The organism is Mesorhizobium wenxiniae (assembly GCF_002284535.1).
In the GTDB taxonomy this organism is placed as follows: Bacteria; Pseudomonadota; Alphaproteobacteria; order Rhizobiales; family Rhizobiaceae; genus Mesorhizobium; species Mesorhizobium wenxiniae.
Genome location: NZ_NPKH01000020.1, coordinates 56,806 through 112,869 on the forward strand (window position 1 = coordinate 56,806; position 56,064 = coordinate 112,869).

General features: G+C 63.9%; 55 protein-coding genes, 1 tRNA gene, 2 pseudogenes and 1 riboswitch (2 of these 59 cut by a window edge). Of the genes and pseudogenes, 24 read left to right on the forward strand and 34 right to left on the reverse strand.

The window, feature by feature from the left end; genetic code table 11:
- From CIT31_RS10525 to CIT31_RS10640, 24 genes are all read right to left on the reverse strand, one after another.
- On the reverse strand, positions 1-532 hold the 5' portion of the coding sequence (locus CIT31_RS10525; RefSeq protein ID WP_245316170.1) for an RNA polymerase subunit sigma-70. It extends 512 nt beyond the left edge of the window; 532 of the gene's 1,044 nt are visible here — the first part of the coding sequence; its start codon is at positions 530-532; its stop codon lies beyond the left edge, outside the window.
- A gap of 29 nt (positions 533-561) precedes the next feature.
- A complete protein-coding gene (locus tag CIT31_RS10530; RefSeq protein ID WP_095518568.1) occupies positions 562-1,299 on the reverse strand; it encodes an SDR family oxidoreductase in 738 nt (245 codons plus the stop codon).
- Positions 1,300-1,537: 238 nt separating this feature from the next.
- Positions 1,538-2,221: an ABC transporter ATP-binding protein gene (locus CIT31_RS10535; protein WP_206073352.1), complete on the reverse strand. Its 684-nt coding sequence runs from the start codon at positions 2,219-2,221 to the stop codon at positions 1,538-1,540.
- On the reverse strand, positions 2,218-3,504 hold the full coding sequence (locus CIT31_RS10540; RefSeq protein ID WP_095518569.1) for a lipoprotein-releasing ABC transporter permease subunit: 1,287 nt from the start codon (positions 3,502-3,504) through the stop codon (positions 2,218-2,220). The genes CIT31_RS10535 and CIT31_RS10540 overlap by 4 nt, the downstream gene beginning before the upstream one ends.
- On the reverse strand, positions 3,501-4,829 hold the full coding sequence (gene proS, locus CIT31_RS10545; protein ID WP_095518570.1) for a proline--tRNA ligase: 1,329 nt from the start codon (positions 4,827-4,829) through the stop codon (positions 3,501-3,503). The genes CIT31_RS10540 and proS overlap by 4 nt, the downstream gene beginning before the upstream one ends.
- Positions 4,830-5,373: 544 nt before the next feature.
- The gene (locus tag CIT31_RS10550) at positions 5,374-5,658 is read right to left on the reverse strand and encodes a DUF1467 family protein (protein ID WP_095518571.1); all 285 of its coding nucleotides are present in this window, start codon (positions 5,656-5,658) and stop codon (positions 5,374-5,376) included.
- A complete protein-coding gene (gene mce / locus CIT31_RS10555; protein ID WP_095518572.1) occupies positions 5,655-6,059 on the reverse strand; it encodes a methylmalonyl-CoA epimerase in 405 nt (134 codons plus the stop codon). The genes CIT31_RS10550 and mce overlap by 4 nt, the downstream gene beginning before the upstream one ends.
- A gap of 15 nt (positions 6,060-6,074) precedes the next feature.
- Positions 6,075-7,745 carry a ribonuclease J gene (locus tag CIT31_RS10560; protein WP_095519310.1) on the reverse strand — a complete coding sequence of 557 codons (1,671 nt, stop codon included), beginning with the start codon at positions 7,743-7,745 and terminating at the stop codon, positions 6,075-6,077.
- A gap of 64 nt (positions 7,746-7,809) precedes the next feature.
- Positions 7,810-8,631, reverse strand: coding sequence for a biotin--[acetyl-CoA-carboxylase] ligase (locus tag CIT31_RS10565; RefSeq protein ID WP_095518573.1), 822 nt, complete (start codon positions 8,629-8,631; stop codon positions 7,810-7,812).
- Positions 8,632-8,635: 4 nt separating this feature from the next.
- A complete protein-coding gene (gene nuoN, locus CIT31_RS10570; RefSeq protein WP_029352043.1) occupies positions 8,636-10,072 on the reverse strand; it encodes an NADH-quinone oxidoreductase subunit NuoN in 1,437 nt (478 codons plus the stop codon).
- 18 nt (positions 10,073-10,090) lie between these two features.
- The gene (locus tag CIT31_RS10575) at positions 10,091-11,596 is read right to left on the reverse strand and encodes an NADH-quinone oxidoreductase subunit M (protein ID WP_095518574.1); all 1,506 of its coding nucleotides are present in this window, start codon (positions 11,594-11,596) and stop codon (positions 10,091-10,093) included.
- Positions 11,596-13,569 (reverse strand): NADH-quinone oxidoreductase subunit L, encoded by a 1,974-nt coding sequence (nuoL, locus tag CIT31_RS10580; RefSeq protein ID WP_095519311.1) that lies wholly within the window; start codon positions 13,567-13,569, stop codon positions 11,596-11,598. The genes CIT31_RS10575 and nuoL overlap by 1 nt, the downstream gene beginning before the upstream one ends.
- An 11-nt stretch (positions 13,570-13,580) precedes the next feature.
- Positions 13,581-13,889 (reverse strand): NADH-quinone oxidoreductase subunit NuoK, encoded by a 309-nt coding sequence (gene nuoK / locus CIT31_RS10585; protein ID WP_029352048.1) that lies wholly within the window; start codon positions 13,887-13,889, stop codon positions 13,581-13,583.
- A 1-nt stretch (position 13,890) separates the two neighbouring features.
- Complete coding sequence (locus CIT31_RS10590) at positions 13,891-14,511, reverse strand: NADH-quinone oxidoreductase subunit J (protein WP_029352049.1); 621 nt, start codon at positions 14,509-14,511, stop codon at positions 13,891-13,893.
- 229 nt (positions 14,512-14,740) lie between these two features.
- Positions 14,741-15,232 carry an NADH-quinone oxidoreductase subunit NuoI gene (gene nuoI, locus CIT31_RS10595; protein ID WP_023798861.1) on the reverse strand — a complete coding sequence of 164 codons (492 nt, stop codon included), beginning with the start codon at positions 15,230-15,232 and terminating at the stop codon, positions 14,741-14,743.
- On the reverse strand, positions 15,232-16,275 hold the full coding sequence (gene nuoH, locus CIT31_RS10600; RefSeq protein WP_023798860.1) for an NADH-quinone oxidoreductase subunit NuoH: 1,044 nt from the start codon (positions 16,273-16,275) through the stop codon (positions 15,232-15,234). Before nuoH ends, nuoI begins: the two co-directional genes overlap by 1 nt.
- Before the next feature lie 2 nt (positions 16,276-16,277).
- Positions 16,278-18,359, reverse strand: coding sequence for an NADH-quinone oxidoreductase subunit NuoG (nuoG, locus tag CIT31_RS10605; protein ID WP_095518575.1), 2,082 nt, complete (start codon positions 18,357-18,359; stop codon positions 16,278-16,280).
- 75 nt (positions 18,360-18,434) lie between these two features.
- Positions 18,435-19,124 (reverse strand): NADH-quinone oxidoreductase subunit E, encoded by a 690-nt coding sequence (locus CIT31_RS10610; protein ID WP_095518576.1) that lies wholly within the window; start codon positions 19,122-19,124, stop codon positions 18,435-18,437.
- Between the two features lie 130 nt (positions 19,125-19,254).
- Positions 19,255-20,559, reverse strand: coding sequence for an NADH-quinone oxidoreductase subunit NuoF (gene nuoF / locus CIT31_RS10615; RefSeq protein ID WP_095518577.1), 1,305 nt, complete (start codon positions 20,557-20,559; stop codon positions 19,255-19,257).
- Between the two features lie 9 nt (positions 20,560-20,568).
- Positions 20,569-21,645 (reverse strand): NADH-quinone oxidoreductase subunit NuoE, encoded by a 1,077-nt coding sequence (gene nuoE, locus CIT31_RS10620; RefSeq protein WP_095518578.1) that lies wholly within the window; start codon positions 21,643-21,645, stop codon positions 20,569-20,571.
- A complete protein-coding gene (locus CIT31_RS10625; protein ID WP_095518579.1) occupies positions 21,646-22,836 on the reverse strand; it encodes an NADH-quinone oxidoreductase subunit D in 1,191 nt (396 codons plus the stop codon).
- The gene (locus CIT31_RS10630; RefSeq protein WP_095518580.1) at positions 22,837-23,439 is read right to left on the reverse strand and encodes an NADH-quinone oxidoreductase subunit C; all 603 of its coding nucleotides are present in this window, start codon (positions 23,437-23,439) and stop codon (positions 22,837-22,839) included. It abuts the gene before it with no gap.
- A 5-nt stretch (positions 23,440-23,444) separates the two neighbouring features.
- Positions 23,445-24,026, reverse strand: a complete 582-nt coding sequence (locus tag CIT31_RS10635) for a NuoB/complex I 20 kDa subunit family protein (RefSeq protein ID WP_027156092.1) — start codon at positions 24,024-24,026, stop codon at positions 23,445-23,447.
- Entirely contained in the window at positions 24,017-24,382 is a 366-nt protein-coding gene (locus tag CIT31_RS10640) for an NADH-quinone oxidoreductase subunit A (protein WP_029352062.1), read from the reverse strand. The genes CIT31_RS10635 and CIT31_RS10640 overlap by 10 nt, the downstream gene beginning before the upstream one ends.
- A gap of 336 nt (positions 24,383-24,718) precedes the next feature.
- On the opposite strand from CIT31_RS10640, the gene CIT31_RS10645 reads away from it, so the two are divergent.
- The 8 genes from CIT31_RS10645 (at position 24,719) to CIT31_RS10680 (ending at position 34,716) form a co-directional block, all read left to right on the forward strand.
- Positions 24,719-25,918 carry a winged helix-turn-helix domain-containing protein gene (locus CIT31_RS10645; protein WP_095518581.1) on the forward strand — a complete coding sequence of 400 codons (1,200 nt, stop codon included), beginning with the start codon at positions 24,719-24,721 and terminating at the stop codon, positions 25,916-25,918.
- Between the two features lie 30 nt (positions 25,919-25,948).
- A riboswitch (cobalamin riboswitch) is annotated at positions 25,949-26,151 on the forward strand.
- Between the two features lie 38 nt (positions 26,152-26,189).
- Positions 26,190-26,621 carry a DUF1636 family protein gene (locus CIT31_RS10650; RefSeq protein WP_095518582.1) on the forward strand — a complete coding sequence of 144 codons (432 nt, stop codon included), beginning with the start codon at positions 26,190-26,192 and terminating at the stop codon, positions 26,619-26,621.
- Positions 26,618-27,655 (forward strand): cobalamin biosynthesis protein CobW, encoded by a 1,038-nt coding sequence (cobW, locus tag CIT31_RS10655; RefSeq protein ID WP_095518583.1) that lies wholly within the window; start codon positions 26,618-26,620, stop codon positions 27,653-27,655. Before CIT31_RS10650 ends, cobW begins: the two co-directional genes overlap by 4 nt.
- Before the next feature lie 18 nt (positions 27,656-27,673).
- Positions 27,674-31,225, forward strand: a complete 3,552-nt coding sequence (gene cobN, locus CIT31_RS10660; RefSeq protein WP_095518584.1) for a cobaltochelatase subunit CobN — start codon at positions 27,674-27,676, stop codon at positions 31,223-31,225.
- Entirely contained in the window at positions 31,222-32,565 is a 1,344-nt protein-coding gene (cobG, locus tag CIT31_RS10665) for a precorrin-3B synthase (protein ID WP_095518585.1), read from the forward strand. The genes cobN and cobG overlap by 4 nt, the downstream gene beginning before the upstream one ends.
- Before the next feature lie 2 nt (positions 32,566-32,567).
- Positions 32,568-33,200 carry a precorrin-8X methylmutase gene (locus CIT31_RS10670; RefSeq protein ID WP_029352070.1) on the forward strand — a complete coding sequence of 211 codons (633 nt, stop codon included), beginning with the start codon at positions 32,568-32,570 and terminating at the stop codon, positions 33,198-33,200.
- Complete coding sequence (locus CIT31_RS10675; RefSeq protein ID WP_095518586.1) at positions 33,197-33,955, forward strand: precorrin-2 C(20)-methyltransferase; 759 nt, start codon at positions 33,197-33,199, stop codon at positions 33,953-33,955. The genes CIT31_RS10670 and CIT31_RS10675 overlap by 4 nt, the downstream gene beginning before the upstream one ends.
- Positions 33,952-34,716 carry a precorrin-3B C(17)-methyltransferase gene (locus CIT31_RS10680; RefSeq protein ID WP_095518587.1) on the forward strand — a complete coding sequence of 255 codons (765 nt, stop codon included), beginning with the start codon at positions 33,952-33,954 and terminating at the stop codon, positions 34,714-34,716. The genes CIT31_RS10675 and CIT31_RS10680 overlap by 4 nt, the downstream gene beginning before the upstream one ends.
- On the opposite strand, the gene CIT31_RS10685 is transcribed toward CIT31_RS10680, so the two are convergent.
- Positions 34,680-35,462, reverse strand: a complete 783-nt coding sequence (locus CIT31_RS10685; protein WP_095519312.1) for a cobalt-precorrin-6A reductase — start codon at positions 35,460-35,462, stop codon at positions 34,680-34,682. The genes CIT31_RS10680 and CIT31_RS10685 overlap by 37 nt on opposite strands.
- A 1-nt stretch (position 35,463) precedes the next feature.
- On the opposite strand from CIT31_RS10685, the gene cbiE reads away from it, so the two are divergent.
- The 7 genes from cbiE to cobT are packed head-to-tail and all read left to right on the forward strand — an operon-like array spanning position 35,464 to position 41,849.
- Entirely contained in the window at positions 35,464-36,705 is a 1,242-nt protein-coding gene (gene cbiE / locus CIT31_RS10690) for a precorrin-6y C5,15-methyltransferase (decarboxylating) subunit CbiE (protein ID WP_095518588.1), read from the forward strand.
- Complete coding sequence (locus tag CIT31_RS10695) at positions 36,702-37,088, forward strand: cobalamin biosynthesis protein (RefSeq protein WP_095518589.1); 387 nt, start codon at positions 36,702-36,704, stop codon at positions 37,086-37,088. Before cbiE ends, CIT31_RS10695 begins: the two co-directional genes overlap by 4 nt.
- Positions 37,085-37,849, forward strand: coding sequence for a precorrin-4 C(11)-methyltransferase (cobM, locus tag CIT31_RS10700; RefSeq protein ID WP_095518590.1), 765 nt, complete (start codon positions 37,085-37,087; stop codon positions 37,847-37,849). The genes CIT31_RS10695 and cobM overlap by 4 nt, the downstream gene beginning before the upstream one ends.
- Positions 37,846-38,664 (forward strand): uroporphyrinogen-III C-methyltransferase, encoded by an 819-nt coding sequence (gene cobA / locus CIT31_RS10705; RefSeq protein WP_065012318.1) that lies wholly within the window; start codon positions 37,846-37,848, stop codon positions 38,662-38,664. Before cobM ends, cobA begins: the two co-directional genes overlap by 4 nt.
- Positions 38,661-40,031: a cobyrinic acid a,c-diamide synthase CobB gene (locus tag CIT31_RS10710; RefSeq protein WP_095518591.1), complete on the forward strand. Its 1,371-nt coding sequence runs from the start codon at positions 38,661-38,663 to the stop codon at positions 40,029-40,031. Before cobA ends, CIT31_RS10710 begins: the two co-directional genes overlap by 4 nt.
- A gap of 3 nt (positions 40,032-40,034) precedes the next feature.
- Positions 40,035-40,814, forward strand: coding sequence for an adenosylcobinamide-GDP ribazoletransferase (locus CIT31_RS10715; RefSeq protein WP_095518592.1), 780 nt, complete (start codon positions 40,035-40,037; stop codon positions 40,812-40,814).
- A gap of 24 nt (positions 40,815-40,838) precedes the next feature.
- Positions 40,839-41,849 (forward strand): nicotinate-nucleotide--dimethylbenzimidazole phosphoribosyltransferase, encoded by a 1,011-nt coding sequence (gene cobT / locus CIT31_RS10720; RefSeq protein ID WP_095518593.1) that lies wholly within the window; start codon positions 40,839-40,841, stop codon positions 41,847-41,849.
- A gap of 117 nt (positions 41,850-41,966) precedes the next feature.
- Here the strand turns inward: cobT and CIT31_RS10725 are convergent.
- Both CIT31_RS10725 and CIT31_RS10730 read right to left on the reverse strand, forming a co-directional pair.
- Positions 41,967-42,042 (reverse strand) — tRNA-Lys (locus CIT31_RS10725).
- A 104-nt stretch (positions 42,043-42,146) separates the two neighbouring features.
- Positions 42,147-43,058, reverse strand: a complete 912-nt coding sequence (locus CIT31_RS10730; RefSeq protein WP_095518594.1) for a PhzF family phenazine biosynthesis protein — start codon at positions 43,056-43,058, stop codon at positions 42,147-42,149.
- A 112-nt stretch (positions 43,059-43,170) separates the two neighbouring features.
- Between CIT31_RS10730 and CIT31_RS10735 the strand changes: the two genes are divergently transcribed.
- The 4 genes from CIT31_RS10735 (at position 43,171) to CIT31_RS10750 (ending at position 46,758) form a co-directional block, all read left to right on the forward strand.
- Positions 43,171-44,463, forward strand: a complete 1,293-nt coding sequence (locus tag CIT31_RS10735) for an efflux RND transporter periplasmic adaptor subunit (RefSeq protein WP_095518595.1) — start codon at positions 43,171-43,173, stop codon at positions 44,461-44,463.
- Between the two features lie 4 nt (positions 44,464-44,467).
- Positions 44,468-45,172: an ABC transporter ATP-binding protein gene (locus tag CIT31_RS10740; RefSeq protein WP_425350591.1), complete on the forward strand. Its 705-nt coding sequence runs from the start codon at positions 44,468-44,470 to the stop codon at positions 45,170-45,172.
- A 2-nt stretch (positions 45,173-45,174) separates the two neighbouring features.
- Complete coding sequence (locus tag CIT31_RS10745; protein WP_095518597.1) at positions 45,175-46,392, forward strand: ABC transporter permease; 1,218 nt, start codon at positions 45,175-45,177, stop codon at positions 46,390-46,392.
- A 123-nt stretch (positions 46,393-46,515) separates the two neighbouring features.
- Positions 46,516-46,758 carry a hypothetical protein gene (locus CIT31_RS10750; protein WP_065012325.1) on the forward strand — a complete coding sequence of 81 codons (243 nt, stop codon included), beginning with the start codon at positions 46,516-46,518 and terminating at the stop codon, positions 46,756-46,758.
- Between the two features lie 85 nt (positions 46,759-46,843).
- Here the strand turns inward: CIT31_RS10750 and CIT31_RS10755 are convergent, their stop codons facing one another.
- A complete protein-coding gene (locus CIT31_RS10755; RefSeq protein ID WP_095518598.1) occupies positions 46,844-47,560 on the reverse strand; it encodes a hypothetical protein in 717 nt (238 codons plus the stop codon).
- Positions 47,561-47,571: 11 nt separating this feature from the next.
- Positions 47,572-48,684: an endonuclease/exonuclease/phosphatase family protein gene (locus CIT31_RS10760; RefSeq protein ID WP_095518599.1), complete on the reverse strand. Its 1,113-nt coding sequence runs from the start codon at positions 48,682-48,684 to the stop codon at positions 47,572-47,574.
- Positions 48,685-48,849: 165 nt separating this feature from the next.
- On the opposite strand from CIT31_RS10760, the gene CIT31_RS10765 reads away from it, so the two are divergent.
- Together CIT31_RS10765 and CIT31_RS10770 are read left to right on the forward strand one after the other, a co-directional pair.
- Positions 48,850-49,428 carry a BA14K family protein gene (locus tag CIT31_RS10765; RefSeq protein ID WP_095518600.1) on the forward strand — a complete coding sequence of 193 codons (579 nt, stop codon included), beginning with the start codon at positions 48,850-48,852 and terminating at the stop codon, positions 49,426-49,428.
- A 186-nt stretch (positions 49,429-49,614) separates the two neighbouring features.
- The gene (locus CIT31_RS10770; protein WP_029352109.1) at positions 49,615-49,899 is read left to right on the forward strand and encodes a PilZ domain-containing protein; all 285 of its coding nucleotides are present in this window, start codon (positions 49,615-49,617) and stop codon (positions 49,897-49,899) included.
- A 175-nt stretch (positions 49,900-50,074) separates the two neighbouring features.
- On the opposite strand, the gene ilvC is transcribed toward CIT31_RS10770, so the two are convergent.
- Both ilvC and CIT31_RS10780 read right to left on the reverse strand, forming a co-directional pair.
- Positions 50,075-51,094, reverse strand: coding sequence for a ketol-acid reductoisomerase (gene ilvC, locus CIT31_RS10775; RefSeq protein WP_029352111.1), 1,020 nt, complete (start codon positions 51,092-51,094; stop codon positions 50,075-50,077).
- A 24-nt stretch (positions 51,095-51,118) separates the two neighbouring features.
- Entirely contained in the window at positions 51,119-51,784 is a 666-nt protein-coding gene (locus tag CIT31_RS10780) for a TetR/AcrR family transcriptional regulator (protein ID WP_425350605.1), read from the reverse strand.
- Between the two features lie 180 nt (positions 51,785-51,964).
- Here CIT31_RS10780 and CIT31_RS10785 point away from each other — a divergent pair, with 180 nt between their 5' ends.
- A complete protein-coding gene (locus tag CIT31_RS10785; RefSeq protein WP_095518602.1) occupies positions 51,965-52,393 on the forward strand; it encodes an anthrone oxygenase family protein in 429 nt (142 codons plus the stop codon).
- Between the two features lie 37 nt (positions 52,394-52,430).
- On the opposite strand, the gene CIT31_RS10790 is transcribed toward CIT31_RS10785, so the two are convergent.
- Complete coding sequence (locus CIT31_RS10790; protein WP_065012361.1) at positions 52,431-52,889, reverse strand: MarR family winged helix-turn-helix transcriptional regulator; 459 nt, start codon at positions 52,887-52,889, stop codon at positions 52,431-52,433.
- Between the two features lie 100 nt (positions 52,890-52,989).
- Here CIT31_RS10790 and CIT31_RS10795 point away from each other — a divergent pair, with 100 nt between their 5' ends.
- A complete protein-coding gene (locus tag CIT31_RS10795) occupies positions 52,990-53,751 on the forward strand; it encodes a glutathione S-transferase family protein (protein ID WP_095518603.1) in 762 nt (253 codons plus the stop codon).
- On the opposite strand, the pseudogene CIT31_RS10800 reads toward CIT31_RS10795, so the two are convergent.
- Both CIT31_RS10800 and CIT31_RS10805 read right to left on the reverse strand, forming a co-directional pair.
- Positions 53,714-54,947: pseudogene (locus CIT31_RS10800) on the reverse strand (FAD-dependent oxidoreductase). The gene CIT31_RS10795 and the pseudogene CIT31_RS10800 sit on opposite strands and share 38 nt — an antisense overlap.
- A 94-nt stretch (positions 54,948-55,041) precedes the next feature.
- Entirely contained in the window at positions 55,042-55,452 is a 411-nt protein-coding gene (locus CIT31_RS10805) for a winged helix-turn-helix transcriptional regulator (RefSeq protein ID WP_029352119.1), read from the reverse strand.
- Positions 55,453-55,588: 136 nt separating this feature from the next.
- Between CIT31_RS10805 and CIT31_RS10810 the strand changes: the two are divergent.
- Positions 55,589-56,064, forward strand: a pseudogene (locus CIT31_RS10810) (SDR family oxidoreductase) (it continues 416 nt past the right edge of the window).

Here is a 56,064-nt window from a genome sequence, read left to right on the forward strand (position 1 = left end):
CCGACCATCCCAGCACGTCGGAAAGCAGTAGAGGTGGCAGGTCCTGGATCGCGGCGACGAAGGCGAGCTGGACGGCTTCGCTAGTCTCGTAGCGCGCTTCCGGACCCGGCTCACCATCAGTGAGGCCTGGCAGCTCCGCATCCGGGTAAGGCTCCAACCAGGTGACCTCGGCTGCAGGCCCGTCTGTGGCCCGTCCGTGGAAGGCCGGCCGTCCCGGCTGCTGGAGAATGCGACGCGTCCTCGATCTGGCCTTGAGGGCGTTGAGGCAAGAGTTGGTCGCGATCGTGTAGAGCCAACCGCGAATCGAACCCCGCCCGTCGAACTCCGACCTTGCACGCCAGGCGCGCAGAAACGTGTCCTGGACGAGGTCGTCCGCCTCGTGCAGCGAACCCATCATGCGATAGCAATGGAGCTTAAGTTCCCGGCGATGGGTCGCCGTGAACTGCTCGAAGGCCGTCGATCCAGGATCGGCTGGCCCGGCTGGCGTATCGGCTTGAGAGGTGCCTGGGCGTCTGTCATGCGGATCCGGCATTTTTGAGTCCGGTTTGCATTACGCGCGCCTCAGCCCGCCGGCGCAAGCCCGCTACCGCTCACTGCGAAGGAACATCCTTGCGGTTTTTGGGTGGCGAGTGCGACCACCGCACGTCCCACTTCGGCCGGCGTTTGCATGTCTAGCATGCCCGCGATGAACTCCATCGGCCGCATGCCCATATAGGCCGAAATGCTCTCGATGCCGGCGTCGCCCACGCCGGTCCCTGGCATGATGCGCATAGGCGCAAGCGCCATGAAGCGCAGGCCGAGCCGATCCGATTCCTTCTGGCTATGACCGGCCAGGAACATCTGCATGCGTTTTGCGCCGGCATAGCCGCCGGAATTCGGTGGCCCCCCGGTCAAGGCTGCGCCACTGGAGATCAGAATGATCCGGGCGCCCGGTTTGAGCGGACGTCGGAGCGCGGCCTTGCAAAACAGGAACGATATCTTGACGTCCGTCTCCCAGTTTGCGGAGAACGCCTTCCAGTTCTGTTCATGTAGGGGCGCGGAGGGGGCAAGGGCACCCGCGCAGATCACCAGGGCGTCCGGCTCCAGCGCGGCAAAGACCTCGTCAGGGGCGGACTCCACGGTTGCGTCGACCGCGAACGTCTTCACGCCCGGAGTTTCCCAGGCAAATTGCGCCAGCGCCGGCTCGCCGCGGGCGACAGCCATGACCGTCGCTCTCTCGCTGAGGGCGGCTTCTGCGATCGAGCGACCGACACCACGGCCGCCTCCAACGACGACATTCCGACCTTGTAACAATCTCATGGACCACCTTGCTATCCGGGCCGCTGGACCATCCAGGCGCGCCCATTGATAAGGACAACACAGACGGGCGGAAATCATCGGTGCGACGTCAGAAATCTTCTACGGCGATCGGCATGGCCCGCGCTAAGCCCCGGTCGGGCGCGGGCGGCGGACAGCGACGCGTCAGGCCTGCCGCCAACGCGGCGCACATTTGCGACCGCAGCGAAGCCGTCGACAAGGGGAGCGCTGTGCGAGATCCCTAAAGCGGAACAACCTTGCCGTCGGCCAGCGTGACGCGACGGTCCATGCGCGAGGCAAGCTCGTGGTTGTGGGTGGCGATCAGCGCCGCCAGGCCCGACTGCCGGACCAGCGCTCCCAGTGCCTCGAACACATAGGAGGCGGTGACCGGATCGAGGTTGCCGGTCGGCTCGTCGGCAAGCAGCACCAGCGGCGCATTGGCGACGGCGCGCGCAATGGCGACGCGCTGCTGCTCGCCGCCGGACAGTTCGGAGGGGCGGTGCTGCGCGCGCTTGCCGATCTGCATGTACTCGAGCAGTTGCGCCGACCGCTCGGCAGCCTCCTTGCGCGTCAGCCCTTTTATCAGTTGCGGCATCATGATGTTTTCCAGCGCCGTGAACTCCGGCAGCAGGTGATGGAACTGATAGACGAAGCCGACATCGTTACGGCGGATCGCCGTGCGCTCGTCGTCGGAAAGCCGCCCGCAGGCGCGGCCTGCCAGAATCACGTCGCCGGCGTCCGGCCGCTCCAGCAGTCCGGCGGTGTGCAACAGTGTCGATTTGCCGGTTCCCGACGGCGCCACCAGCGCCACGATCTCGCCGCGCTTCAGCGAAAAATCTGCGCCGTTGAGGATGGTGAGCTTGCGCGGCCCCTGGACATAGTGCCGCTCGACGCTCTTCAGCTCGATAATGGCCTCGGCCATCATTCGTACCTCAGCGCTTCGACCGGATCGAGCCTGGCCGCGCGCCATGCCGGAAACAGCGTCGCCAGGAACGACAGCACCAGCGCCATCAGGATCACCGAGATCGTCTCGCTGGCATCCATGCGGGCAGGCAGCTGGCTCAGGAAATAGAGCTCGGGATTGAACAGCCTCTCGCCGGCCAGCCAGGAGAAGAACTGGCGGATTCGCTCGACGTTCAGGCAGATTACAACGCCGAGCAGCACGCCGGCGATGGTGCCCACCACGCCGATCGCCGCGCCCGTCATCAGGAATATGCGCAGGATCGCGCCGCGGGTGGCGCCCATGGTGCGCAGGATGGCGATGTCGTGGCCCTTGTCCTTTACCAGCATGATCAGGCCCGAAATGATGTTGAGCGCTGCCACCAGCACGATCAGCGTCAAGATCATGAACATGACGTTGCGCTCCACTTGCAGCGCATCGAAGAATGTCCTGTTGCGTTCTCGCCAATCGACCATGGTGATCGGCCGCTGCGACGCCTCTTCGATCTTCGGTTTCAGCGCGTCGACATTGTCGGGATTGTCGACATAGATCTCAATCGCCTGAGCTCGGCCATCCATGTTGAAATAGAGCTGTGCTTCCGAAAACGGCATATAGACGATGGAGCTGTCATATTCCGACATGCCGACTTCGAAGATCGCCGTGATCGGGTAGCCCTTCATGCGCGGTGTCGTGCCGAGCGGCGTGACATCGCCGTCGGGCGCGATCAGCGTGATCGTGTCGCCGAGCACAAGACCGAGATTGTCGGCCATTCGGCTGCCGATGGCGACGCCCTCGCTTGTGTCGAAGCCGGCGATCGAGCCCTGCTTGATATTGTTGGCGACGATCGAAATTTTAACCAGATCCTCGCCGCGTATGCCGCGAACCAGCGCCCCTGACCCGCCGCCGATATTGCCTTGCGCCAGCACCTGCCCGTCGATCAGCGGAATGGCGTACTGGACGCCGGGCACGCCGTTGATGCGGCTGGCGACCTGCGCATAGTCCTCCAGCGGCATGTCGAGCGGCTGCACGATCAGATGGCCATTGACGCCGAGGATGCGCGTCAGGAGCTCGGCGCGAAACCCGTTCATGACAGCCATCACGACGATCAGCGTGGCGACGCCCAGCATGATGCCGAGGAACGAGATCGAGGCGATGACGGAGATCACCGTCTCCTTGCGGCGCGAGCGCAGATAGCGCCACGCGACCATGCGTTCGAAGACGGAAAAAGGTCCCGCGGCATGGGGTTTCTCTACTGCCGCTTCGCTCATGCGGCAAAACCGAAGCGCTTCTTCGCGTCCACGATCGGCAGCGTCTCGCGCTCGCCGGTCCTGCGGTTCTTGATTTCGACCTCGCCGGCCGCCACGCCGCGCGGCCCGACGATCACCTGCCACGGCAGGCCGATCAGGTCGGCGATGGCGAACTTGCCGCCTGGCCGCTGATCGGTGTCGTCGTAGAGCACGTCCTTGCCGACGGCGACAAACGCCGCATGGAGTTCGTCGCAGACGTGGTCGCACTCGGCGTCGCCGGCCTTCATGTTGATCAGGCCGATGTCGAAAGGCGCCACCGCCTCCGGCCAGATGATGCCGTTGTCGTCGTGGCTGGCCTCGATGATCGCCGCGACCAGCCGCGTCGGGCCGATGCCGTAGGAACCCCCGGACGCAAAATGATCCTTGCCGTCGGGCCCTGTCACCTTGGCGCCCATCGGCTTCGAATATTTGTCGCCGAAATGGAAGATGTGGCCGACCTCGATGCCGCGCGCCGAGACCCTGTCGCTTGTCGCAACCTTCTCCCACGCGGCCTCGTCGTGCATCTCGTCGGTCGCGGCATAGGGCGTCGTCCATGTCTTGACGATCTCGCCGATCGCGGCATCGTTGGAGAAGTCCGTGTCCGCACCCGGCACATCAAGCGCGAGATAGTTGCGATGGCAATAAACCTGGCTCTCGCCGGTGTCGGCCAGGATGATGAATTCGTGGCTGAGGTCGCCGCCGATCGGCCCGGTGTCGGCACGCATCGGGATTGCCTGCAGCCCCATGCGCGTGAACGTCCTGAGATAGGACACGAACATCCTGTTGTAGGCCGCCTTGGCGTCTTCGAAGTCGAGATCGAAGGAATAGGCGTCCTTCATCAGAAACTCGCGCGAGCGCATGACGCCGAAGCGCGGCCGCACCTCGTCGCGGAATTTCCACTGGATGTGATAGAGATTGAGCGGCAGATCCTTATAGGACTTCACGTAGGCGCGGAAAATCTCGGTGACCACCTCCTCGTTGGTCGGACCGTAGAGCATGTCCCGGTCTTGCCGGTCCTTGATGCGCAACATCTCCTTCCCATAGTCGTCATAGCGACCGCTTTCGCGCCACAGCTCGGCGAACTGGATGGTCGGCATCAGGATCTCGAGCGCGCCGGCCCGGTCCTGCTCCTCGCGAATGATCCGGCAGACCTTGTCCAGCACCCTTTTGCCGAGCGGCAGCCAGGAAAAACTGCCTTGCCCCTGCTGGCGAATCATGCCGGCGCGTAGCATCAGCCGGTGCGAAACGATTTCGGCCTCGCGCGGATTTTCTTTAAGGATAGGCAGGAAATAGCGCGACAAACGCATGGACTGGTCCGTAAGAGAGAGGATTGCCGCACCGGAATCGGCGCAGCGCAGGCTTGCCCGCCCCGGCTTCATAGCCATTTCATGACGGAATGGAAACCCGCCCATCGGGTGTCGCAAAGGGCGCCGCAGTGCCGCATCCGCCTTGCTGGTCGTTTCGCAAGCAACGACTGCCACACTATTGTGCACTGCAGCACGAGATTGCTAATTTCCAGGCAAAATTCTGCGTGACATTTTCACTCGCCTTGGTCTAATGTGCCCCGATAACCGAGAGGGCGGAAAGAAATCTGCCCTCCTACGCGGTCAAAGTCTTGGGAGGATGCGATCTAGGCGCGGTTACTCGCTGCCGCCGGACACCGGAAACAGATCGGACGCGTTTAAATTGCAAGGCCTCGTGCCTTGCATTTTTTTTGTGCAATCATCTGTTTAGCACGACAAATTGCTAGACCACTTTACCAAGCGCCAGCACAGCGGGTTCGGAACCTGCATCGGCTTCCAGCCCGGATTGGTGCTCGCATGCAAGATGTGACCAGCCGCGCCCGGCGGTCTAATTTTCGGGTCTCTGGCTAAAATCCGGCACGATGTGCGGGATGTCGTCGATGCCGAGGCCGAGCCCCCTCGTAATGCCATAGAAGATGCCAAGAAGAACCATCGTGACGATTGTCGTCCGCAGCATGGCGCGCAGCATATGCGATCCGCGCGGCGCGCTGGGTACAGTGCCCAGCGTCACGTCCTCATCCTCGTCCTGCGTCCTCAGACTGAACGGCAGGATGGCGAACAGCACTACCCACCATGTGATGAAGAACAGGGCGAGAAACGAGACCCAGCTCATGCTTGCTCCAGTTCGACCAGCGTGCCGAAGAAATCCTTGGGATGCAGGAACAGCACCGGCTTGCCATGCGCGCCGATCTTCGGGTCGGCGTCGCCAAGGACGCGGGCGCCGCTGGCCTTGAGATGATCACGCGCGGCAAGAATGTCGTCGACCTCGTAGCAGACATGATGCATGCCGCCCGAGGGGTTCTTCTCGAGGAATGCCGCGATCGGCGAATCCTCGCCGAGCGGCTCCAGCAATTCGATCTTGGTGTTGCCGACATCGACGAACACCACCGTCACGCCATGCTCCGGCAACGCCTGCGGCGGGCTCACCTGAGCGCCGAGCGTATCGCGATAGGCCGCTGTCGCCGTGGCCAGATCCGGCACAGCAAGGGCGACATGGTTCAGGCGTCCGAGCATAGCGTGCTCCGAAAGTTACCGCGTGACGAACACCGTCACCAGCGGCTTCTTGCCCCACGCTTCATTGGCGGCGCCGCGGACGGCGCGGCGCACTGCCTCCTGCACGAGGTCGAGATCTCTTCGGCGCTGACGGGGGATGGAGTCCACGGCGCCGATTGCCGCATCGATCATCAGGTCTTCCAGGCTCTCGCCGCGGGCGTCGGCCTCGGCGACGCCGATGGCGACCAGATCGGGATCGCCGGCGAGCTCATACTTGTCGTCGAGCACGACATTGACCGCGACATGGCCGGCAAAGGACAGCTTGCGCCGGTCGCGAATGCCCATCGCCTGGTCGGTGCCGATCAGCCTGCCGTCCTTGTAGATACGGCCGAACTGCACCTGGTCGATGATCGTCGCCGCACCGGGATAGAGCCGCAGCATGTCGCCGTCGCGGACCTGCGCCACCTGGCCGATGCCCGACACCGACATCAGCGACCCCTGCGCTACAAGATGCGCCGCCTCGCCATGCACCGGCACGCCGATCTGCGGGCGCACCCATTGATACATCTTGCGCAATTCGCTGCGGCGCGGATGGCCGGAGACGTGCACCAGCGCATCGCCGTCCTCGATGATCTTGATGCCGAGATCGATCAGCCGGTTCTTGATCTCGAGGATACCCTTCTCGTTGCCGGGAATAGTGCGCGAGGAAAACACCACCGTGTCGCCTGCTGTCAGCGACACCGATTTCATCTCCTCGCGCGACAGTTTTGCCAATGCCGCAAGCGGCTCGCCCTGGCTGCCGGTGCAGATGATGACGAGGTTTTCGCGCGGGATGAACCCAAAATCCTCCTCGGCGATGAATTCGGGCAGCCCGTCCATATAGCCGAGCTCGCCGGCAACATCGATGACGCGCTTCAGCGAGCGGCCGAGCACCAGGCACTGGCGGCCGGCGTCGCGTGCCGCCTTGGCAATGGAGACGATGCGCCCGACATTGGAGGAAAAAGTGGTGACCGCGACACGGCCCTTGGCGCTCTGGATGACGCCCTTGAGGCCCTCGCCCACCGCCACTTCCGACGGCGACTCCCCTTCCCGCAGCGCATTGGTGGAATCGCAGATCAGCGCCAGCACGCCGTTGTCGCCATAGGCGCGGAAGCGGGCCTCGTCGGTCATCGGCCCGATCGTCGGCGCCGGATCGATCTTCCAGTCGCCGGTGTGGATGACGGTGCCGGCCGGCGAGGTGATCGCCAGCGACATCGGTTCGGGGATCGAATGCGCGACAGGGATGGCCTCGATCTCGAACGGGCCGACACTGAATTTTTCGCCGGCGCGGTAGATCGTCACCGGGATCTTCGGTGCGCCCTGCTCGCCCTGCCGCTTGGCTTCCAGCAATCCGGCCCCGAACGGCGTCATCCAGACCGGCGCCTTGAGCTTCGGCCATGTATCGAGCAGCGCGCCGTAGTGGTCCTCATGCGCGTGCGTGATGATGATGCCGCGCAGATTGGCGACGTTCTCCTCGATGAAGCGCGTGTCGGGCAGCACCAGGTCGACGCCAGGCAGGCTGGCATCGGGAAAGGTGACCCCGACATCGACAACGATCCATTCGCGCGCATTGACCGGGCCGTAGCCATAGAGAGCGAAGTTCATGCCGATCTCGCCGACGCCGCCGAGCGGCACGAAGACGAGTTCGGCGTTTTCCGCTGTCGCCATGATCTTTCCTTTCCTGGCGGTCAAGCCAGGCCCTTCAAAACTGGGGCCCGTCAAACCTGACCCGTCAAACCTGGGCCGACGCGACCGCACCGAAATGCACGTCGCCGGCGGCGATCGTCAGAACCGAACCCTTATCGTCGCGGATCACGAAACGGCAGTCCTCGTCAATGGTCTCGAACGTGCCGCGCACCACATTACCGTCAATTCTGACAGCAACCTGCCCGCCAAGCCCTGCCGCGCGCGCCAGCCAGCGCCGCCTGACGGCGGAAAGCCCACGCCCATCATTCCACAGCCGCGCATTCTCGCTCCAGGCATCCGACAGCGCCAGAAACAACGTCTCGGCATCGCAAGCAGCGCCCAGCGCGCTAAGCGATGTCGCCGGATAAGGCAAATCTTCGGGATAAGCCACAACATTGACGCCGATGCCCACCGCCACCGCGAAGCGATCGCCTTCGAGTATGGCCGTTTCCAGCAGGATGCCGGCAAGCTTGGCGCCGGAGGCGAGCACATCGTTCGGCCATTTCAGCTCGAAACGGTTCTTCCCATCGCTGCCGCCGTCGAGGCCGATTGCGATCCTGCCCTTCGGCACGACGGCGTCGAGCGCATCGGCCAGCGCCAGGCCGGCGACGAAGCCGAGTGTCGCGGCCAAGCGAAGCTCGGCATTGGTGACCAACAGCAGCGTTGCCGCCAGATTGCCCTCGGGCGTCGCCCAGACCCGGCCGCGCCGGCCACGTCCGCTTTCCTGTTTTTTTGAAACGACCCAGAGCTTGCCCGGATCTCCCGCCCGCGCATGGTCCAGCGCCAGCGCATTAGTGGAACCGACGGTGTCATGTGCCTCGAGCCGGAACCCTTCCGAGGCCGCTGTTGGAGCCAGCCGAAATGCCATCCCGTCAGAAAAACGTCTTGGCGGCGGCTTCGGCATAGGTGCCGATCGGCCCGCCGATCAGCACATAGAACAGCACGAAGGCGCCGCAGACGCCGAGCACCACGCGAAGTTCGGTCGCCATCGGCACGAAGCCGCCGACCGGTTCGTCGAACCACATGATCTTGATGATGCGCAGATAATAATAGGCGCCCACCACCGAGGCCAGCACGCCGATGATCGCCAGCGCGTAGAGGTTGGCGTTGATGGCGGCGAGGAACACGTACCACTTCCCCCAGAAGCCGGCGAGCGGCGGGATGCCGGCCAGCGAGAACATCAGGATGGTGAGGATCGTCGCCATGATCGGATTGGTCGACGACAGGCCGGCGAGATCGCTGATCTGTTCGACATTGCCTTCCTTGCGCCGCATGGCGAGGATGAAGGCGAAGGTGCCGAGCGTCATCACCAGATAGATCAGCATGTAGATGGCGACGCCGCGCACGCCGGCTTGGCTGTTGGCGGCGAGACCGACCAGCGCGTAGCCCATATGGCCGATCGAGGAATAGGCCATCAGCCGCTTGATGTTGGTCTGGCCGATGGCCGCGAAGGCGCCGAGCGCCATCGAGGCGATCGAGATGAAGACGATGATCTGCTGCCAGTCGGCGGCGATCGGCTTGAACGCGCCCATTGTGACGCGCACGATCAGCGCCATCGCCGCCATCTTCGGCGCCGCCGCGAGGAAGGCCGTCACCGGCGTCGGCGCGCCCTCATAGACGTCGGGCGTCCACATGTGGAACGGCACCGCCGATATCTTGAAGGCGAGGCCGGCCAGCACGAAGACCAGGCCAAAGACGAGGCCAAGCTGCCGCTCGCCGCCGCCCAACGCCGTGGCGATCTCCTGGAACCCGGTGTTGCCGGTGTAGCCGTAGACGAGGCTGATGCCGTAAAGCAGCATGCCTGACGACAGCGCGCCGAGGACGAAATATTTCAACCCCGCCTCGGTCGAGCGCAGATTGTCCCGGTTGATCGCCGCCAGCACATAAATCGCCAGCGACTGCAATTCGAGGCCGAGATAAAGCCCGATCATGCCGTTAGCCGAGATCATCAGCATCATGCCGAGCGTGCACAGCAGGATCAGCACCGGATATTCGAACTTGTCGAAATGCTCCGCCTTGGCGAAGCGCATCGACATGACCAGCGTCACCGCCGACCCGATCAGCGCCAGCACCTTCATGAAGCGGGCGAAGGGATCCTGGACAAAGGCCTCGCCATAGGCATTGCCCTGCCCGGTGGAAAAGATCGTCCAGACGCCGGCAATCACCAGGACGGCGACGGCAAGGCCGCTCACCGTGGTGGTGGTGTTTGCGCGCGAATAGGCGCCGAGCATCAGGAGCGCCAGGGCGCCAATGGCGAGGATCAGCTCTGGTGTCGAGAGCGACAGGCTGGAGAGAAGGTCCGGCGTCATGGTTCGCAAACCTCCCAGTCAGTTCGCCGCCGCGGTCTGCGCGGTGTCGATGGATGCGGTGACATTGGTGACGAGCGCCTTGACCGATTCGGCCGTCGCATCGAAGACCGGCGCCGGGTAGACGCCGAAGAAGATGACCAGCACCACCAGCGGATAGATGATCACCTTCTCGCGCGTCGACAGGTCGAGCAGGCCTTTCAGGCTGTCCTTGGTCAGTGCGCCGAAGATCACCCGGCGATAGAGCCAGAGCGCATAGGCCGCCGACAGGATGACGCCGGTGGCAGCGAAGAACGCCACCCAGGTGTTGACCCGGAACACGCCGAGCATGGTCAGGAACTCGCCGACGAAGCCGCTGGTGCCTGGCAGGCCGACATTGGCCATGGTGAAGATCATGAACACGGTGGCGTATTTCGGCATGTTGTTGACCAGCCCGCCATAGGCGTCGATGTCGCGCGTGTGCATGCGGTCATAGATGACGCCGACACAGAGGAACAGCGCGCCGGAGACGAGGCCGTGCGATAGCATCTGGAAGATTGCCCCCTGGACGCCTTCCTGGTTCATCGCGAAGATGCCCATGGTGACGAAGCCCATATGGGCGACCGACGAATAGGCGATCAGCTTCTTCATGTCCTCCTGCATCAGCGCCACCAGCGAGGTGTAGATGATGGCGACGACGGACAGCGCGAAGACCAGCGGCGCGAACATCTCAGAGGCGATCGGAAACATCGGCAGCGAAAAGCGCAGGAAGCCGTATCCGCCCATCTTCAGCAGGATGGCGGCCAGGATCACCGAGCCGGCCGTCGGCGCCTCGACATGGGCGTCTGGCAGCCAGGTGTGCACCGGCCACATCGGCATCTTCACGGCGAAGGAGGCGAAGAAGGCGAGCCATAGCCAGGTCTGCATGTTGGCCGGGAAGTTGTGCGTCAGGAGCGTCGGGATGTCGGTAGTGCCGGACTGGAAGAACATCGCCATGATAGCGAGCAGCATCAGCACAGAGCCGGCCAGCGTATAGAGGAAGAACTTGAACGAGGCGTAGACGCGCCGCTTGCCGCCCCACACGCCGATGATGATGAACATCGGGATCAGGCCGGCTTCGAAGAACACATAGAACAAAACGATGTCGAGCGCGCAGAACACACCGATCATGAGCGTCTCCAGCAGCAGGAAGGCGATCATGTAGGCCTTGACGCGTTTCTCGATCGATTCCCACGAAGCCAGGATGCAAAGCGGCATCAGGAAGGTGGTCAGGATGACGAACAGCATGGAGATGCCGTCGACGCCCATATGGTAGGAGATGCCGGAATCCAGCCAGGCAAACTTCTCGACGAACTGGAAGCCAGGCTCCGAATTGTCGAACCCGGTCCAGATGAACAGCGAGACGATGAAGGTGATGCTCGTCGTCCACAACGCGATGGCGCGGATGTTGCGGCGGGCATTCTCGCTGTCGTCATTGATCAGCAGAATGAACAGCACACCAACCAGCGGCAGGAAGGTGACCAGCGAGAGGATCGGCCAGGCGGTCATCAGAGCATCATCCAGGTGACGAGTGCGGCAACGCCGATCAGCATGGCGAAGGCGTAGTGATACAGGTAGCCGGTCTGCAGCTTGACGACCCGGTTGGTGACATCGACGACGCGCGCCGAAACGCCGTCCGGACCGAGCCCGTCGATGACAGTGCCGTCACCGGTCTTCCACAGAAAGTGGCCGAGGCGTTTTGCCGGCCGCACGAACAGGAGGTCGTAAAGTTCGTCGAAATACCACTTGTTGAGCAGGAAGGCGTAGAGCCCGCGATGCTGCGCCGCCAAATTCTTCGGCATTTCCGGCGCGCGGATGTAGAATTGCCAGGCAATCGCAAAGCCGATCAGCATGGCGACAAACGGCGCCAGCTTCACCCATAACGGCACATCGTGCATGTCGTGCAGGATGTGGTTTTCCGGGAGCGTAAACAGCGACGCCTTCCAGAACTCGGCGTATCCCTCGCCGATGAACGCGCCATGGAAGATCACGCCGGCGAACAGCGCGCCCGCCGCCAGGATGTACAGCGGCACCAGCATGACCGGCGGCGATTCATGGACATGGTGCATGACCTCGTGGCTCGCCCGCGGCTGGCCGTGGAAGGTCATGAAGATCAGCCGCCAGGAATAGAAGCTGGTGAAGCAGGCGGCCACGACCAGCAGCACGAAGGCGAGGCCGGCAACCGGATTGTGCGCGGCAAAGGCGCTTTCGATGATCGCGTCCTTGGAGAAGAAGCCGGCGGTGCCGATGACCGTCACCGGAATGCCGACGCCGGTCAGCGCCAGCGTGCCGATCACCATCATCCAGTAGGTCTTCGGAATGAGCGTCCTGAGGCCGCCCATCCTGCGCATGTCCTGTTCGTCGGAGACAGCGTGGATCACCGAGCCGGAGCCGAGGAACAACAGCGCCTTGAAGAAGGCATGCGTGAACAGATGGAAGATCGCCGCGCCATAGGCGCCGACGCCGAGCGCTACAAACATATAGCCGAGCTGCGAGCAGGTCGAATAGGCGATGACGCGTTTGATGTCGTTCTGGACGAGGCCGACGGTCGCCGCGAAGAAGGCGGTGAAGGCGCCGATGAAGGTGACCACCATCAGCGCCGAATGCGACAGTTCGAACAGCGGCGACAGCCGTGCCAGCATGAACACGCCGGCGGTCACCATGGTGGCGGCATGGATAAGCGCAGAGACCGGCGTCGGGCCTTCCATGGCGTCCGGCAGCCAGGTGTGCAGCGGCACCTGGGCCGACTTGCCCATGGCGCCCATGAACAAAAGCAGGCAGACGACGGTCATCGCGGCCTGCTTGTCGAGCGCATAGCCGAGGAAGGTCAATACTGCAGCGCCCTCGGGGGCGCCTTCGGCCGGAATGAATGTCGCTGCATTGGCGAATATGGTGCCGAGATTGACCGAGCCGAACAGCACGAACACACCGAAGATGCCGAGCGCAAAGCCGAAATCGCCGACGCGGTTGACGACGAAGGCCTTGATGGCGGCGGCATTGGCCGACGGCTTCTTGTACCAGAAGCCGATCAGCAGGTAGGAGGCGAGACCGACGCCTTCCCAGCCGAAGAACATCTGCACGAGGTTATCGGCGGTCACCAGCATCAGCATGGCGAAGGTGAACAGCGACAGATAGGCGAAGAAGCGCGGCCGGTTCGGGTCGTGATGCATGTACCCGATCGAGTAGATGTGGACCAGCGCCGACACCGTGTTGACCACGACCAGCATCACCACCGTAAGCGTATCGATGCGCAGCGCCCATGCGGCCTCTAACCCGCCCGACTGGATCCAGCGCAGCACCGGCACGGTGAACACCTCGCCCTCGCCGAAACCGACGGCGAAGAAGGCGACCCACGACAGCACGGCTGATATCACCAGGAAGCCGGAGGTGATGTATTCGGACGCCTTGGCGCCGAGCGACGTGCCGAACAGGCCGACGATCAGGAAGCCGAGCAGAGGAAGGAAGACGATGGCCTGATACATGGTGGTTTCCGTCAACCCTTCATCATGTTCACGTCTTCGACCGCGATCGAACCGCGGTTGCGGAAGAAGACGACGAGAATGGCGAGGCCGATCGCCGCTTCAGCCGCTGCGACCGTCAGCACGAACAGCGCAAACACCTGTCCGACGAGATCGCCGAGTGCTGCCGAGAAGGCGACGAAATTGATGTTGACCGCGAGCAGGATCAGCTCGATCGACATCAGGATGACGATGATGTTCCTGCGGTTGAGAAAAATGCCGAACACGCCGAGCGTGAACAGGATCGCCGATACGGTCAGATAGTGCGCGATGCCGACGATCATCTCAGATTCCCTCGCCCGTCTTGACCTTGCGGATTTCCATTCCCGTTGCCGGCGTGCGGCCAACCTGGGCTGAGATCGACTGCCGCTTGATCCCCGGCTTGTGGCGCAGCGTCAGCACGATAGCGCCGATCATGGCGACCAGCAGCACAAGGCCTGCAATCTGGAAATAGTAGAGGTAGTCCGTGTAGAGGATGTCGCCGAGCGCTGCCGTGTTCGAGCGCGCGGCAAGGTCCGGAATGGGCTTCGAAACCGTCGCGGCCAGTTGCGGCGCGAACGTATAGCCGCCCAGCACCACGATCAGCTCAGCCGCCAGGATCAGCCCGACCAGCGCGCCGATCGGCGCGTATTGCAGGGCGCCTTCCTTCATTTCGGCGAAATCGACGTCGAGCATCATGACGACGAACAGGAACAGCACCATGACCGCGCCGACATAGACGACGAGCAGGATCATCGCCAGGAACTCGGCGCCGGTCAGCATGAACAGGCCCGCAGCGTTGAAGAAGGTCAGGATCAGGAACAGCACCGAATGCACGGGATTGCGCGCCGAAATGACCATGAACGCCGACGCCACCGCGACAAAGGCGAAGAGGTAGAAAAAGGCCGCCTCTAGTCCATTTAGCATGGGTTCCCCCGGGGTTCCTGTCGGACCGGCTTTCGCCCTGTCCGTTGTGTGCTTCGTTCCGCCTCCGGTGCCGAAGCCGCGTGTTCCTAGCGCATGTTCCGATCGGGTTGAAAGACCCGATCGAAAGAAACATGCGCCACTCTCTTACTTCGGTGGATGATCTTTGTCCGAAAAGTCTGCAACTGTTCGGGATCATCCTCTGAACGAGGCCTCTCGCCCCGTCCATGCGTCAGCGATACGGCGCATCCAGCGAGATGTTGCGCGCCAGTTCGCGCTCCCAGCGGTCGCCATTGGCCAGCAGCTTGTCCTTGTCGTAATAAAGTTCCTCGCGCGTCTCGGTGGCGAATTCGAAATTCGGCCCCTCGACGATGGCGTCGACCGGGCAGGCCTCCTGGCAGAAGCCGCAATAGATGCACTTCACCATATCGATATCGTAACGCACCGTGCGGCGCGTGCCGTCGTTGCGGCGCGGGCCGGCCTCGATGGTGATGGCCTGCGCCGGACAGATCGCCTCGCACAATTTGCAGGCGATGCAGCGTTCCTCGCCGTTCGGATAGCGGCGCAGCGCATGCTCGCCGCGGAAGCGCGGGCTGGTCGGCCCCTTCTCGTGCGGATAGTTGATCGTCTCCTTCGGCGCGAAGAACTGGCGCATCGACAGGAAGAAGGCGCTCACGAAGTCCTGCAAGAGCAGAGACTTGGCGGCTTGGGCTAGAGCGGACATCACGCAAACCCCGTGATCTTGAGGAACGCGGCGACGATCACCACCATCGCCAGCGAGATCGGCAGGAAGACCTTCCAGCCGAGCCGCATCAGCTGGTCGTAGCGGTAGCGCGGCACGAAGGCCTTCACCATGGAGATCATGAAGAACACCAGGCAGACCTTGAGCACGAACCAGATCAGACCCGGCACCCAGGTGAAAGGAGCGAAGTCGAAGGGCGGCAGCCAGCCGCCGAGGAACAGGATGGTGGCCAGCGCGCACATCAGCACGATGGCGACATACTCGCCGAGGAAGAACAGCAGGAACGGCGTCGACGAATATTCGACCATATGGCCGGCGACGAGTTCGGATTCGGCTTCGACAAGGTCAAAAGGCGGGCGGTTCGTTTCGGCCAGCGCCGAGATGAAGAAGATGACGAACATCGGGAACAGCGACAGCCAATGCCAGTCGAGGAAGGTGTTGGGCAGGCCAACCCGCGTGCCCAGCCCATCCTGCTGCGACAGCACGATGTCGGACAGGTTGAGAGATCCGACGCAAAGCAGCACGGTAACGATGACGAAGCCGATCGAGACCTCGTAGGACACCATCTGCGCCGCCGAGCGCAGCGCGCCGAGGAACGGATATTTCGAGTTGGACGCCCAGCCGCCCATGATCACGCCATAGACCTCGAGCGAGGAGATGGCGAAGACATAGAGGATGCCGACATTGACGTTGGCGATCGCCCAGCCCTCGTTGACCGGGATCACCGCCCAGGCCGAGATCGCCAGCACTGCCGAAACCAAAGGCGCCAGCAGAAAAACGCCCTTGTTGGCGCCGGACGGAATCACCGGCTCCTTGAAAACGAACTTCAGAAGGTCGGCGAAAGCCTGCAGCGTGCCCCATGGACCGACGACGTTCGGGCCGCGGCGCAGCTGCACCGCCGCCCAGATCTTGCGGTCCGCGTACAGGATGTAGGCGACGAAGATCAACAGCACGACGATCAGCACGACCGACTTCAACAGGATGAGCAGCGCCGGCAGCACGTAGAAGGAGAAGAAGGTGTCCATGCTTATTCCGCCGCCTGCCTGAAGCCGTTTTTCGCCAGCGCCGAGCATTCCGCCATCACGGCGGAAGCCCGCGCGATCGGGTTGGTCAGGTAGAAATCCTTGATCGGCGAGGTGAAGGCGCCCTTATTCAGCCGCCCGCCGAGCTTCGCCACTTTGGCGACATCGTCAACGTTGCCGGCCGCCACCTGGTCGATGCGGGCAAGATGCGGGTATTCCGAATAGAGTTTCGCGCGAAGCTGCGGCAGCGAATCGAACGGCAGCTTCTTGCCCAGCACATCCGACAGCGCCCGCAGGATCGCCCAGTCCTCGCGCGCATCGCCCGGCGCGAAGCCGGCACGGTTGGTCTGCTGCACGCGGCCCTCGGTGTTGACGTAGGTGCCCGATTTTTCGGTATAGGCGGCGCCCGGCAGGATAACGTTGGCGCGGTGCGCGCCCTGATCGCCATGCGTGCCGATATAAACGACGAAGGCGCCGCCGGTCTTGGCCATGTCGATCTCGTCGGCGCCGAGCAGGAACAGCACGTCCATATCGCCCAGCATTCCGGCGACGTTTTTGCCGCCCTCACCCGGCACGAAGCCGACATCGAGCCCGCCGACACGCGCCGCCGCAGTGTGCATCACGGCAAACCCGTTCCAGTCGGTTCTCGCGGCATTGACGGCGGTGGCGAGCTTCGCCGCCTGGCCGAGCACGGCCGCGCCATCCGAGCGTGCCAGCGCACCCTGGCCGACGATAACAAGCGGATGCGTCGCTTTCTTCAGCATCTGGAAGAACTTGCTGTTGCCGTCGGCCAGATCCTTCAGCGATTCCGTTCCGGCGCCGAGCTGCTCATAGTCGTAGCGCGTGTCGCCGACATCGCCGATAACGCCGACCGGCAGGTTGCCGACCCGCCAGCGCTTGCGGATGCGGGCGTTGAGCAAGGACGCCTCGAAGCGCGGATTGGCGCCGATGATCAGCACCGCGTCGGCCTGCTCGATGCCCTCGATGGTCGCGTTGAAGATATAGCTTGCCCGGCCGAGCGACGGATCGAGCGCGGCACCGTCTTGGCGGCAGTCGGTGTTCTTCGAGCCGAGCGAGGCCATCAGCAGCTTCAGCGCATAGATCTCCTCGACGGCGGCGAGATCACCTGCAATGGCGCCGATCTTGTCGGGTGCAGTGCTCGACACCGCTTCCTTGATCGCGGAGAAAGCCTCGGCCCAGCTTGCCGGGGCCAGCTTGCCGTTCTTGCGGACGTATGGCCGGTCGAGGCGCTGGGTGCGCAAGCCGTCCCAGATGAAGCGGGTCTTGTCGGAAATCCACTCCTCGTTCACCGCCTCGTTGGTGCGCGGCAGGATGCGCATCACTTCGCGGCCTCTGGAATCGACGCGGATCGCCGAGCCGACAGCATCCATCACGTCGATGGACTCGGTCTTGGTCAGCTCCCACGGCCGTGCCTGGAAGGCGTAGGGTTTGGAGGTCAGCGCGCCGACCGGGCAAAGGTCGATGACGTTGCCCTGCAGTTCCGAGGTCATCGCGCTTTCGAGATAGGTGGTGATCTCGGCGTCCTCGCCGCGGCCGATCAGGCCGAGCTCGGAAATACCGGCAATTTCGGTGGTGAAGCGAACGCAGCGCGTGCAATGGATGCAACGGTTCATGATCGTTTTGACCAGCGGCCCGATATACTTGTCTTCGACCGCCCGCTTGTTCTCGTGATAGCGCGAGGAATCGACGCCGAACGCCATCGCCTGGTCCTGCAGGTCGCACTCGCCGCCCTGGTCGCAGATCGGGCAATCCAGCGGATGGTTGATCAGCAGGAATTCCATCACGCCTTCCCTGGCCTTCTTGACCATCGGCGTGTTGGTAAAAATTTCCGGCGTTTCGCCATTCGGTCCGGGGCGCAGGTCGCGCACGCCCATGGCGCAGGACGCCTGCGGCTTGGGCGGACCGCCCTTCACCTCGATCAGGCACATGCGGCAGTTGCCGGCGATCGACAGCCGCTCATGGAAGCAGAAGCGCGGCACTTCCGCGCCGGCATCCTCGGCTGCCTGCAGCAGCGTGTAGTGGTCGGGTACAGTAATCTCTTTCCCGTCGACCTTGAGCTTTGCCATGTCGTCTCAAACCCCTGCGGACATTCCGCAATCTTTCTTTCCGGGGCGCAACCGAAACCGCGCCCGGCATTGAATTCAATGTTTGGCCGCGGCCAGCACCGCCGCCTGGCCAAGCCAGTCGTCGCGCTCGATGCGGCCCTTGAACGACAGATAATCGTCGACCCAGGCGATCTCTTCCGGCGTCCATGCCGCAATCTGGCCGTAGGTCCAGATCCCCAAGCCGTTCAGCACCTCTTCCAGCTTCGGCCCGATCCCCGATATCGCCTTGAGGTCGGCCGGATTTGCCGGACGATCCATGGCCTTGGGCTGCTTGAAGTCCTCGGGCATCAACCCGGTCGGCGCGGCAGCCGCATCCACCACGCTCCGTGTATTATCCATGCCGCTCGCCGCTATGTCATTCACGTTCCTGGCGAAGGACTGCGCATCGGCGATCAGGGTTTTCGTCGCCGCGCGCGCCTTGGTCGAGGAGCTTGTCCCTGTCCCGGAAAAGCGTTCGACCCTGGCATCGAAATCGTCGACGATCGGCTGGAAAAGCCGCTGCGAGGCCTCGGCGGCGCCCGAGAGCACGCCCATCCACACCCCAAAAGCATGATTGGCAAGCCCGAAGCCGAGCGCCGACATCGCTGCCGCACCCGCGACAGGGTGCGCCAGGAGATTGAAGGCACTGGCCATCTCCTTCGGCATCATCCTTGTCAGGTCCTGGTTCATCTTCTCGAACGGGTCCAAATCTGGCATCAAATGATCGGGTCTCGAATTCAGCGACATAGGTGGTCTCCTGGTCGTTTCTTCCGTATGCCCCGGCCTGTTTTCCTCAAATCGGGCACTTGCCCGTATTTCAAATCGGGCACTTGCCCGCATTCCAATCGGGCATTCGCCCGTCTTTCAAATTTCTTGTCTATTCCGCCGCCACCATCACCGGCTCTGCGCGGTGCGCGTTGCGCGAAAACTCATCGATGCGCCGCTCCACCTCGCCGCGGAAATGCCGCATCAGGCCCTGGATCGGCCACGCCGCCGCATCGCCCAGCGCGCAGATCGTGTGGCCTTCGACCTGTTTGGTCACGTCGAGCAGCATGTCGATCTCACGCTTCTGCGCCTCGCCGCGCACCAGCCGCTCCATCACCCGCCACATCCAGCCGGTGCCTTCGCGGCACGGCGTGCATTGGCCGCAACTCTCGTGCTTGTAGAAGTATGAAAGCCGCGCGATCGCCTTCACGATATCGGTCGATTTGTCCATGACGATGACAGCCGCCGTGCCGAGGCCCGATTTCAGGTCGCGCAGCGCATCGAAATCCATCGGCGCGTCGATGATCTGCTCCGCCGGCACCAGCGGCACCGAAGCGCCGCCCGGAATGACCGCCAGCAGATTGTCCCAGCCGCCGCGAATACCGCCGCAATGCGTCTCGATCAGCTCGCGGAACGGGATCGACATCGCCTCTTCGACGGTGCACGGATTGTTGACGTGGCCGGAGATGCAGAACAGCTTGGTGCCGACATTGTTGGGCCGGCCGAAGGACGAGAACCAGGCAGCGCCGCGGCGCAAAATGGTCGGCGCCACCGCGATCGACTCGACATTGTTGACTGTCGTCGGGCAGCCATAGAGGCCGACATTGGCCGGAAATGGCGGCTTCAGCCGCGGCTGGCCCTTCTTGCCTTCGAGGCTTTCGAGCAGCGCCGTTTCCTCGCCACAGATATAGGCGCCGGCGCCATGGTGCATGTAGATGTCGAAGTCGTAGCCGGACGTGTTATTCTTGCCGATCAGCTTGGCCTCATAGGCCTCGTCGATGGCGCGCTGCAGCGCCTCGCGCTCGCGGATGAACTCGCCGCGCACATAGATGTAGGCGGCAACCGCGCCCATGGCGAAGCCGGCGATCAGGCAGCCCTCGACCAGCGTGTGCGGGTCGTGGCGCAATATATCACGGTCCTTGCACGTGCCGGGTTCGGATTCGTCGGCATTGACGACGAGATAGCTCGGCCTCCCGTCGCTCTGCTTGGGCATGAACGACCATTTCAGCCCGGTCGGGAAGCCGGCGCCGCCGCGGCCGCGCAAGCCGGATGCCTTCATCTCGTTGACGATCCAGTCGCGCCCCTTGGCGATGATGCCAGGCGTGTTGTCCCAGGCGCCGCGCGCCATCGCGCCGGCCAGCGACTTGTCGAAGCGGCCGTAGATGTTGTTGAAGATGCGGTCTCTGTCCTGAAGCATGTTCGTTCCTCAGACCGGTTTCTTGCCGGTGGGCCGATTCTTGTCCATGAGCGACGGCTTGGCCGGCTTGGCGGCTACCTTCTTGCCGCCAGCGCCCAACGGCGCATTCTTCAATTCCGGCGCCTTGAAAGCAGCCGCTGGATCAGCCTTGGTCTTGGGACCGCTGCGCTGTTTCGGAACCTTTTCGACCTCCGGCGCGGCCCTGTTGGCATTGGCCGCCGAATGCCGCGGTGCGGCGACGCTCGCCGCCTTTTCCGTCTCTGGTGCGACCTTCGTCGGGGAAGGCGATCTCAGCGCCGGGCTGGTTTCGGGCGCATCGGTCTTCGGCTTGCTGGCTTTCGATGGCGCGACAGGGGGAGCCGGTACTTGTGCGGCCGGAGCCGCCGGCGTTGCGACAATTGCCGCTGGCGCGGCCTCCCTGGCAGCCTTGGCGGCTGCCTTGGCTTCCCTGTCGCGGGTCGTCTTCAGGATCGCCTTTTCGCTCTTCAGCGTCGTCAGGCCGGTGATCGGCTCGGAGGTGATGCGGCCGTTCTGCGGGCCCGGCGTCACCGAGGCGCCCTTGCCGGCGTCGTAGAGATCGATGATCTCGGCAAGCCGCTCCGGCGTCAGGTCCTCGAACGTGTCCTTGAAGATCATCACCATCGGCGCGTTGACGCAGGCGCCAAGGCATTCGACCTCCTCCCACGACAGCGTACCCTTGTCGTTGGTGTGGAACTGGTCGTGATGGATCTTCGAGCGGCACACGTCCATCAGCGCTTCCGAGCCGCGCAGCATGCAGGGCGTGGTGCCGCAAACCTGGATATGCGCGCGGGTGCCGACCGGATTGAGCTGGTACTGCGTGTAGAAGGTCGCGACTTCCAGCCCACGGATGTAAGGCATGCCGAGCATATCGGAGATCGTCTCGATCGCCGCCTTGGTCACCCAGCCTTCCTGCTCCTGCGCCAGCATCAGCAACGGGATGATCGCCGACTGCTCGCGGCCCTTCGGATACTTCTTGATCCATTGCTTCGCCGTTGCCGCATTCGCCCGGTTGAAGGCGAAGGCGGCTGGCTGGAGGTTGGCTTCTGCGAGACGGCGGACTGACATTTAGCGATCGACCTCACCAAACACGATGTCGAGGGAGCCGAGAACGGCAGTGACGTCGGCCAACATGTGGCCGCGGCACAGGAAATCCATGGCCTGCAGATGCGCGAAACCGGGCGCCCGCAGCTTGCAGCGATAGGGCTTGTTGGTGCCGTCGGAGACCATATAGACGCCGAACTCGCCCTTCGGCGCTTCAACGGCCGCATAGACCTCGCCCGCCGGCACGCGGTAGCCCTCGGTGTAGAGCTTGAAGTGATGGATCAGCGCTTCCATGGAGCGCTTCATCGCCGCGCGCTTTGGCGGCACCACCTTGCCGTCGAGGTTTGACACCGGCCCCGTGCCTTCTTTGCCGAGCAGCAGGTCGACACATTGGCGCATGATCTTCGCCGACTGGCGCATCTCTTCCATGCGCACGAGATAACGGTCGAAACAGTCGCCGTTTTTGCCGACCGGAATGTCGAAATCCATCTCGGCATAGCATTCGTAAGGCTGCGACTTGCGCAGATCCCAGGCGACGCCGGAGCCGCGCACCATGACGCCCGAAAAGCCCCACGCCCAGGCGTCGGCCAGCGAGACGGTGCCGATGTCGACATTGCGCTGCTTGAAGATGCGGTTGCCGGTGAGCAGTGCGTCGAGATCGTCGAGCGATTTCAGGAACGGGTCGATCCAGATGCCGATATCCTCGACCAGCTTCTGCGGCAGGTCCTGGTGGACGCCGCCGGGCCGGAAATAGGCCGCATGCATGCGCGAGCCACTGGCCCGCTCATAGAATACCATGAGTTTTTCGCGCTCGACGAAGCCCCACAAGGGCGGCGTCAGCGCGCCGACATCCATCGCCTGCGTCGTCACATTGAGGATGTGCGACATGATGCGGCCGATCTCGCAATAAAGCACGCGGATCAGCTGGCCGCGCTTCGGCACTTCGATGCCGAGCAGTCGCTCGGCGGCAAGCGCGAAGGCATGCTCCTGGTTCATCGGCGCGCAATAGTCGAGCCGGTCGAGATATGGCACCGCCTGCAGATAGGTTTTGGCTTCGATCAGCTTTTCAGTGCCGCGATGCAACAGCCCGATATGCGGATCGACGCGATCTACGACTTCGCCATCGAGCTCCAGCACGAGGCGCAAAACGCCATGCGCCGCCGGATGTTGCGGGCCGAAATTGATGTTGAAGTTGCGAACGGAGGTTTCAGCCATTTACTGCTTTGCCTTCTCATCCCCCGGGAGCACGTAATCCGTACCTTCCCACGGAGACAGAAAATCGAAATTGCGGAATTCCTGCTTCAATTCCACCGGCTCGTAGATGACCCGCTTGGCCTCGTCGTCGTAGCGCACCTCGACGAAACCGGTCAGCGGAAAATCCTTGCGCAGCGGATGACCCTCGAAGCCGTAATCGGTCAGAATCCGCCTGAGATCGGGATGGCCCGAAAACAGCACGCCATAGAGATCGTAGGTTTCGCGTTCGAACCAGTCGGCGCCCGGAAACACACCGGTGATCGATGGCACCATCGTCTCTTCGTCCGCCTGCACCTTGAGCCGGATGCGAACATTCTGCTTCGGCGACAGCAGATGATAGACGACGTCGAAGCGCTTGGCCCGCGACGGATAATCGGCGCCGCACACATCGATGATCGAAATGAACTGGCATTTTTGATCGTCGCGCAGGAAGGTTATCACCTCGATCAGATCGTGCGGCTCGACAGAGATGGTGAGTTCGCCATAGGCAAGCACCGCCTCGCCGATCCGGCCGTTCAGCTTCTCTCCGAGATAGGTCGAGAGTTCACTCAAGGACTGGCTCATGCCGCTCACCGTTCGATCGTGCCGGTGCGGCGGATCTTCTTCTGCAGGAGAAGAATGCCGTAAAGCAGCGCTTCCGCACTCGGCGGGCAGCCGGGCACGTAGATGTCGACCGGCACGACGCGGTCGCAGCCGCGCACTACCGAATAGGAATAATGATAGTAGCCGCCGCCATTGGCGCAGGAGCCCATAGAGATGACGTAGCGCGGCTCCGGCATCTGGTCGTAGACCTTGCGCAGCGCCGGCGCCATCTTGTTGGTCAGCGTGCCGGCGACGATCATGATGTCGGACTGGCGCGGAGACGCGCGAGGAGCAACACCGAACCTCTCCGAGTCATAGCGCGGCATCGAGGTGTGGATCATTTCGACCGCGCAACAGGCGAGACCAAAGGTCATGAACATCAGCGAGCCGCTGCGCGCCCAGGTGATCAGCGCCTCGGTGGAGGTGACGAGAAAACCCTTGTCGGCCAGTTCGTTGTTGATCTCGAGGAAGAATGGATCATTCGCCCCCACCGGCTTCCCGGTGCTGGGGTCGAGAATGCCCTTCGGCTTCGGCGCGACGAGCGTGCCGGAATTGTCGCTCAATCCCATTCCAGCGCTCCTTTCTTCCATTCATAGGCAAAGCCGATGGTCAGCACCGCCAAAAACACCATCATCGACCAGAAACCGAGCATGCCGATCTGGCTGAAAGACACGGCCCACGGGAACAGGAAGGCCACTTCCAGATCGAAGATGATGAACAGGATCGACACTAGGTAGAAGCGGATGTCGAACTTCATGCGGGCGTCGTCGAACGAATTGAAGCCGCACTCATATGCGGAAAGCTTTTCCGGATCTGGGTTGCGGAAGGCCACCAGGAAGGGGGCGGCAAGCAGCGCCAGGCCGACGACCAGCGCCACGCCGATGAACAGGACGATGGGCAGGTACGAACTCAACAATGCGTTCATGCTGCAGCTTTCCGTTGGCGGCCAATCCACTCTGATTACAGCACCGGACCCACTTGCGGAAGCGTGACAGTTTAACCACTGAACCGTTTTAGGAGGCTCTATGCTGCAACGCGGCGAGGGTTAGCGCAGCGCTTTCGGCGAAGCAAGTCAAACCTTGTTCAAAACACGGTGCCTGGACGGCATATCCGGATAAACTGGTCCGATCCGCTCCTGTTTGATTTCTTTTAAATGTTACTCCAGTTTTCTCTCCTGACATAGATGCCGCCAAGACCCTGCTAGCATGGCGCGGAATCATCGTCCAAACCTTGGGTCGAACGCCAACAGAGTGCCGTCTGCATGAAGGAAAAAATCTCGCTCGCCATGGCCCGGCGCATAGCGCTTGCCGCACAGGGGTTTGCCGATACTCGCCCTAACAGCACGCCTGATCGCCGCCATCTGGCCCGCGTCCTTGCCCGCACCGGCCTGCTGCAGATCGATTCCGTCAGTGCGGTGGTGCGTGCTCACTATATGCCGCTCTATTCGCGGCTTGGCCCCTACCCGCTTGCGCTGCTCGACAACGCCGCCGTGACGCGCAAGCGCAAAGTCTTCGAATATTGGGCGCATGAGGCCTCCTTTCTGCCGGTCGAGACCTATCCACTGATGCGCTGGCGCATGGAGCGGGCCGAACGCGGCGAGGAAATGTATAACGGGCTGGCCAAGTGGGGCCGCGAACGCGCCGCCTACATTGAAGACATCTATCGCGAGGTCGTTCAACGCGGCCCGATCGCCGCTTCCGCCCTGGAAGGCCAGAAAGGCTCGGGCGGCTGGTGGGGCTGGAGCGATGCCAAGCACGCTTTCGAATGGCTGTTTTGGGCTGGCCGCATCACCACGGCGTCGCGTCGTGGCTTCGAGCGGCGCTACGATCTGCCGGAGCGAGTGCTGCCGCCTGCGATACTTGCCCTGCCAGTGCCCTCCCCTGAGGATGCGCACCGCGAATTGCTGCGCATTTCCGCCCGCGCCCACGGGGTCGCGACGGCGGGCGACCTGCGCGATTATTTCCGCCTCTCTCCAGGCGACATCAAGGGCCGGATTGAGGAACTGGTCGACGCCGGCGATCTTTTGCCCGTACGCGTCGAAGGCTGGGACAAGCCTGCCTATCTTTACAAGGACGCCCGTTTTCCGCGCAAGATCGAGGCACGCGCGTTGCTCGCTCCGTTCGATCCGGTCGTCTTCGAGCGGTCGCGCACGGAAAGACTGTTCGGCTTCCGTTATCGCATCGAGATCTACACCCCCGTCGAAAAGCGCCAGTACGGCTACTATGTGCTGCCGTTCCTGCTTGGCGAAAGGATCGTGGCGCGCATCGACCTCAAGGCCGACCGCCCCGCCGGCGTGCTGCGCGTCCATGCCGCCTATGCCGAGCCCGGCGCCCCGCCGAAAACCGCCGCCGAACTCTTCGAGGAGTTGAAGCTGATGCAGGGTTGGCTCGGGCTGAAACGCATCGAAGTGACTCCGGCCGGCGACCTGGGTTCGGCTCTCGCCAACATTGCCGCATCGTAGACGTGCGTTGACACGACTGCCTGCACAAGCCTAAATCCAGTCCAGACGGTCTCCTCTCGGCAAAGGGAGGAGCCAAGAGGGAATGCGGTGCGAAATTCCGATTTCAAATCCGCGGCTGTCCCCGCAACTGTAAGCGACGAGCCAAGGCCGAAAACCACTGGGACGGTCCCGGGAAGGCGGCACCAAGGCGATGACCCGCGAGCCAGGAGACCTGCCGTCTAGGACAAAAGAATCCGATCGCCTGGCGGGTTTTCCGGGCAAGGAGCCTGATTTGGAACGCGACAGCAGTTTTTCGGCTGAGACAGCGGACGTATTGCCCGATAGTGATCCCCTGGCCGGCATCACGGTGATTGTCTGCGCCTCCTGCCGTGACGAGACCGGCTCCGACGCCCATCCCCGCGCCGGCGAATTGTTGGTCGAAGACACGCGCCGCGCCGCTTCCGGCGAAAATATCCGTATCCGCAGCGTCGAATGCCTCGGCAACTGCAAGCGCCGGCTGAGCGCCGCGATCCTGCGCGACGGCTGCTGGAGCTATGTCTTCGGCGACCTGACCGCGACCAGCGGCGCCGATCTCGTCACTGGCGCAAAGCTCTTCGCCACCTCGACGGACGGTCTCATTCCATGGCGCGGCCGCCCCGATAGTCTGAAGCGCGGCCTCGTCGCCCGCATCCCTCCCCTCGACCTTTTGAAGGACCCGACATGACCGCTTCCGTCTCCCGCGTGCCCTGCACCGTCGTCACCGGCTTCCTCGGCGCCGGCAAGACGACGCTGATCCGCCATCTGCTCGAAAACGCCGGGGGCAAGCGGCTGGCCATCATCGTCAACGAGTTCGGCGACATCGGCATCGACGGCGAGATCCTCAAAGGATGCGGCATCGACACCTGCCCCGAGGAGAATATCGTCGAGCTGGCCAATGGCTGCATCTGCTGCACCGTCGCCGACGACTTTGTCCCGGCGCTCGACCAGATCCTGTCGCTGACGCCGAAGGTCGACCATATCCTGATCGAAACCTCTGGGCTGGCTCTGCCCAAGCCGCTGGTCCAGGCGTTCCAGTGGCCGTCGGTGAAGAGCCGGGTGACCGTGGACGGCGTCGTCGCCGTGGTCGACGGACCGGCGCTGGCCGAAGGCCGCGTCGCCAACGACATGGACGCCCTGCAGGCGCAGCGCGCGCAGGACGAGACGCTCGACCACGACGACCCGGTCGAGGAGGTGTTCGAGGACCAACTCGCTTGCGCCGACCTGATCATATTGTCGAAGAGCGACTTGATGGACGCCGCCGGTTCGGCCCGCGCCAATGCCATCATCGGCGAGCACACCGCGCGCGCCGTCAAGATCGTGCCGACCTCGCAAGGAAAGGTCGATCCGTCTGTGCTGCTCGGCCTCGGCCTTGCCGTCGAGGACGACATCGAGAACCGCAAGACCCACCACGACGACGAACTCGACCACGAGCATGACGACTTCGATTCCTTCGTCATCGACATTCCGTCGATCGCCAATCCCGATGAGCTGGCTTTGCGTGTCGCCACGGCGGCGGAGGAAGAGAACGTGCTGCGCGTCAAGGGTTTCGTCGACGTCGGCGGCAAGCCGATGCGGCTGTTGCTGCAGGCTGTGGGTCCGCGCGTCAATCACTATTACGACCGCGCCTGGACCGCTGAGGACGACCGCCGTTCGCGTCTCGTCGTCATCGGTCTGAAAGGGCTGAACCGCCCGGCCATCGAGCGTATCCTAGCCGGCTGACCCCAGGCACGAGCCGCGATGCACATCCTCACCACAACATCCGCCTCGCTCGACGATCTCGCCGAGCCCGTTGATCTCAGGCAGACGCCTGCGGATGTCGTGGCGCTGTCCTTCACCGACAGCGATCTGGCCGGGCTGGCGGCGGCGTGGAAAGCAGGTGCGGATCGCCTGCCGTCGATGCGGCTGGCGGCTTTGCGTGATCTGCGCCATCCCATGTCCGTCGACCTCTGGATCGACAGCGTCGCCCGCCACGCCAGGGTTATTTTGGTTCGCATTCTCGGCGGCTATGACTGGTGGCGCTATGGCTGCGACCAGCTTGCCTCGACCGCCCGCGCACGCGGCATAAAACTGGCGCTGCTGCCCGGCGAGAGCCACGACGAGGATTTGCGGCTGATCGAATGCTCGACGCTGCCCCGCGAAGAGCTCGACGGTCTGCTCAATTATTTTCGCGAGGGCGGCCCGGCCAACATGACAGCGCTGGTGCATCGGCTGGCCCGGCTGGCGGGATCGGACATGGCGGTCGCGGAGCCGGTCAGCGTGCCGAAGGCGGGCTATTATGAGCCGGGACGCGGTGTCGTCCCCCTCCCCCTCGAGGGGAGGGTCCGGCCGCAGGCCGGGGGTGGGGTCCTCTCTGAAGTGCGCCGACACCCTGAAGCGCTTCGACAGAAAGAAACGTCGCGCACTGCCGCAACGACCCCACCCGGCCCTGCGGGCCACCCTCCCCTCGAGGGGGAGGGATACGCCGCGCCTGTCATTCCCATCCTGTTCTATCGCTCGATGCTGCTCGCCGCCGATGTCGCGCCCATCGACGCTCTTTTTGAGGCGCTGAGCGCGCGCGGAATGGCCCCCGTCCCCATCTTCGTCTCCAGCCTCAAGGACCCAGCATCGCTCGCCTTCGTCGAAACCGCGCTCGCAGCGCTGAACCCTGCCGCGATCATCACCGCGACGGCTTTCGCCTCCGGCGCCGAGCCCGGCGTCGAAACCCTGTTCGACCGCGCCGGCGTGCCGGTCTTCCAGGTCATCGTCGCGACGACTCGTCGTGACATCTGGCAAAACAATCAGCGAGGGCTGGCACCCGCCGACCTCGCCATGCATGTCGTATTGCCGGAGCTCGACGGCCGCATTCTGGCCGGCGCCATTTCCTTCAAAGGCGAGAGCGAAACCGACCCGGCACTGGCCTTCCGCGCCTTCGCCAACCGGCCGGAGCCGGACCGCGTCGCGCAGGTGGCGAACCGTGTCCAAGCCTTCATCCGCCTGCAGCGCACGCCGCGCGCGGAACGCAAGCTCGCCATCCTGATCCCCGACTATCCGAGCGCACCCGGCCGCACCGGCTACGCCGTCGGCCTCGATGTGCCGTCCAGCGTGCTGGCAATGCTGCACGACCTGAGCGAACAGGGCTACGCCGTTGAAGGGATTCCGCAAACGCCGCGTGAGTTGCTGGATGAACTGGAGCGCAGCGAAGGTGGATTGGGACTAGGGGACTATCTCGACCTTTCGGCGGAATTGCCGGCTGAGGCAATAGCTGCCGTGACGGCCGCGTGGGGGAATGCGGCAGATGAGACAGGTTTGTGCGACGCACCCTCTGTCCTGTCGGACATGTCCGGCAGGACAGAGGGGGGTGTTCAAGCGCCCACCACCGCAAATTTCCCCTTCCGCGCCGCGACTTTCGGCAACATCACCGTGGCGCTCGCCCCCGATCGCGGGCGATCGGCCGACCGACGCGCCGACTATCACGACCCGACATTGCCGCCGCGGCATGCGCTGATCGCCTTTGGTCTGTGGCTGCGCAAATCGGTCGGCGTCCATGCTCTCGTCCATGTCGGCGCCCACGGCACGCTGGAATGGCTGCCCGGCAAGACCGTTGCGCTTAGCGAAAACTGTTTTCCTGAGATCGTCACTGGCCCCCTGCCCGTCATCTATCCGTTCATCGTCTCCAACCCGGGAGAGGCAGCACAGGCCAAGCGGCGCATTGCCGCCGTCACCCTCGGCCATTTGCCGCCGCCGCTGACCGGCGCCGGGCTCGATGAGAACCAGCACCAGCTTGAACGGCTGGTCGACGAATATGCCCAGGCCGACGGGCTCGACCGCCGCCGCCGCGATCGTCTGGCGAAGCTGATCGTCGAAACCGCGCAAAAGACCGGCCTGGCCTCGGAAGCCGGCGTCGCCGGAACCGACGCGCCCGACGAGGCGCTGCGCCGCATCGACGCCTGGCTCTGCGACCTCAAGGATTTTGCCATCAAGGACGGCCTTCACATCTTTGGCCGCTCAGCCGAGGGTGAGACCGATCCGCTGCGCGAGCAAAGTGCGGCGGCCGAGAAGGCGGCACTCATCGCAGTGCTCGACGGCCGCCATGTCGCTGCCGGTCCGGCCGGGGCACCGGTGCGTGGCCGGCGCGATGTGCTGCCGACCGGCCGCAATCTGTTCACATCAGATCCACGCAACATGCCGACGCCGACATCCTTCGATCTCGGCAGAGTGGCGTCCGACGAGGTCTTGCGCAGCTACATGCAATCCCATGGCGACTGGCCGCGCTCGCTGGTCATCGATCTCTGGGGCTCGGCCTCGCTGCGCACTGGCGGCGAGGAGATCGCGCAAGGCCTGGCCCTGATGGGCTGCCGGGCGCAATGGGATTCCGCGACCGGTCGCGTCACCGGCATCGAGGTGCTGCCGCCGGCAACGCTTGGCCGCCCGCGCGTCGATGTCACCTGGCGCATATCAGGCCTGTTTCGTGATATGTTCCCGACACAGATCGTGCTGATCGATGCTGCCGCCAGCGCCGTCGCCGCCCGCGACGAGGACGCTTCGGAAAACCCGCTCGCGGCCAAGACCCGCGCCGAGGGGAAGATCAGCCCGCGCATTTTCGGCACCTCGCCCGGCACCTACGGCGCCGGCGGCGAGGATTTGCTGTCGAGCGGCGACTGGGCCGCGCGCGAAGAGATCGGTCGCGCCTATCTCGACGCCACCTCGCATGCCTATGGCGGCGCCGACGGCGAAGGTGTCTCGGCGCCCGGCGCGTTCGAGGATCGTGTCGCCGAGGCCGACCTTCTCGTCCATACGGGAGATGATCCCGGCCGCGATATTTTGGAAGGCTCGGCCGACGTCGCCTTCATCGGCGGTTTTTCGGCGGCGCTTGCGGCACTCGGCAAGAATGCCGACGTGATCGTCCTCGACACCACGGATCCGCAAAAGCCGAAGCCGCGTTCGGTTGGAGAAGCCGTATCTCGGGTAGTTCGCGCCCGCGCGGTCAACCCGCGCTTCATATCAGGCCAGATGCGGCACGGGCCGCGTGGTGCTTCGGAATTCGCCGAGACGGTCGACCGGCTGGTCGGCTTCGCTGAGACCACCCATGCCATATCGGGCACGCTGATCGAGGTCGTGCACGACGCCTATCTCGGCGATCCCGTGGTTCGCGCCTTCATCTTGCGCGAGAACCCTTCCGCCGCGAAGGTGATCGCCGAGCGGTTTCTGTCGGCGCGGCGGCGCGGTCTCTGGCATCCGCTGCGCAATTCCATCGATGACGGTCTCGCCGCACTGATCGCCGAGGCCCAGGCGCTGGGGGCGGCCGCATGAACGCCTTCTCACGTCGCGGTGCCTGCCCCGCTTTGTCCGCGCCGATGCAGACCGGCGACGGGCGTCTGGTGCGGCTCAATCCGGTCGCCGGAGGAGTCTCGCCGAAGTCCTTGCTAGGACTCGGTGAATCCGCCTTGCGGCATGGCAACGGCATCATGGAAGTGACCGCACGTGGTAGCCTGCAGATACGCGGCCTGACGCCGGCAAGCGCCCGGCTGCTGGCGGTGGAGGTCGATGCAATGGGTATCGCCGCAAGCACCGGCGTGCCGGTCGAGACCGGGCCGCTTGCGGGGCTCGATCCCGAGGAGATCGCCGATCCGCGCCCGCTGGCGGAGCGGATTCGGGCGGCAATCGAGGACGCCGGGCTGGCACAGCGCCTCGGGCCGAAGGTTTCGGTCATTGTCGATGGCGGCGGGCGGCTGACCATGGATGCGGTTTCGGCCGATGTCAGGCTGGCTGCGATGCGGATTGATGCGGGTGTCCAGTGGCTGGTAGCCGTTGCCGGCGACAGGCAGAATGCGACGCCGCTCGTCATGGTCGAGGAAGATGCGGCGCGTGATATCGCCGTCGCGATTCTGAGAATGGTTGCCGAAAAAGGCCGCGAAGCCCATGCAAGGGATTTGTCGGAGAGGCAGCTAACATCTCCCGCCAGTTGGCATTCCTTCGCGCCCGCGAAGGATCGCCTTCCTCTCACGGCCGCGCCAGCTCCTTCGCCAATCGGCCTATTCCCTCTCGGCGGTGATGCAACCGCCCTCGGCATCGGCCTGCCCTTCGGCAGCATGCCGGCGCAAAAACTCATCGAGCTCACGCAACGGGCCTTCACCCTCGGCGCAACCGAAATCCGCCTGGCGCCGGGCCGCGCGCTGGTTTTTATCGGCCTTTCGCCGACCGCCTGCCGCTCGCTCCAGCAAACCGCCGCCACCCTCGGCTTCCTCACCGACGCTGCTGATCCGCGCACCAGGATCGCCGCTTGCCCCGGTGCGCCGGCCTGCGCCTCCGGCCGGATCGCGACGCGCGACATCGCCGAGACCATCGCTGCGGAAAACCGCGACATCCTCGATTCCTCGCTCACGCTTCATATTTCCGGCTGCGCCAAGGGCTGCGCGCATCCCGGCCCGGCGGCGCTGACGCTGGTCGGCGGCGAAAACGGAGCCGGTCTTGTCGTGGACGGGACGGCAAAGGCTCTTCCTGCCGGATACAGGCCAGGCTATGACGCCGCGCGCGGCATTGGCCGCATTGCGGCAGCGATCCGCGAAGCACGACTTCGAGGCGATACCACCGCCGCCTGCCTGACAAGGCTTGGCGCGGCCGGTGTCGCCGAACTCTATCGACAGGAATAAACATGGCCGCCTACGACTATATCCATGACGGCACGGCCATCTATGAGCGCTCCTTCGCCATCATTCGCGCCGAGGCCGACCTGTCGCGCTTTTCCGATGCCGAGGCCGATGTTGCCATCCGCATGATCCATGCCTGCGGCCAGGTCGAGGCCAGCAGGCACTTTGTTTTTTCCAGCGATTTCGTCGCCGCCGCACGCACGGCTTTGGCGGGTGGCGCGCCGATCTTCTGCGACGCGGAGATGGTCTCGCACGGTGTCACCCGCGCCCGGTTGCCGGCCGGTAACGAGGTGATCTGCACGCTGCGCGACCCGCAAACGTCTGACGTCGCGAAAAAGATCGGCAACACCCGCTCCGCTGCAGCCATAGACCTGTGGGGCGAACGCATGGCCGGTTCGGTCGTCGCCATCGGCAATGCGCCGACAGCACTTTTCTACCTGCTGGAAAGATTGCGCGACGGCGCGCCGAAACCGGCTGTTATCATCGGCATGCCGGTCGGTTTCGTCGGTGCTGCCGAATCAAAGGATGCGCTGGCCGAGAATTCCTATGGCGTGCCCTACGCCATCGTGCGCGGCAGGCTTGGCGGCAGCGCCATGACGGCCGCCGCACTCAACGCACTGGCGAGGCCGGGTCTGTGAACGCGATTGCAAAAGGCAGGCTTATTGGCGTCGGCACCGGTCCCGGCGACCCCGAGCTGCTGACGCTCAAGGCCGTGCGCGCGCTGACCGAGGCCGACGTGGTCGCGCATTTCGCCAAGCGCGGCAACAACAGCAATGCGCGTGCCATCGTCGGCGCGCATTTTCGTCCTGATTTGATAGAGTTGCCTCTGCTATATCCCGTGACCACCGAGATCGACAAGGATCACAGCGATTACCGGTCGCAGATAACGGATTTCTACGAAGAGTCCGCCGAAAAAATCGCCGAGCACCTCAGCGCCGGCAGGACGGTCGCGGTGCTTTCGGAAGGCGACCCGCTGTTCTACGGCTCCTACATGCACCTGCATGTCAGGCTGGCGCACCGCTTCCCGACCGAGGTCATTCCCGGCGTCACCGCCATGTCCGGCTGCTGGTCGGCGACCGGCCTGCCGATCGTGCAGGGCGACGACGTGCTGACCGTGTTGCCGGGCACAATGAGCGAATTCGAATTGACGCGCCGCCTCGCCGACACCGATGCCGCAGTCATCATGAAGGTCGGCCGCAACCTGTCCAAGATCAGGCGTGCACTGGAAGCGACCGACAAGCTGACGCGTGCCGTCTATGTCGAGCGCGGCACCATGCCGGGCGGCGTTTCGATGCGGCTGGCCGACAAGCAGGACGACAAGGCGCCCTACTTCGCCATCGTGCTGGTGGCCGGCTGGTCAGGCCGGCCCGCCGCATTGGGAGCCGAAACATGAGCGGCCGCCTGACCGTCATCGGCCTCGGACCAGGCAATGCCGACCAGGTGACGCCGGAGGCAAGCCGCGCCGTCGCCGAGGCAAAATTCTTCTACGGCTACAAGCCCTATCTCGACCGGCTCGATCTGCGCCCCGACCAGACCCGCGTCGCCTCGGACAATCGCGAGGAGCTGTCCCGCGCCAGGGACGCGCTGGTAAAGGCTGCGCAGGGCCACGCTGTCGCCGTCGTCTCGGGCGGCGACCCCGGCGTCTTTGCCATGGCAGCGGCCGTCTGCGAGGCGATCGAGGCCGGCCCGGCCGAATGGCGTGCCGTTGACGTCGCGATGCTGCCGGGCATCACCGCAATGCTCGCGGTCGCTGCCCGCATCGGTGCACCGCTCGGCCATGATTTCTGCGCCATCTCGTTGTCCGACAATCTAAAACCCTGGGACCTGATCGAGCTGCGGCTGCTGGCGGCGGCGGGCGCTGGCTTCGTCATCGCGCTCTACAATCCAATCAGCAAGGCGCGCCCCTGGCAGCTTGGCCGCGCCTTCGAATGCCTCACGGCGATCTTGCCCGGCACCACGCCGGTCGTCTTCGGCCGCGCCGCAGGCCGTCCCGACGAGCGCATCGAGGTGGTTTTGCTGGCGGAAGCCGATGCGGAAAAGGCCGACATGGCGACCTGCATCATCATCGGCTCGCCGGAAACCAGGATCATCAAGCGCGGCGAAAAACCGGCACTGGTCTACACGCCGCGTTCGGCGGCGGGCCCAAGAAAATGACTGACCAGAAAATGATCGACCATCGCGGCAAGCGCTTCGACGGTTTCCGCCGACGGGACATCCGGCAGCGTCGACCTACGGATCATGACCACCTCGATGCCGAGCGCCCGCGCTGCGGCGATCTTGCCGTAGGTCGCCTCACCGCCGCTGTTCTTGGAAACGACGACGTCGATGCGGCGTTCCAGAAGCAGTGCACGTTCGTCGGCTTCCCGGAACGGCCCGCGCGCCAAGAGATAGGTCGCATCGGGCACAGCGAGCCTTGGCTCGACCGGATCAACGCTGCGGATAAGATAGTGATGTTGGGGTGCGGCCTCAAAAGCGGCGACCTCCTGCCGCCCGAGCGCCAGGAAAACGTGGCGTGGAGCCGACCCCAGCGCCGTCACCGCGCTGGCAACACTGTCGACCAGCGTCCATCGGTCGCCTTCGGCAGGCTCCCAGCCCGGGCGCCTGAGCGCAATGATCGGCACGCCGGCCTCATGCGCCGCTTCCGTGGCATTGGCGGAGATTTGCGCCGCATAGGGATGCGTGGCGTCGATCAGCAGGTCAATGTGGGTCTCGTGCAGATATGCCGCCAGCCCGGCGGCACCACCGAAACCACCCGTACGGGTGGGCACGTCTTGCGCGACAGAATTTTCGGTGCGGCCGGCCAGCGACAGCGTGAGCGACACATCGGTGCGCGCGACCAGCTTTCCCGCCAGTTGCCGGGCTTCGGTGGTTCCGCCGAGGATCAGAATACGGTGGGTCATCATGCCTGCTGACGGTCCGCGCGGCGCCAAGCTCAACTCAAGATGGCTAACAATCGTCGGCATCGGCGAGGACGGTGTAGCGGGTCTCGGCGAAGAGGCCAAGCGGTTGATCGCCGAGGCCGAATTCGTCTTCGGCGGCACACGCCACCTTGCCCTTGTCGCATCGCTCACCAAAGGCGAAGCACGCGCCTGGCCGACCCCTTTCGATGCAGAAATGCGCGACGTGCTGGCACTTGCGGGTAAAAAGGTCTGTGTGCTGGCCTCCGGCGATCCGTTCTTCCATGGTGTCGGCGTCACCCTTGCTCGCAAGGTTCCTTTCCAGGAGACGCAGGTGATCCCCGCCCCTTCTGCCTTCTCACTGGCCGCCGCCCGCCTCAGCTGGGCGCTTCAGGATATTGAGACCATTTCGCTGCACGGCCGCTCGCTCGACCTGATCCGGCCGCTGCTGCATCCGGGCACCCGCATCCTTGCGCTGACTTCGGACGGCGATGCACCAGCCGCGATTGCGCGCCTGCTGACCGAACTCGACTTCGGCTCGTCGCGTCTAACGATTCTGGAGGCACTGGGCGGCCCGAACGAAAGGCTGCGTTCGACGCGCGCGGACGCCTTCGACCTCGAAAAGATCAACCCGCTCAACGTGCTGGCAATCGAAGTTGGATCGACTTCAGAAGGACGCATCCTGCCGCTGACGTCAGGCCTTGGCGATCATTTGTTCGAGCATGACGGCCAGATCACCAAGCGCGAGGTGCGCGCCATCACCCTGTCCGCCCTCGCCCCCAGGCGCGGCGAATTGCTGTGGGACATCGGCGCCGGCTCGGGTTCGATCGGCATCGAATGGATGCTCGCCCATCCCTCCATGCGCGCCATTGCCATCGAGGCCGACCCAACCCGCGCCGCCCGCATCCACCGCAACGCTTCACACTGTGGCGTGCCTGGCCTTGTCGTGGTCGAAGGCTCGGCACCGAAGGCGCTTGCCAGGCTAGGCACGCCCGACGCGATCTTCATCGGCGGCGGCGGCAGCGATACCGGCGTGCTGGGCGCGGCGATCAAGGCCCTGCGTGTTGGCGGCCGGCTGGTCGCCAACGCGGTGACGCTGGAGATGGAGGCGCTGCTTCTCGCCCGTCACGCCGCGGTCGGCGGCGATCTCACCCACATCTCTATCTCCCGTGCTTCACCGGTTGGTTCGATGCAGGCATGGCGGCCGGCTATGCCGGTCACCCAATGGAGCTGGGTCAAGCCATGATGATCGCGGGCATCGGCAGCCGCAAAGGCGTGAATGTGCAAGACGTTCTTGCGGCCATAGAAACCGCGCTGGAAGCGCATGGGCTGGCGATGACGGCGATTTCGGCGCTCGCCACCGCTTCTCTGAAGCAGGACGAGCAGGCAATCTTCTCGGCGGGGCGCGAGCTCGCCCTGCCAGTGATCGTTGTCGAGGACGATGCGCTCAGGGCCGCGTCTTCGCGCGCAATCAGCCGCTCGAGCCTGTCGCAGGAACATGCCGGCACGCCGTCGGTTTCCGAAGCCTCCGCGCTTGCCGCCGCCGGGAAAGGCGCAAAACTGCTTGGGTCCCGCATCGTGCTCGGCCCGGTCACCTGTGCCATCGCCATCAGCGGAGACGCGGTATGACCGTCCACTTCATCGGCGCCGGACCGGGCGCGGCCGACCTCATTACGTTGCGCGGCAGCCGGCTGCTGGCAAGCTGCCCGGTCTGCCTCTATGCCGGCTCGATCGTCGCCCCGGAACTGTTGCAGCACTGCGCGCCTGGCACGAAATTGATCGACACCGCGCCGATGTCGCTCGACGAGATCGAAGCGGAATATGTGGCGGCCAACCAGGCCGGCCACGATGTCTCCCGCCTGCATTCCGGCGACTTGTCAGTGTGGAGCGCCGTTGCCGAGCAGATCCGCCGGCTGGAGAAGCACGGCATCGCCTATACGCTGACGCCGGGCGTGCCGTCATTCGCGGCCGCTGCGGCAGCGCTGCGCCGCGAACTGACCATTCCCGAAATCGCACAAAGCCTGGTGCTGACCCGCATCTCCGGTCGTGCCTCGAAAATGCCGCCCGGCGAAACCCTGGCCGGCTTCGGCCGCACCGGCGCGACGCTGGCCATTCACCTTGCCATCCACTCCATCGACCGTGTCGTCGCCGAGCTGACGCCATTCTATGGCGCCGATTGCCCGGTGGCGGTTGTCTTCCGCGCCTCCTGGCCGGACGAGCGACTGCTGACCGGCACGCTGGCGACGATCGCGGCGCTATTGGCCGCCGATCCGATGGAGCGCACGGCGATCATCTTCGTCGGCCGCTCACTGGCAGCGGAAGACTTTGGCGAGAGTTCACTTTACGACGCCCACTACCAGCGGCGCTTTCGCGGACGGGACGGATCGTGAACGACAGCACCGGAAACAGACATCGAAACGCCTCAGTCGAACAGGCTTTGGCCCGGCTGAACTTCAAACCGCGCCAGCTGGAGCCGGGCCATGTCTGGCTGGCCGGCGCCGGCCCCGGCGATCCCGGCTGCCTGACGCTGGAAGCGCTGGCCGCGCTTGGGCAGTGCGACGCCCTCGTCTACGACGCGCTGGTATCTCCCGATGTCGTGGCAGTGGCGGCGAGTGCCGAGCTGTTCTATGCCGGCAAGCGCGGCCGCCAACCGTCGATGAAGCAGGAAGACATCACCGCCTTGCTTGTGCGGCTGGCGCGAGAAGGCCGCCGCGTCGTCAGGCTGAAAGGCGGCGACCCCTATGTTTTTGGCCGCGGCGGCGAAGAGGCGCTGGCGCTGGCGCGCGAAAACATCCCGTTCCGCATCCTGTCCGGCCTGACTTCAGGTCTCAGCGCGCTGGCTGGAGCCGGCATCCCGGCCACCATGCGCGGCATCAACAAGGCGGTGATCCTGGCCACCGGCCACGCTGCCGGCACCGACGATGATCTCGACTGGGCGGCAATCGCCCGGACCGGCCAGCCGGTGGTGGTCTATATGGGAATGGCCAATCTGCCGCTGATATCAGCCTCGCTGCTCGAGGGCGGCCTGCCGCCTTCCACGCCTGCTGCAGTGATCGTCGCCGCGACGACGCCGCAGGAGCGCATCGTCGTCGCCACGCTCGCCACCATCGCCGAGGAGGCGGCCGCCGCCGGGTTGACCTCGCCGGCGCTGATCGTCGTCGGCGGCATCGTCGCGATGCGTGCGGCATTGGCGGGCGAGCCATGACCCGCGCGATCATCATCGGCGCGCCGCGCTCGGGCTCGGGCAAGACCAGCGTCACCATCGGCATCTTGCGCGCGCTGGCCCGGCGCGGTGTGAAAGTGCGTGGCGCCAAATCCGGGCCGGACTATATCGACCCCGGCTTCCACACCGCCGCGACAGGCCTTTCCGGCGTCAATCTCGACAGTTGGGCAATGCCGCCCGCCTTGCTCAACGCGCTAGCCGGTGACGCAACTGAAGATGCCGATTTCATCTTCCTCGAAAGCGCGATGGGCTTGTTCGACGGGATCCCTGCTGCTCCAGGCCGCACCGGCTCGGCCGCAGATCTTGCCCGGCTTTACGGCCTGCCGGTGCTGCTGGTGCTCGACGTTTCCGGGCAGTCGGCCACGGCGGCGGCCGTCGCCAAGGGTTTTGCTACATATGATCCCGATGTGCGTATGGCCGGCGTCGTGCTCAACCGGTTGGGCAGCGAGCGTCACTGCCGGCTTTGCAGCGACGCGATCGAGGCGATCGGCCTGCCTGTTGTCGGCGCGATCCTGCGAGATCCATCGCTTAACCTGCCGGAGCGCCATCTCGGCCTCGTCCAGGCCGGCGAATATGAGGATTTGATGGCCCATCTCGACCGGCTGGCCGACATGGTCGAAAGATCGCTCGACCTCGAGGCCATCATGGCGTTGGCGGCGCCAATTGCGCCCGCACCGGGCAGCTTCAGCGGCGCGCTGCCGCCACCCGGCCAGCGCATCGCACTGGCTGAGGACGCCGCCTTCACCTTCCTCTATCCGCATGTCGCGACGCATTGGCGCAAGGCCGGGGCGGAAATCGTCCCCTTCTCGCCGCTCGCCGACGAAGCGCCCAGCGTCAATTGCGATGTCTGCTGGCTGCCCGGCGGCTATCCCGAGCTTCATGCCGGCCGCCTTGCGGCGGCTGTGAATTTCAGGGCCGGCATTGAGGCGTTTTCGGCAACATGGCCGGTGCATGGCGAGTGCGGCGGCTTCATGGTGCTCGGCGAAGCGCTGGAGGACGCATCGGGAGAGACGCACGGGATGCTCGGCCTGCTCGGCCACTCGACCAGCTTTGCCAAGCGAAAGATGAATCTCGGCTACCGCGAGGCGCGGCTGCGCGCCGATTGTCCACTGGGGCCCCAGGGCACGCTGATCCGCGGTCACGAATTCCACTATGCGCAGATGAGCGCGACCGGCAATGACGAGCCATTGGCCGACCTCGCTGACGGCCAGGGCAATCCGCTCGGCGCCTCCGGTTACCGCCGCGGCCATGTCAGCGGCACGTTCTTCCATGCCATTGCGAGAGGCGAGAGCATGATCCCGAACCGGAGGTCCGCGTCAGCGAAAAGTGGGAACCGGTTTTCGGAATAGATCATGCTCAAACTCAAGGACATGCCCCCTTCGCCCCGCCAAGCGCTCGATGACATCGCGCTCTGCTTCGTCTTCTTCACCCGGCTGCCGCTGCCGGTCGTCGATTTCCGGGACCGCAGCCTTGCTGCCGCGATCTGGGCAGCGCCGGTCGCCGGCCTCGCCGTCGCTCTGATTGGCGCCTTGGTTTACGCGATCGGGACCTGGCTCGGGCTTGCCGACGGTCCGGCAGCAGCACTGACCCTGGCCGCAACCTTGCTCGCCACCGGCTGCATGCATGAAGACGGGCTTTCGGATGTCGCCGACGGTTTTGGCGGCGGCAAGACACGCGAGAAAAAACTGGAGATCATGCGCGACAGCCGCATCGGCGCCTATGGCGCTTGTGCGCTCGGCCTCTCGCTGCTGATCCGCTGGAGCGTGCTTTCGGAATTCGGCAGCCCGGTGCAAGTTCTCGTCGCTCTCATCGCTGCGCATGCCGCTTCGCGCGGCCTGCTCGGCGCTTTCATGCGTCTGTTGCCGCCGGCTCGCAGCGACGGTCTCTCGGCCGATGCAGGCACCGTGTCGGCCGAAACTGCCATTGCCGGCGCCGTGCTCGGCGCTGTGGCGGGGCTGACGCTAGGGTTCGGTGGCGCGGTCGCCGCGCTCATCCTGCTCGGCCTGTTGTTTGCCGCCTTCCGTATGCTGTGCCTCAACCAGATCGGCGGCCAGACCGGCGATACGGTCGGCGCGCTGCAGCAGTTTGGCGAGATCGCAATACTGCTCGTCGCTTCCGTTTGTCTTTCCTGACTCTGTTTCGGAGACTTTGCCCCCATGCTTTTCAAATCGCTTGATGAATTACGCGCGGCCTGCCTCGACCTGCCTGCCGGCAGCGACGCCGCGGCAAATGCTGTCGCCCGCCGCCAGGACACGTTGACCAAGCCGCAAGGCAGTCTCGGCCGGCTGGAAACCATAGCGGCCTGGCTTGCGCGCTGGCAGGGCCGCGACATGCCGAAGCTCGGCCGCGTCAAAGTCTTCGTCTTTGCCGGCAATCACGGCGTCACCGCACAGGGCGTGTCCGCCTTCCCGTCGGAGGTCACCGTGCAGATGGTGGCGAATTTCGCCGGCGGCGGTGCCGCCATCAACCAGATCGCCCGCATCGCCGGTGCCGAACTCGACGTCATTCCGCTCGATCTCGATCATCCGACCGGCGATTTCACGCAAGTGCCGGCAATGGACGACGAAGCCTTCCTCGCCGCAGTTTCGGCCGGGTACGGCGCGGTGACGAAAGACCTCGACCTGGTCTGTTTCGGCGAAATGGGCATCGGCAACACCACGCCGGCGGCAGCCATTTCGGCCGCGCTGCTCGGCGGCGGCGCGGAAAAATGGACCGGGCGCGGCACCGGCGTCGACGATGCCGGCCTGGTGCGCAAGATCACCGCCATCGAGGCCGGCCTCAAGCGCCACGCCGAGGCGCTTGCCGACCCGCTGAAGATCGCAGCAGCCCTTGGCGGACGCGAACTCGCCGCCATCTTTGGCTCTACGCTGGCCGCACGCCATCTAGGCGTACCTGTGCTGCTCGACGGCTTCGTCTGCACCGCCGCCGCCGCACCGCTGGCAAAATTGCACCCCACCGGCCTCGCCCACACCCTTGCCGCCCATGTCTCTGCCGAATCCGGCCATCGCCGGCTGCTCGAGGGGCTCGGCCTGCCGCCGCTGCTCGATCTCGGCATGCGGCTCGGCGAAGGCTCCGGCGCCTGCATCGCCGTCAACATTGTCCGTTCGGCGCTCGAATGTCATGCCCGCATGGCAAGCTTCGCCGAGGCCGGGGTGTCGGAGAAGTAAATGCTCGCAAACTCATGAGAGGCGACACGGCTCGATACAGGGGCGTGAGATTGAGATTTTCAGTCTCACATTCTCGCCCCGTTCTCAGGGTCTTGCCACCTAAGTCTTTGAAATCTTTGGTGGGTGCGACAGGGATCGAACCTGTGACCCGCTGATTAAGAGTCAGCTGCTCTACCAACTGAGCTACGCACCCACTCGCCGGTAAAACCAGCGTCGGCGGGCATATAGCCGCCGCCATCCGCCATGTCCAGCCCTGCCGGATTCATTTCCCGACAAATCGCCTCGAGCCAATCGCGATCAGACGAACAGCTTGCCTTCCGCCACTTTTACCGCATGGCCGCCGATGCGGGCGGCTGCCAGCCTGCCGCCTTCAACATTAAGTTCGAGGCGAATGCGCGAAGGCCGGCCCATCTCAAGCCCTTGCTCGATCCACAGTCGCGAGACCCCGTCTCGCGGGTCGTCGAAATGCATGATCGCGCCGGCGAAGGCCGCCGCCGCCGAACCGGTCGCCGGGTCTTCATAGGAAGGATTGCCCGGCACGATCATGCGGGCATGGAAGGCGCTTTCGTAGTTCACCGTCTCGCGGCAGTAGACATACGGGCTGGCGAAGGCCCATTCGCTCTTGCGGGGTGCTAATTCCGACCACGCCTGGTTATCCAGCCTTATACGGGCGGCGGCCTCCAGATCGGCGACCGGAACGGTCACATAGGGCACGCCGGCCGACCAGAACGAGACGCGGTGATTCTCGAAGCCGATTTCGTGCGGACCCAACCCAAGTGCGGCGCCGATCGCCACCGGGTCGGCGGACAATTCCAGTTGTTCCGGCAGTTTGGCCAGGTCGAACTCGGCAAAGATGGTGCCATCATGCTTGCTGACGGCGCAGCGCACCGGGCCGATATTCTCCTCCAGGACGAAGATGCCGGCGGTGTCGCCATCGCCAGCTATTTCGGCAAGCGCGATCGCGGAACCGACAGTCGGATGGCCAGCGAACGGCATCTCATAATCGGGCGTGAAGATGCGGATGCGGGCGCGGTGCTTGGGATTGTCAGGCGGCAGCACGAAAACGGTTTCCGACAGGTTGAACTCGCGTGCGATGGCCTGCATCGCGGTCGTGTCCAGCCCCTTGCTGTCAAGCACGACGGCCAGCGGATTGCCGGCCAGCCGCTCGGTCGTGAACACGTCGTACAATAAGTAGTTCCGGGTCAGCATTGTAGAAAGCCTTCTGCCTCAATCCCAACATGGGCGAAATTTAATTTGATATTTGAACCATTCGGCCTGATCTGTGCACTGATGGGATTACCACTGTTCATAGGGGTCCGGCGTGGACCAGATTGTCAATCGGCCAAAGACGGAATCCACTTCCGACATAGAGACGGCACTCGGGCTTGACCACCTGGGTCTGAAGAAGAAACGCCATCGCGCCTGGCTTTATGGCCTGCTTGTGCTGGTCGTCATCGCCGCAAGCCTCGCCGGCTATCAATGGTACGCCGCGTCTCCCGCCAGGATCGACTATACCACGGCGCCGGCCGCTGTCGCCGATCTCACGGTCGAGGTATCGGCGACCGGCACGCTGCAGCCCCTCACCCAGGTCGACATTTCGAGCGAACTGTCCGGGGTCGTCCGCTCGGTCGCGGTCAACGAGAACCAGCAGGTGAAGAAGGGCGATGTGCTGGCTGCGCTGGATACGGCCAAGCTGGAGGTGCAGATCGAGCGCGCCGAGGCTTCCGCCAAGGCGGCGGCCGCCAATGTCGAGACCGCCACCGTAACCCTCACCGAAAACGAAAGGGCGCTTGTGCGCGCGGCGGCACTCACCAAGCGCGGCATGGCGACGGACCAGTCGCTTGAAGCGGCGACCGCGACGCGCGACCGCTCCAAGGCAGCGCTCGACAGCGCCAAAGCCAGTCTTGCCATCGCCAATGCCGATCTCAAGGCGCAGCAGACGGACTTCGCCAAGAGCACCATCTATGCGCCCATCGACGGCATCGTTCTGACGCGCTCGGTCGATCCCGGCCAGACGGTTGCCTCCTCGCTGCAGGCGCCGGTGTTGTTCGTCATCGCCGCCGATCTCAGAAATATGGAATTGAAGGCAGCGGTCGACGAGGCCGACATCGGCGCGGTCAAGCCCGGCCAGCATGCGCGCTTCACCGTCGACGCCTTTCCGGAACGGCGGTTCGATGCCGAGATCCGCGACATTTCGTACGCTTCGGTCACCACCGACGGCGTCGTCACCTACGATGCACGGTTCGAGGTCGACAACAACGAGCTTCTGTTGCGGCCTGGGATGACTGCCACCGTTTCGGTCGTCACCAAGCAGGCCAAGGGCGTGCTCACAGTGCCGGCGATCGCCTTTCGCTATCGGCCGGCGCAAACAGCCGCCCGCGCGTGGAGCCTGAGCGACCTGTTCACGGGCCGCATGGGCCGTCCAGGCGGCAACCGCCAGCGCCTGGCGACGTCGCAGCCTACCGACGGCTCGCGCACGCTCTACGTGCTGGAGAACGGCCGGCCTCGGCCGGTCAGCGTCAAGGTCGGCTCCACCGATGGCGAACTGACCGAGATCACCTCCGGCCTCGAAGAAGGCGCGCACGTCATCACCGCGGCGCAGCAGCGGAGCTGAAATCATGTCAGGCTCGCTGCTCATCACCTTCGACGAGGTCTGGAAAAGCTATGGCCAGGGCGAGGCCACGGTCCATGCTCTGGCTGGTGTGGACCTTGCTATCCGCAGCAGCGAATTCGTCGCCATCATGGGACCGTCCGGCTCCGGCAAGTCGACGGCGATGAACATTATCGGCTGCCTCGACACGCCGACGGCCGGAACCTACAGCTTCATGGGCATCGATGCTGGCCGTCTCGACCGCAACCGCCGCGCCATGCTGCGCAACCTCTATGTCGGCTTCGTCTTCCAGGGCTACAATCTCCTGCCGCGCACCACGGCGGTGGAGAATGTCGAATTGCCGCTGATCTATCGCGGCGTTGCCGCCCGCGAGCGTCATGACCTCGCAATGAAAGCGCTGACCGAGGTCGGCCTTATCGGCCGCGAGCACCACACGCCGGCCGAGCTTTCCGGCGGCCAGCAGCAGCGCGTGGCGATCGCGCGCGCCATTGTCACCAGGCCGACCCTGCTCGTGGCCGACGAGCCGACCGGCAATCTCGACACCGCCCGCACCCACGAGATCATGGAACTCTTGACCAGGCTGAACACCGAGCTTGGCCTCACCATCGCCATGGTCACGCACGAGGCCGATGTCGCCGGTTATGCCGAGCGCACAATCCGCTTCCTCGACGGACATGTCGCATCCGACACCATGAACCTTGAGGTGGTGTAACCGTGATCTGGGAAACTGTCCGCCTCTCGCTGCTGTCGGTCCGCCGCAACGTGCTGCGCTCGTTCCTGACGCTGCTCGGCATCGTCATCGGCGTCGCCGCCGTCATCGCTATGCTCACCATCGGCTCGGGCACCACCGAAAAGGTAAAGGCCGATATCTCCAAGCTCGGCAGCAATCTGCTTGTCGTCCGTTCCGGCCGCCCCGCCGGACCCGGCGGACCGGGAGGGCTCGACCAGGTGGTCCGTCCGCTTGCCCAAAAGGACCTTGCCGCGCTCGTCACCCATCTGAGCGGCGCCCGCGCCATTTCACCTGCCTCGCAAAAGCAGGTCCGCGTCATCTTCGGCACCGAGAGCCTGACATCGGGTGTAACGGGCACCGATAGCGCCTATCTCGATGCGCGCGACTGGAAGCTGGTTTCAGGCCGCCCGTTCAGCGATTCGGAGGCCCGCTCGGGTACCGGCGTTTGCCTGATCGGCGAAACGGTGCGCCAGCAGTTTTTCGGCGCAGGCGACCCCGAAGGCGAGATCATTCGCGTCAATCGCACATCCTGCAAGATCATCGGCCTGCTCGAGCCGAAGGGCTATACCGGCTTCGGCCAGGACCAGGACAATGTCGTATTGATGCCGCTCGCCGCCTATCAGCGCCGCATCGCCGGCAACCGCGACATCGACTCGATTTACGTCGCCGCCGATGACAGGACGCCGACGACCGAGCTGCTGCCGCGCGTCGAGGACATCTTGCGCGACACACGCCGCATCACGCCCGACCGCGAAGACGATTTCTCGATACGCGACATGACCCAGATCGCCGACGCCATGGCGAGCGCCACCACGACGATGACTGGCATGCTGGGTGCGGTCGCCGGCGTCAGCCTGTTGGTCGGCGGCATCGGCATCATGAACATCATGCTGGTGTCGGTCACCGAGCGCACCCGCGAGATCGGCATCCGGCTGGCCATCGGCGCGCATGAAAAGCACATCCTCATCCAGTTCCTGGTCGAGGCGACCGTGCTATCGCTGCTCGGTGGCATCATCGGCATCCTGATCGGCCTGGCGCTGGCCGGCCTCGCCTCGCTGACGCTGACCATCCCCTTCGCGCCAAGCCCGGCGGTAATCCTGCTCGCCGTCGGTTTCTCGGCGCTGATCGGCATGGTGTTCGGTTTCTTCCCGGCGCTACGTGGCGCGCGGCTCGATCCGATCGACGCGCTGAGGCATGAATAGCGCGGCGGAGCGCGCGCCGCCTTCAGATGTCCCCCAAAATTTTGACGCTGCCATCGCCCTCCCCCTGTCGCGAAACAATCCGCGGTGATAGCAATCGCCTTGGGGATATGGGGGAATAGTGGGATGAGCAAGAAAGAGCGTGTGATTTTGGTGACGGTGATCATCGAGGCCGCATTGGCGGGCCTTTGGTGGTACTTGGCCAGCTATGGCATGGCCAACCCCGATCATGTCACCGCCGATTTCCAACAGGTTGTCGGTCAGACGATGGGAACGGCGATGGGTGCGCTGCTGGGGATCGGCGTCATGCTGTTTTTCGTCGCCGCCCGCAACGACCGCAAAGCCATCGAAAACAAAATGCGTCGTTAGAGCGACGTGCGTCCACTTGGACGCACAAAGTACGCTCTAACACTTTGAACCTTTGCATGGTGCTTTCCGATTTCGGGCCGATGCGTCAGTCCTTGCCGGCAAAATGCCACTCGATCAGTGGCTTCATATGCGGCATCAGCCCGTCCGGCAGGTCATCGGCATTGCGGATGATAACAGGCCCGTCGATTTCCGGCTCTGCCTCGGCGGCGACAAAGGCACTGATGCGCTGCGCGACCTCGTCGGCGGATGCCGTCTCGCGATAGCGGCGAAAGATCACCGTGCCGGTTGCCGTCGACAGGGCATAGTAGCGCCTACCGCGTGTCGCGCCGGCAAGGTCGAGGCCGGTTTCTTCCCGCACCTCGCGGATCATGTTGAAGTCGACATCGACAAGGCCGTCGCGGAAATCGGTTGGCTCGAACGAGCCGGCGGCGAAGTAGACGCGGCCGGCATTGACCGTGTGCGACGCCATGCGGATCGCTACCAGCGCGTTGTCGCCGGCGACCAGCATGGCATGGGCATAGGCGTGCTCGGCCCCAGCTACCTGCCGGTTGCCGCGCCAAAGCATGAAGGTCGAGTAGCGCACCGCATGGCAGCGGCCCACGAGGCTGTTATCGCGATAGCTGAGCGCCGAAAGCAGCACCACGGTGCCGTCGAACAACGCCGGATTGGCTGCGGTCTCGCGCCGCCAATTCTCGGCGATCGCTTGCGCATTATCGCGCTCGAACGGATGCGGGCCGGGGTCGAGCCTGACGTTGACGGCGTCGACCGGCAGGATGATGTTGCGCGGCAGGTCGAAGCTCAACGGAGCGAGCCTCAGGCCATTTCAAGGGTGATCGCCACCGGACAATGATCCGACGCTTTCGGCCGATCCCAGCCGGCACGCGGAAAGCGGTCCACCTCCTGGCCCGCCGGAAAGATCGTGCGCCAGGGCTGGCCGTTGCGGATGATGTCGGGAACGGCCGTCGCGTTCTTGGCTGCCAGTGCCTTCGACAACAGGATGTAGTCGAGCTGGCACAGATGCCGCTCTTGCGGTCCGCGCGTATGGTATAAGGTCCAACGATCCATCTCCGGGCGCCGCTCGACCGCATTCTCGCAAAAGCCGCCGGCGGTGAGCACGTTGAGGCAGGACTGGCTCTCATCGATCACCTCGAAGCGGTAGCCGTCAAAGGCGTCGCCGGAGATCTTCACGCGCTGCCGATAATCGTTCATGTCGCCGCAGATCGCCCAGTACTTGTCGGCGGCGTGATCCCCACCGAAACGCTCCTCGATGATCCGGCGCACCGCTTGCGCCTCGGCGATGCGCAGCGGCATTGTCGCCTGGCGCCCGTCGAGACCGTTGCGGGGCGAGCCCATCGACTTGAAGTGCACCAGATAGAGCGTCAGCGGCACGCGACCGACGGTCAGGTCGATCTCCAGGCAGTCGCGCCGGAAGATGCGCTGGTTTGCCTGATGCCCAAGCGCTGCCAGTTCCGGCGTGTGCAGGCCGAATTGTTCGAACGTGACATAGGCGTGGCTTGTCATGCGCACGAATTCGATCGGCTGACCCTGAGCGGTCTCGTTGCGCATCATCACGGCGACGTCGATGCCGCGCGAATCGTTGCCGGCGGTAGTGTATTTCTGGCGGTAGCCATGCCCGACCATCTTGAACAGATAACCGTATTCGAAAGCCTTCAGCGCCTCGATATTGTCGACCTCCTGCATGCAGATGATGTCGGCGCGGGTAGCCGCGATAGCCAACGCCGTCAGCTGGCGCGTATCGTCGGATTGCGCAATCGCCCGCGCCTGCTCCAGCATCTTGTATTCGGCCTCGCTCTGGATGTCGAAGAGCGCCAGCGTGCGATCTTCGTTGAGCTGGTTGCGGTATCCGGAAAAATCGAACCTGTTCATCAGGTTTTCGACATTGAAGGTGGCGAGGCGCAGCGACATGGCGGTGACCTTTGCCCACAAGCGCGCCCGAAAACAAGGGCCTGCCCTGCCCGTCATGGTTGACGAAACCTTTCCGTTCATCCTCCGTTCAGGCGCGAAGTTCCATGAATGACATTCTTCCTCGGGGTATTCGGGCGTGGGGCCTGAAATTTCTTGGAGAGTGCAATGAAACCGCTCTTTTCTCTTTCTGTCAGATCCGGGCTGCTGGCGCTGGGTCTTCTGGCCGGCCTGACGGCTCCCTCGCTTGCCGGCCCAATTGCCAACCCTGTCCTTCCGGTGCCGGCCAACGCCGTCGCCCCCGACATTGTGCCGGTCCGCGAGAGTTGGGCCGGCGGCAACGACAGGCGGATGCTGAGCGAATGGCGCTGGCGCAATCGGCACGGCATCCGGGAGTGGCGGGGCGGCGGCGATCATCGGAGATGGCGCGGTCGCGACGAAGCCTGGAGATGGCGTGATCGCGACGATGGCTGGCGCTGGCGCCACCGTCGTCATCATCGCCGTCATTTCAACGATTCCGCGATCTTTTTCGGCCTCGGCCTCGGGCTGCCCGCCTACAACTATTATAGCGGGCCGAGCTACTATGAGCCGGGCTATTACCCGCCTCGGCGTCAGTATCGCACACAAAGGTTTTCCAGCGCCCATGTCCGCTGGTGCTACGACCGCTACCGGTCGTATCGCGCCTGGGACAACACATTCCAGCCCTATGGCGGTCCACGCCAGCAGTGCTGGTCGCCTTACAGCTGAGCGGAGCGACTGATGAACTCCAGACGGCGCCGCGCCGCGCCGCGCCGTTTTTTATCTGGCGCCACTTCGTCTGAAGTTCTTGCCGCCCTTTTCTGAGCGATGATAACGCTATGTTTATCAGGCGGGCCTAATTATCTTGCCGATCGCACCACATGAAATGCGACGATCGCCTGGGATTGGCGCGCGATGGCTGAAGACGAAAACAGGGACAAACGCAGGCAGCGCGTCTTCAAGGGCGCGACGATCCTAACCGGCATGACCAATTCCGAGGTCACGTGCACGGTGCGCAACATGCATGACGGCGGCGCCGAACTGAAGGTCTCGATCGACGCACGCGTGCCCGACGAGTTCCTGCTCTATGTGCCGACCGACGGCATCGCCTACAAGGCAGTGGTCCGCTGGCGCCGCGAGGACCGCATCGGCATCATGTTCACCGGCACCGAGCCAAAGCCCCACTGGCACTACGGCTAAATCCTCTGCACGGGGCCCCTTTAAGCAGTCGACGAAGTTAGGCGAGAGAAAAATCTCCTAGAATACCCCGACGAGCAGTGCAGCCCCGGCAAGTAAGATAGAGGCGGAGGCCCACAGGACCCAAAGGCCTCGCATCCTGGGCCGGCGGATCGCTCCGCCGGCTCTTACGCAAAGATCAGTTCTTGGCCTTGTCGACCAGCTTGTTCTTGGAAATCCACGGCATCATCGCGCGCAGCTTGGCGCCGACTTCCTCGATCTGATGGCTGTCATTGTTGCGGCGGATGCCCTTGAAGCGGGACATGCCGGCGCGATACTCCTGCATCCATTCCGAGGTGAACTTGCCGGTCTGGATATCCTTCAGCACGCGCTTCATCTCGGCCTTGGTCTCGGCGGTGATGATGCGCGGGCCCGAAACATATTCGCCCCATTCGGCAGTGTTCGAGATCGAGTAGTTCATGTTGGCGATGCCGCCCTCATAGATCAGGTCGACGATCAGTTTGACCTCGTGCAGGCACTCGAAATAGGCCATTTCCGGCGCGTAGCCGGCTTCCACCAGCGTCTCGAAACCGGCCCGGATCAGCTCGACCAGACCGCCGCACAGCACCACCTGCTCGCCGAACAGGTCCGTCTCGCACTCCTCGCGGAAATTGGTCTCGATGATGCCCGAACGACCGCCGCCGACGCCGCAGGCATAGGACAGAGCGAGATCGAGCGCATTGCCCGAAGCGTCCTGGTTAACGGCGACCAGGCACGGCACGCCGCCGCCCTTCTGGTATTCGCCGCGAACCGTGTGGCCGGGCCCCTTCGGCGCGATCATGACGACGTCGACCGAGGCCTTTGGCTCGATCAGGCCGAAGTGCACGTTGAGGCCGTGGGCGAAGGCGATCGCCGCGCCGTCGCGGATGTTCGGCGCGATCTCGGATTTATAGATGTCGGCCTGCAGCTCGTCGGGCGTCGCCATCATCATCAGGTCGGCCCATTTGGCGGCCTCCGCCACGCTCATCACCTTGAGCCCGTCTGCCTCGACCTTCTGGGCGGTCGCCGAGCCGGCCTTCAGGCCGATTGCGATATCCTTAACGCCGGAATCCTTGAGATTGAGCGCATGCGCCCTGCCCTGGCTGCCATAGCCGATGATGGCGACCTTCCTGCCCTTGATCAGGTTGAGATCGGCATCGCGATCGTAATAGACACGCATTTTTCTTTCCTTCCCGTTGTGAATTCAGAGGCCTTGCGGCCCGGTTTTTGCTCCGTAAAGAGCGAGAAACTGCTGCGTTGCCCGGACGGCATCGCCGCCGATTGCCGCATCAGTCAATTCCAGCCGGTCGCCGAGCAGCAGGCGGATCTGCACGTCACGGGCGACCAGCCCAAAAAAGGTACGGAATGCCGCTTCGGCATCCGAGAACTCGAGAAACCCGGCCTGCCGACCGGCTTCCAGCACCGGCTTCAGGCGCCTGGCCAGCGCGAAGCGGCCGTTCTCCAGCACGACGGCACCAAGATTGTCCTTGCCGCCTTTGCGCCGGATTGGACCGGCACGGCCGACCGCCACCCGGTTGAGCGCGACCGAGGTGTCGCTCGAAATCACCTTCAGCCAATCCGAGGCGAAGCGTTCTAGGCTCGCGGTCAGCGAGGCAAGGTCGAGCCCCTTGCGGTCGACCGGCACTACGCGCACCTTGGAAGCTTGCCATTGCACCGTTGCCGTCAAAAGCCCGTCGCGATCGCCGAACCATTTGTAGAGCGTTTCCTTGGAACAGCTCGCCCGCCGCGCCACGGCGGTCATGGTCAACTGATCGCCCTCCTCGACCAGAAGGCGAAGTGCGGCGTCGAGCACGGCTTTCTGCCGTGCCGTCAGCGCTTCGCCGGTGTCGATGTCGACGCTTGCCTGCAACAAACTCTTTTCCTGCTCGATGACGGCGCCAGCCAGGTCAGTACCGTACGTTACGGTTCGGCATGTCTATGCCGTATTGTCGGACCCGGTGCAAGCCCTATCTCCGCTTTTGGACGCCTAGCAAACCGGAATGGCCTCCACTGGAACGGCCCGACTGAAACGGCATGTCACGGAGGGAAGATGCTTGTCGGTCTGCTTGCATTGACCGTTACCGCCGCTTTCGCGGGCGCCGCCATCTATGTCAGCGTTGCCGAGCAGCCGGCGCGGCTTCGTCTCGATGACAGGGCACTGCTGCAGGAATGGCAGCCCTCCTACAAACGCGGCGCCGCTATGCAGGCGTCGATCGCCGTCGTTGCTTGTGTTCTTGGTGTCATTGCCTGGTGGCAGACCGGCAATCTCGCCTATCTGGTCGGGGCGGTGCTGATCATCCTGCCCTGGCCATGGACGCTGATCGCAATGATGCCGACAAATCGACTGCTGGAGGCGATGGACGCGGCCGCCGCCAACCCGCAAGCCCGGGCGTTGATCGTCAAATGGGGCAATCTGCATCTGATTCGCGTCATGCTTGGCGTGCTGGCGGCACTGGCATTCCTGTGGGGAAGTGTCTGACGTCGCTGCAACGATTTTTCAGCGCCAAAAGGCCACATTACTCCAAGGCGGCTGGATGGCGCAGCCGCCCAAGCAGAGCCGACAAGGTGTCGAGATCATCATCTGAAAGCCTGGCGCCGACCAGTTCCGCGATCGATCGTCCGTAGACGGCCCACATGCGGCGGCGCGTCTCGCGCCCCTTCCCCGTAATGCGGATAGTCTGTCCCCGCCCGTCATCGGCAACCCTGAGCTTCTCGACCAGCCCGTCCGCTTCGAGCCGCGCCAACAGCCGGGAGATGTTGTATTGCGCAAACAATGTGCGCTCGATCAGCTGGAATGGCCGCAAGCCGCCCTCGCCCGCTTCGGCAAGCTCATGCAGCACATCGTACCAGGCAAGCGGCGGTAAGCTGCTGTCCTTCAGCGCGTCTTCAGATCTTTCCATCAGCTGGCGCGAAACGCGCATCAGGCGCGCCCAGGCTTTGATGGCAGCGGGCGAAGGACTGGTTTTCTCCGTCATGATTGCAGCATAGGCGATAGATGCAATTGCATCAAGCTTGACGGTTAATGCGGATGCATCTATATAGATGCAGTTGCATCGATAATCGGAAGACACTGCCATGAAACATGAAATCTGCAAGATCGCCGACATCCCGGAGACGGGCAGCCTGGTGACCGACAAGCTCGTTCTCGTCAGCCATCACCTTTGTCCCTATGTGCAGCGCGCGGCCATCTCGCTCGCCGAAAAGGACGTGCCGTTCGAACGCCTCACCATCGATCTCGCCAACAAGCCGGCCTGGTTCAAGGCGATATCGCCGCTCGGCAAGGTACCGCTGCTGCGCGTGCAGCAGAATGGCGAGGAAACCGCGATCTTCGAATCGGCGGTCATCCTCGAATTTCTTGAGGAAACGCTGGCCAACCCACTGCACCCTGCCGACCCGCTGGCCCGCGCCCGGCATCGCGCCTGGATCGAGTTCGGCTCGGCCATCCTCAACGCAATCGGTCGACTCTATTCCGCACCGACCGAGGCCGCCTTCCTTGCCGAAAGCCAAGGTCTGTCGGCAATGTTCGATCGTCTCGAAATAGAACTGGCGGCTGGCCGAGCTGGGCCATGGTTTGCCGGCCAGCGCTTTTCACTGGTCGATGCTGTCTACGGACCAATCTTCCGCTATCTCGACGCGTTCGATCGGATCGACGATTTCCGTATCCTGAACGGAAAGTCGCTAGTCGAGGCCTGGCGGAAGGAATTGCGCGAACGCAAGTCGGTGAAGAACGCTGTCGCCCCGGATTATCCACAGCGCCTTCATGCATTCCTGCAAGCGAAGGGTTCGCATCTTTCGAAGCTTATCCGCCGCAACCAGGCGGCCACCGCGCTTCCTTGATACCGATCCGCCTAAACGGATCGACCACGGTTCCAGCCACCATCGAGGCAAGGATGTTTGGCACTGGCGGGATTTTCGCCACTGACGCCACCAGACTGTCGCGGACAAACGGCATCACGGTCGAATCCGACTGGTGGAACGGCGTCAGCATCAGCGACAGCGCCTGAAACACCCGGACATGCCACCGCCGCGCCCGGACGTAGGTCTCGAGCCCAGTATCGACACGATCCGTTCCTATGAGCGCGTAATTGAGCGCTGCCGCGTCGAGCAGCGCCATGTTAGCCCCTTGCCCGAGCTGCGGGCAGGTCGAATGCGCCGCATCGCCGATGACCGCCCATCGCCTTCCGGCCGGCAGATTGAGCGTGTGATGGCCGTAACGCGCCAGCGAGAGCTGGTCGAAACTGTCGATTTGGCTCGTGAACGCCTCGCATTCGGACCACAGCCGAACCACCCTCGCCTTCCAAGCGTCGAAGCCTGTCGCCCTGACCTGCCCTGCGTCCGCCGGCTTCAAGCTCCAGAAGAATGCCGCCATCTTCTCGGCTCCGGGTTCCGGCCTGCCGATCGGCAGCACGCCGATCATCACGCTCGCTCTGTCGTAACACTGCAGCAGGGCGTGCTCGTCGAAGCCGTCGCCGTGCCAGCCAAGCGACGCCCAGAACGCGCCGTAGGCGAGCGGCCGCGGTTTACCCGGATTCTGCACACGCTGCCGCAATCGGAGCGCGAACCGCTGGCATCGACCACCAGATCGAACGGCCCTATCCTTCGTTGCCGCAGATCAGCGTTGTCCGCTCGCCGGTTTCCAGCGTCTCGAGTTCGACGCCGGTTTCGATGGCGATCGCCTCGCGCCGGACGGCGCGGAAAAGCACGCCGAACAAGGCCGCCCGGTGCACCGCCAGCCCGAAACGGCCGCCGCGCTGCGCATCATAGCGGACGTCGAGCACGGTGAGGCCGGTTTTCGCATCGGCGCCATGCAGGCGGTCGATGCGGCTGCCCAGCACCAGGATGTCGTCGAGCAGGCCGAGATCGGCAAGCACCGTCAGCCCGGTCGGCTGCAGGATCAATCCGGACCCGACTGGCTTTGGCGCGTCGAAGCGCTCGAAGATGGTGACCCGGTGCCCGGCACGCTTCAGATAGAGTGCCGCGGCCAGTCCGGCCGGGCCGGCGCCGGCAATCGCGATGTCCAGAGAAATGCCCATTGCCCGCCGAATCTTCTCGCCCAAGCCGGACAATCCTTCAGCGGTATCGCCAATCAAGCCGTCGCACTTGGCATTGCCACTCCGGCATTGATGGTTAAGTCTCGGTAGCGTCGAATGCGTTCCGCGCGTCGCGCACAGCGCCATGATTGAGCTCGGCCCACTGGAGCAGCTGGTGCAGGGGTCCGAACATCGAGCGTCCGAGATCGGTCAGACTGTATTCGACGCTTGGCGGCTTGGTCGGGAACACCTCGCGATGGACGTAACCGTCGCGCTGCAAATCGTGCAGCGTCTGGGTGAGCATGCGCTGTGAAATGTCGGGTACCAGCCGCCGCAATTCGCCGAACCGGTACGGCTTTTCTGCCAGCGCCATCATCAGCAGCGAACTCCATTTGTTGCTGATGCCTTGGATCACATCGCGAACCGGACAGTCCGCAATGTTCCCCCCGCCGCTGCCCGCTTTGTAAATCTCGAGCTTCGATCTCAGACCGACGATTTTGCTGTCCATCGCTGGTTCCCTGCGCCTGCCTACCTCCCGCAAAACTGCCTTCTTTACGAGGGTCGGTCAATTCCTATTTTAGTGCTGGTCTCTTTTTGAGACTTATATAAGCACCCGCCGCTCCGGCGCAACGACAGGACTTCTCATGACCGAAACCCTTCTCGTCACCGGCGCCTCCGGCCAGCTCGGCCGCGGCGTCATCCATCATCTGCTGGACACGCTCAAGGTTCCGCCCGCACGGATCATCGCCGCCACCCGTAATCCGGAAAACCTCGCCGACCTAGCGACGCGCGGCGTTGCCATCAGGCAAGCCGATTTCGATGACACGGCGTCGCTCGTCGAGGCATTCAAGGGGCGCCGGCAGGGTCCTGATCATCTCGACCGGGGAGATCGACCTTGGGGGCAAGCGTCTCAAGCAGCACGAGAATGCAGTCGCAGCCGCCAGGGAGGCCGGCGTTTCGCATCTGCTCTACACCTCGATGCCCAATCCTGAGCCGGTATCGCCGGTGCTGTTTGCGGGCGATCACTACGGGACCGAGCAGGCGATCAAGGCGAGCGGCATCCCCTACACGATTTTCCGCAACGGCTGGTATCAGGAGAACCTGTTCATGTCGCTGCCGC

Coding starts and splice junctions, on each gene's coding strand:
- nuoE (WP_095518578.1), bottom strand. CDS start 21,645: ATGTCAGTCCGCCGTCTCGCAGAAGCCAACCTCCAGCCAGCCGCCTTC.
- CIT31_RS10760 (WP_095518599.1), bottom strand. CDS start 48,684: ATGTCGCTGCGCCTCGCCACCTTCAATGTCGAAAACCTGATGAACAGG.
- nuoN (WP_029352043.1), bottom strand. CDS start 10,072: ATGACGCCGGACCTTCTCTCCAGCCTGTCGCTCTCGACACCAGAGCTG.
- CIT31_RS10680 (WP_095518587.1), top strand. CDS start 33,952: ATGAGCGGCCGCCTGACCGTCATCGGCCTCGGACCAGGCAATGCCGAC.
- CIT31_RS10715 (WP_095518592.1), top strand. CDS start 40,035: ATGCTCAAACTCAAGGACATGCCCCCTTCGCCCCGCCAAGCGCTCGAT.
- CIT31_RS10550 (WP_095518571.1), bottom strand. CDS start 5,658: ATGAGCTGGGTCTCGTTTCTCGCCCTGTTCTTCATCACATGGTGGGTA.
- nuoG (WP_095518575.1), bottom strand. CDS start 18,359: ATGGCAAAGCTCAAGGTCGACGGGAAAGAGATTACTGTACCCGACCAC.
- cobN (WP_095518584.1), top strand. CDS start 27,674: ATGCACATCCTCACCACAACATCCGCCTCGCTCGACGATCTCGCCGAG.
- nuoK (WP_029352048.1), bottom strand. CDS start 13,889: ATGATCGTCGGCATCGCGCACTATCTGACCGTATCGGCGATCCTGTTC.
- CIT31_RS10765 (WP_095518600.1), top strand. CDS start 48,850: ATGAAACCGCTCTTTTCTCTTTCTGTCAGATCCGGGCTGCTGGCGCTG.
- CIT31_RS10795 (WP_095518603.1), top strand. CDS start 52,990: ATGAAACATGAAATCTGCAAGATCGCCGACATCCCGGAGACGGGCAGC.
- CIT31_RS10575 (WP_095518574.1), bottom strand. CDS start 11,596: ATGACCGCCTGGCCGATCCTCTCGCTGGTCACCTTCCTGCCGCTGGTT.
- CIT31_RS10565 (WP_095518573.1), bottom strand. CDS start 8,631: ATGGCATTTCGGCTGGCTCCAACAGCGGCCTCGGAAGGGTTCCGGCTC.
- cobW (WP_095518583.1), top strand. CDS start 26,618: ATGACCGCTTCCGTCTCCCGCGTGCCCTGCACCGTCGTCACCGGCTTC.
- CIT31_RS10640 (WP_029352062.1), bottom strand. CDS start 24,382: ATGAACGCATTGTTGAGTTCGTACCTGCCCATCGTCCTGTTCATCGGC.
- cobT (WP_095518593.1), top strand. CDS start 40,839: ATGCTTTTCAAATCGCTTGATGAATTACGCGCGGCCTGCCTCGACCTG.
- CIT31_RS10530 (WP_095518568.1), bottom strand. CDS start 1,299: ATGAGATTGTTACAAGGTCGGAATGTCGTCGTTGGAGGCGGCCGTGGT.
- CIT31_RS10560 (WP_095519310.1), bottom strand. CDS start 7,745: ATGGCGACAGCGGAAAACGCCGAACTCGTCTTCGTGCCGCTCGGCGGC.
- CIT31_RS10730 (WP_095518594.1), bottom strand. CDS start 43,058: ATGCTGACCCGGAACTACTTATTGTACGACGTGTTCACGACCGAGCGG.
- CIT31_RS10770 (WP_029352109.1), top strand. CDS start 49,615: ATGGCTGAAGACGAAAACAGGGACAAACGCAGGCAGCGCGTCTTCAAG.
- nuoL (WP_095519311.1), bottom strand. CDS start 13,569: ATGTATCAGGCCATCGTCTTCCTTCCTCTGCTCGGCTTCCTGATCGTC.
- CIT31_RS10670 (WP_029352070.1), top strand. CDS start 32,568: ATGGCCGCCTACGACTATATCCATGACGGCACGGCCATCTATGAGCGC.
- CIT31_RS10685 (WP_095519312.1), bottom strand. CDS start 35,462: ATGACCCACCGTATTCTGATCCTCGGCGGAACCACCGAAGCCCGGCAA.
- CIT31_RS10790 (WP_065012361.1), bottom strand. CDS start 52,889: ATGACGGAGAAAACCAGTCCTTCGCCCGCTGCCATCAAAGCCTGGGCG.
- cobM (WP_095518590.1), top strand. CDS start 37,085: ATGACCGTCCACTTCATCGGCGCCGGACCGGGCGCGGCCGACCTCATT.
- CIT31_RS10750 (WP_065012325.1), top strand. CDS start 46,516: ATGAGCAAGAAAGAGCGTGTGATTTTGGTGACGGTGATCATCGAGGCC.
- proS (WP_095518570.1), bottom strand. CDS start 4,829: ATGCGTTTGTCGCGCTATTTCCTGCCTATCCTTAAAGAAAATCCGCGC.
- cbiE (WP_095518588.1), top strand. CDS start 35,464: ATGCCTGCTGACGGTCCGCGCGGCGCCAAGCTCAACTCAAGATGGCTA.
- CIT31_RS10645 (WP_095518581.1), top strand. CDS start 24,719: ATGAAGGAAAAAATCTCGCTCGCCATGGCCCGGCGCATAGCGCTTGCC.
- CIT31_RS10535 (WP_206073352.1), bottom strand. CDS start 2,221: ATGATGGCCGAGGCCATTATCGAGCTGAAGAGCGTCGAGCGGCACTAT.
- nuoF (WP_095518577.1), bottom strand. CDS start 20,559: ATGCTTCAGGACAGAGACCGCATCTTCAACAACATCTACGGCCGCTTC.
- CIT31_RS10695 (WP_095518589.1), top strand. CDS start 36,702: ATGATGATCGCGGGCATCGGCAGCCGCAAAGGCGTGAATGTGCAAGAC.
- mce (WP_095518572.1), bottom strand. CDS start 6,059: ATGCTCGGACGCCTGAACCATGTCGCCCTTGCTGTGCCGGATCTGGCC.
- nuoI (WP_023798861.1), bottom strand. CDS start 15,232: ATGTCCGCTCTAGCCCAAGCCGCCAAGTCTCTGCTCTTGCAGGACTTC.
- cobG (WP_095518585.1), top strand. CDS start 31,222: ATGAACGCCTTCTCACGTCGCGGTGCCTGCCCCGCTTTGTCCGCGCCG.
- CIT31_RS10630 (WP_095518580.1), bottom strand. CDS start 23,439: ATGAGCCAGTCCTTGAGTGAACTCTCGACCTATCTCGGAGAGAAGCTG.
- CIT31_RS10590 (WP_029352049.1), bottom strand. CDS start 14,511: ATGCTAAATGGACTAGAGGCGGCCTTTTTCTACCTCTTCGCCTTTGTC.
- CIT31_RS10785 (WP_095518602.1), top strand. CDS start 51,965: ATGCTTGTCGGTCTGCTTGCATTGACCGTTACCGCCGCTTTCGCGGGC.
- CIT31_RS10625 (WP_095518579.1), bottom strand. CDS start 22,836: ATGGCTGAAACCTCCGTTCGCAACTTCAACATCAATTTCGGCCCGCAA.
- nuoH (WP_023798860.1), bottom strand. CDS start 16,275: ATGGACACCTTCTTCTCCTTCTACGTGCTGCCGGCGCTGCTCATCCTG.
- ilvC (WP_029352111.1), bottom strand. CDS start 51,094: ATGCGTGTCTATTACGATCGCGATGCCGATCTCAACCTGATCAAGGGC.
- CIT31_RS10710 (WP_095518591.1), top strand. CDS start 38,661: ATGACCCGCGCGATCATCATCGGCGCGCCGCGCTCGGGCTCGGGCAAG.
- CIT31_RS10635 (WP_027156092.1), bottom strand. CDS start 24,026: ATGGGATTGAGCGACAATTCCGGCACGCTCGTCGCGCCGAAGCCGAAG.
- CIT31_RS10740 (WP_425350591.1), top strand. CDS start 44,468: ATGTCAGGCTCGCTGCTCATCACCTTCGACGAGGTCTGGAAAAGCTAT.
- CIT31_RS10610 (WP_095518576.1), bottom strand. CDS start 19,124: ATGTCGCTGAATTCGAGACCCGATCATTTGATGCCAGATTTGGACCCG.
- CIT31_RS10805 (WP_029352119.1), bottom strand. CDS start 55,452: ATGGACAGCAAAATCGTCGGTCTGAGATCGAAGCTCGAGATTTACAAA.
- CIT31_RS10540 (WP_095518569.1), bottom strand. CDS start 3,504: ATGAGCGAAGCGGCAGTAGAGAAACCCCATGCCGCGGGACCTTTTTCC.